Origin of the sequence: Psychroserpens sp. NJDZ02, from assembly GCF_004843725.1 — a bacterium.
GTDB lineage: Bacteria > Bacteroidota > Bacteroidia > Flavobacteriales > Flavobacteriaceae > Olleya.
The window spans coordinates 2,412,843-2,470,513 of the sequence record NZ_CP039451.1 but is presented as its reverse complement, the minus strand read 5'-3'; the positions used below and the strand labels follow the sequence as shown (position 1 = coordinate 2,470,513).

Below are 57,671 nucleotides of genomic sequence, written 5' to 3'. Positions count from 1 at the left end.
TTTTGAGTTATTTTTACAATTTAAATACAATTCCTTATTTTCATAAAGTCGTTTAATAGCATCTGCTAATTTTATTGGATTATGATTTTCTACCAGAATTCCATTGACATCATTCTTAATGATTTCATTGGGTCCAGATTTACAATCAACAGAAACTACTGGCACACCCAGAGATAAAGACTCTAAGATACTTCTTGGAAATCCTTCATACCTACTGGTAAGCACTGTAAACAAAGCATGAGTTATCACTTCCGTAGGGTTTACTAAATATGGCAGAAACTGAATATGTTTAGATAATCCATAGTCTTCTGCCTTAAGCTTTAATTTCTCTAAATCTGGCCCCTCACCCAAAACCTTGAGTTTAACTCCTTTTTCTGGTAGTGATGAACCAGCGTATCCTTCAATTAGAAGAGAAACATTTTTATGTTGATCGTCTAAACGTCCAAAAAACAAAATATATTCTTTTAAAAATTCGTCTTCTGTTTCCTTTATGATATTGCTTCTTTTATCTACCGGGTTATGAATCACTATTGTATTATTAAACCCATACTCTTTAATTAATCTTTCAGATATACCTCTAGAAACACCAACCATTTTATAAGCATTTCCATATAAAAACTTACTTAAAAATCGCTTTGGATTTATATACAAATCCACCTTAAAATTACGAACACAATAAATTGTTTGTCTTGGAGTATATAAAAACTTAGAAATTATTAATTCTTTTGCAAATCCAATACGTGTCCTATTATCAATAACATAATCAAATTTATTTTCTTTTAGATAAGTCTTAAAAACTCGTAATCTGTTCCATCTTCCAAAAGCAGAATTATCTTTATCTTTAAGTAATCCTAAATTTAATAATTCACCTTTGTATGGGAAATCAATATTATTTAAGACACTGACCACATGAACATCAAAACCTGCATCGTAAAGCATTATAGATAATAAACCTGAAGACCGTTCTGCTCCACCACCTGCCAAGGAAGACACAACGATGCAAACTTTATTATTATTATTATTACTTTTTATCATTTACGACTATCTTTGAGACAAATATAACTATATAAATGAAAATATTATTAATCGGAGAGTACAGCAGATTGCATAATTCGTTGAAGGAAGGTTTAATAAAATTCGGGCATGAGGTTACCATTGTAGGCACAGGAGATGGCTTTAAGGACTATCCTGTAGATATTAAAATTAATTCTAAAATATCAAAATATTCTTTCTTAAGATTTATTAGCAAAGCGCTTATTAGAACACTGAGAATAAACATCGTAAAACTTGAGAATTATTATAACTTTAATTCCATATTACCTGAATTAAAGAATTACGATGTTGTACAATTAATTAATGAAAGTGTCTTAAAAAGTTATCCTAGCTTAGAAATACGATTTTTAAAAAAATTGACAAAACAGAATCATAAACTATTTGTTTTATCATGCGGCACAGACTATTTAAGTGTAAAATATGCAAATGATAAAAAATTAAAATACTCCAACCTAACACCTTATCATGAAAAAAAATTAAAAAAAGAATATCAATTTGTTATGCAACGCCTAAGCCCTTCACATTATAAATTGCACGCTTTTATTTTTAATATAACAAATGGAGTTATTGCTTCAGATATAGATTATCACCTTCCTTTATTAAATCATCCTAAATATTTAAAAATTATTCCTAATGCTATCAATACAGATAAAATCAATTATTCTCCTTTAATAATAAAGGACAGGATACATATTTTTCATGGCATTAATAGTTCCAATACCATAAAAAAAGGAGGTGACATTTTTGAAGAAGCTTTAAAAATTATTGGTAATAAATATCAAGATAGAGTTTCAATAAAAACCACTTATGATATCCCCTATGATGACTACATTAAAATTTATAATGATACTCACATATTAATGGATCAAGTATACTCTTATGACCAAGGTTATAATGCATTAGAAGCTATGGCAAAAGGCAAAGTCGTGTTTACTGGAGCAGAACAAGAATGGTTAGATTATTACAGTTTAAAAGAGGATACTATTGCTATAAACGCACTCCCAAATGTAAACTATCTTGTAGAAAAATTAGAATGGCTTATTTTAAATCCTAAAAAAATATTTGAAATTTCAAAAAATGCTAGAGCATTTATAGAAAAAGAACATCACTATAAAATAATTGCTGAACAGTATTTAAAAACATGGAAAGACGCTTAATTTAGCGCTCTTCAATTTTATCTGGTAACACCCCAAATAAAGAGGAATAAAATATCAATAGTATTATAGCATAGTACATTATGTTGGTAATAAAATAGGCCATATTTGCGCCAACTACACCAAACTCATCTATTAATATTTTACTAGTAAAATATAATGTTATTACAGAAAAAGCCTCTGTAACAATATAGTGCCAGAACATACGTTTTGCAAGAAACTGATAAGCTATTACCACAGACAATACCTTTATAAAGTCTCCCATTAGTTGCCACAAAAACAATTCTTCCACAGGAGTAAACTCGTCAGTCAACACGATTCGAATAATAAAATGCCTCAAGAAATAAATAACAATTAATCCTACAGCAAAAATTGGAATAATAGACTTATAAAACCCAAAAACCTCTTTTCTAAAATCCTTTATATTATCAATTTCAGAAAATCTTGGTAAAATATACATAGTTAAAAGTGTGGTAACAAATAGCAAATAGTACTTTGAAATTCGATTCATCGCCTCCCAAAAACCAGCTTCTTTTAGTCCTACATTATCAATAATATAGCTTCTAATTAATATCGCGATTAAAGGTAAAATTATTGCTGAAAATAAAGCCATACCAGAATAAGAACTTAGTTTTTTGGCAAAACTTAAACTAAAGTTACTTGCTTTTATAAGAGGAATAAAATTTCGACGATTAATAATTCCCACTACAGTAATTAAAAATATCAGTGATTCTGCCACCACTACGGCTATTAAAGCACCATCAATCTGCTCTTGCCAAATTAATAAAATGGTAATAACCGACCCTAAAATTTGGCCAAAAATATTAAAGACAATTAAATATTTATATTTGGAAAATCCATTCAGAATGGAAAATGCAAACATATTTAAGGCATAAAAAGGAATTGCTATTGCGAAAATCTGAATGATATAAGCGTAATTATTATACTCTTTAAATATTAAGTCATTAATATAATCTGCTTTAAAATACACCAAAAAAGACATCAATATCGTTGATATAAAGCCTAAGTAAAATACTGTAGATAAAATTTTACTAAGCTGAACAGTATCTTTTTTGAATTGCGCGATATACTTAACCACTCCTTTATACAATCCAAGTATAGATATAGATTGTATTGAGCCCACAAAATTTCTTAGATTCCCAACTAAAGCCATTCCTTCCGAACCAATAAAAATCGCTATGAATTTGGACGTCAAAAAGCCTGCAATTATTTTTACAATAACAGAAACAGAGTTAAGTGACGCCACTTTAACTAAAACATTAGTATTTATATAATCTAGAACTTTTTTCAATTAGTAATCATTAAGGGTTTTAATTACTGTCGTTACCTCCAAATCAGTCATTACTGGACTAATAGGCAAACTCACACAAGTGTCGTGAATTTTATCTGTTATTGGAAATTTTAAGTCGTTAAATATTTGAAGTGCTTTTTGCTTATGAGGAGGTATTGGGTAATGAATAGCAGCTTCAATGTTATGTTCTTTCAAATACTGAATAAAATGATCACGATTATCTACCAAAACGACAAATAGATGAAACACATGATTACGTAAATCATTAAACCTAGGCATTTTAATCTTTGCGTTTGTAACATCTAACAAGTAGCGTTGAGCAATAACTAAACGCTGTGTATTATCAGCATCCAAAAATTTAAGCTTAACATTTAAAAACAGCGCCTGAATTTCGTCCAATCTATTATTGACTCCTAAAACATCATTTACATATTTAGATGATGTACCATAATTTCTTAATTTTAAAATAACATCAGCTAATGCTTTGTTATTAGTCGTAACTGCCCCAGCATCCCCTAAAGCTCCTAAATTTTTACTTGGATAAAAACTAAAAGCAGCCGCATCACATAAGTTCCCCGATCGTTTTGATGTTAAATTATCAATAGCACCGGTGGATTGTGCAGCATCTTCAACAACTAACAATTGATTATGGTTAGCTAACGTATTAATTTCGGATACATCACACAACTGACCGTATAAATGAACAATCAGTATTGCTTTTGTAGTTCCAGAAATATGCTTTTCAATTTCTGACGCTTCTATATTAAAGCTATCCAAATTAGGTTCTATTAAAATAGGTTTTAAGCCCACTTCCATAATAGACAATATAGAAGCAATAAATGTATTAGCAGGAACAATCACTTCATCTCCCTTTTGCAATAAACCCAATTCTAAATACCCTTTAAAGATTAAAGCTAAAGCATCAAAACCATTACTGACGCCAATACAATATTTGGTCCCACAATAATCAGCATAGTTAGATTCAAAAGTTTTTACACCTTGTCCTAAAACATAAACTCCAGAATTTAAAAATGTATTGAACTCCGCTTTAAACTCTGATTCAAAACGTGCATTAATTTTGGGTAGGTCTAAAAACTTTATCATATCAAAACCGTATCTAAAATTTTATAACTGTTAGTAGCCACTGTATAAAAATCTTGTATTACTGTTCTTGCTCCAAAACCTTCTTTCCAATATTGTAAACCTTGATTAACTTGTCGACCATTATTTACATTAGATATTCCAAAATCAAAAAAACGTTTATTATTAAATACAGACGTAATTAAATGATGATGCAAAAAATCCAAACTACCTAATTCGTTTTTTTTGTTATTACTAGATATATACTGTGCGTGTGCAACATATTTACTCTCAAAAATTGTAGTTCCCGCAATTATCTGATCATTTTGATAAACATTAAACTGACGTATTTGCTTACCAAAATTAGTTTTCAATACTTTTATTTCTGCCAAACTATGTACAGGTTTAGCATTATGCTTCACACTTAAATTAGGCTCTAGTACTGTTGACCAAAAAGATTCAAAACAATGCTCTTCTTCCACAACCAAACCATGCTTCTCACCCTTTTTAACGCCTTCTAATCTATTTTTAGAAAATTTTAAAGGATGTCTATAGTCAACTACAGATAATGCATCACGCCTATTTAGTTTAGCCTCAAGTAAAAACATGATGTAAGTCTGTTCATCATTTGGTAACGTATTATAAATAGAGGGTAACATCTTTAATTGCAACTCCTTAACATCAGATTTACTTAAAAACTTTAAAAGTGCTCTAAAAATTAATAAAACGGTATTAAACTTTACATTTTCTTTAAACACTAAGCCGCCATATGTTAATCCTTGATGAGAATAAACATTATCACCAACCTTATTTGCAGGGAGTATTGCAACTAATTTTTCACCCTTAAACACAAGCAAAGAGAAATCATTAAATCTGTCTTTATGGTATTCCATAAAATTGCGATTAAATAAAAACGTTGCATTTTTGGAAGCGACAACAAAATCGTTCCAAACGTTAAAGTATTCGGGGTTATATGTTTGTATTGAAAAAATAATAGTACAATTTTAGGCCAGCCTAAATTACTAATTAAAAAAGAAATTGCAGTACATTTATTTAGATAATGGTTCAAAAACAATCTCACCTTGGCAGTCCATACATTTATAGACTCCAAACGGTATGTCTTGATTGATTATAATACGATTACTATCGTCTTCAAGATTACAAAAACACCTTCCTATTTTTATGTAATAAGAAAAAAAAGGATTATCCAAAAAATCACCTAGTGTTTTAAATGTAACATCAAAGTCTGGAGGCCTTGAATTGCCAAAATAGCAATATCTAAAGAATAGAATGTAATTATTAAACGAGAAAAACTATAGCCTTACGCCACTTCTGTCTTTTTTATATCCCCATTTATACGCCAATCAAAAAAAGTAAGTATTGAATTTATAATATAAAACACATATTTAACAATATTAGCGACATTACCTTGTATTACATTTTTAATAATTTGAGCTAAGTTATAAAAAGACCACGTTAAAAACGTTTGTTCATACTTAAAGGCAGTGCTTACATTACCAACTAACGATATTCCAAATATAATCGCTACGGTATGTTTAAAAAATTGATTATTAATAGTTGTTCCAAACCAATAAAACCCTAAAAAAACTAAAGTATAAGATACTATAAAAGCTAAAAGTATAAGTAACCAATATTTTGCATCCGCTTTTTTAACTTGCTCGCCGTCACTCCATTTTTTAGTGGCGATAATGGCAATAATAAACGTTAAAGGATACGTTATAATGGCAGAATGATTACCAAATAGATAATCAATCACACCTGAATTAACAGTCGTAAACACACCAATCCAATTTCCTAAATTTTGTTGTTTAACAATCATCCTAGCAGCCAGTAAAGACACTACTGCTCCGATGGTAGATAACAACCCTATAGGAAAAGCGCCTTTAGAGATATAATCACTAAAACCAGAAAGAGGTACCCCAAATTGGATACCTCCCTGATAATATATAGTTTCATGAAATCCTCTGTAAAAACAGATAACGGTTACCAAAATTACACCAACTATATCAATATATTTAGAGTGTACTACACGTCTAAGTGTTGGATTTGATAACTGTAATGGTTTCAATTATTAAGCAATCTTATTTCTCTTACGATCGTTTTCTGTTAAATAGATCTTACGTAAACGAATATGGTTTGGTGTTACCTCTACATACTCATCTTTTTGGATATATTCTAATGCTTCTTCTAAACTAAACTTAATTGCTGGTACAATCTTAGCTTTATCATCTGCTCCAGAACTACGTACGTTACTTTGCTTTTTAGCTTTAGTAATGTTTACAGCCATATCATCTTGACGAGAGTTCTCACCAATTACTTGACCTTCGTAAATATCTTCACCTGGTTCAACGAAAAACTTACCTCTATCTTGTAATTTATCAATAGAGTAAGGTATAGCTTTACCATTTTCCATAGAAATTAAAGATCCAGAAATACGTCCAGCAATAGCACCTTTTAGTGGTTGGTACTCTTTAAAACGGTGTGCCATAATTGCTTCACCAGCAGTAGCTGTTAATAACAAGTTACGTAAACCAATAATACCACGAGAAGGAATTAAAAATTCGCATATCATACGATCTCCTTTTGCTTCCATACTTAATAATTCACCTTTACGTAAAGTTACAAACTCTACAGCTCTACCAGAAACAGTCTCCGGAAGGTCAATTGTTAATTCTTCAACTGGCTCACATTTAACACCATCAATTTCTTTGATAATTACCTGTGGTTGTCCAATTTGTAACTCATAACCTTCACGACGCATAGTTTCAATTAAAACTGATAAGTGTAATACACCACGTCCAAAGACCATAAATTTATCTGCACTACCAGTTTCACCTAGTTTAAGTGCTAAATTCTTTTCTAATTCTTTTTCTAAACGATCTTTAATATGACGAGACGTCACATATTTACCATCTTTACCAAAGAAAGGTGAATCGTTAATTGTAAATAACATACTCATTGTAGGCTCATCAATAGCAATTGATTTTAAACCTTCAGGGTTTTCGATATCTGCAATTGTATCACCAATTTCAAATCCTTCAATCCCTACAACAGCACAAATATCTCCAGTTTGAACGCTTTCGACTCTCTTACGTCCTAAACCTTCAAATATAAATAATTCTTTAACTCTACTTTTAGTTGTAGACCCATCTCTTTTAACTAAAGATATTTGTTGTCCTTCTACTAAACTTCCTCTTTGTAATCTACCAATCGCAATACGACCTGTAAAAGAAGAGAAATCTAAAGAAGTAATAAGCATTTGAGTTGTTCCTTCAGGAAAAACAGGCGTAGGCACATGCTCTATAACCATATCTAATAATGGTTCAACGTTTGTTGTTTCGTTTCTCCAATCATCACTCATCCAGTTATTTTTAGCCGAACCATAAACGGTTGGAAAATCTAACTGCCACTCTTCTGCTCCTAATTCGAACATTAGATCAAAAACTTTTTCATGTACTTCATCAGGAGTACAGTTTTCTTTATCTACTTTGTTTACAACTACACAAGGTTTTAAACCTAAGTCAATCGCTTTTTGTAATACAAAACGCGTTTGAGGCATTGGTCCTTCAAAAGCATCCACTAATAATACAACACCATCAGCCATGTTTAATACACGCTCTACTTCACCCCCAAAATCGGCGTGACCTGGTGTATCAATGATATTAATTTTTGTGTCTTTGTAAATTACAGAAACGTTTTTAGAAGTAATTGTAATTCCTCTTTCACGTTCTAAATCATTGTTATCCAAAATTAAGTCTCCTGTGTTCTCGTTTTCACGAAACAATTGACAGTGGTACATGATTTTATCAACCAACGTAGTTTTTCCGTGATCGACGTGTGCAATAATTGCAATATTTTTAATATTAGCCATAATGGTGCCTTATTTTAAGCGTGCAAATGTACTCAATTTTTATCTAAAAATACGTTTTAATTAAAATTTGACAAATTCATCACTAAAATTTGTAACATTTTTAATCAAACAGACACAGATAGTTATGTCTAATTAGAGGAATAGCTTATTAATTGTTTTAATAATATTTAATAAAAAATATTATATGATTAGATTTGTCAACTTATTAATCAACGACTTAAAAAAATTACACTAGAACCATGAAAAAATTTATTTGTCTACTTGTTATTGCATTTCTATTTGCCAGTTGTGGCACCAAAAACGAAGAATCCTACTTTATCCCTAAAGATGCTGTAGCTGTCATGTACGTCAATCTTAAAACGCTTTCTGAAAAAAGCAAAGACTTAGATTCAAAAAACCTAAGCATTAATACTTTAATAGAAGACAAAGCTCCTGAAGAAGTAAAAGCGTTTGTATCCGAATTTATGACCTCAGAGAATCTAAACAAAACGTTTAGAAAAGAATTTATTCTTGGATTTGGTTCTTTTAAAAGACTCTCTGGATTTGGTGGTCTAGCATTACCAATTAAAGACGCTGCTACTTTTGAAGCCTTTATACAACCACTATTAGAAAAATTACACGATTTAGAAAAGGAGGAGAATGTTGGTAAAGACAAAGACTTTACTGTTTATTCTACTGGAGAATTAGCTATTGGTTGGAATAATAAAACAGCATTAATAATTGGTGCAAATAATTATGCTGCTGCAGAATTAAAAGACTTAACTAATTTAAATAGAGCTGAAACCATCTTAGCAACAAATTATTTTGACGATTTCTTTGATGTCAAACAAGATATGGGATTACATATAACATCGACACCTTTAGGCGATGCTTTTGATGGATTACTTAATGCTTTTGCAGGTGTAAAAGTTAATTTAGAAGACAACAACCTATCGTATCACGGAAGCTTTGAAGATGACCATATCCATACTAATACAAATCTTAAATTAAATAAAGACTTCACCTCTTTATTAGGTTATAAAAAATGGATGACCACGTCTTACAGTAAATCTATGCTTAATGCGTTACCAAATAGCCCATTACTTTTAGCAAAACTATCAATAGACCCAGAAGCATACTTTGATCATATTACAAGTTTAACAGATAATAAAGTACTACCTGTTCAGGCTAGGGAAGAATTGAAAAAAAACCTTGAAAGAGCTAACACTGAATCTGAAAGAGAAATCGGTATGAGCACTAAAGATATCGCAAAAATATTTGATGGTTCTGTAATGTTTGCTATAACAGAAGGTAAAACAGTTAAAGACTCTGTATACGATTATAATTACTACACTGGAGAAGAAACATATACAATAGTAGACAAGAAGGTACCTAATATGTATGGTGTTATTGCTATTAAAAACAAATCTAAATTTGACAATTTATTAGCTAAGATCCAAGAAAAAGGAGCACCTATTACAATGTTAAGTCCTAATTATTATGAAATTGAAAAAAATTCGTACATGGTAATTACCGACGATTTAATCTTTTTCACAAATGATGTTGAAAAAGCAAAAGAAATTAACACCAACGGAAAACTAGCTAATAATTTATCTGATTTTGAACATAAAGACAAATTATCGCATTCAATTTATCTTTACACCAAAGGAAACATTGCAGAAATAAGTAATGATTTTGCGCAATCTTTAAGTAACATGTACAATCCTTATGGCAGATACAATACTTACGGAAGTGATAATACAATGGATCAATTTAAAGATAAAAGCATTGCAATATATGATAAGTATTTTGGCGAAAACCATTATTTTATTGATACTGACGGCGGAGAGTCTTTTACTTATACTAAAGGTGACAAAAACTCATTAATTCAAACTGTTTTATATGGTGACGAACTTGCTAAAACAATGAATACTTTAATGGATGAGATTAAAAATAAAGAGCAAGAAGTAATCGAAAATGATGACATTACTGAAACAGATGTAGATGCTGTTACGGAAGACGATGAAGACCCAGAAGATATCGGAATACTAGTTATTGACGAAGACGACGAATCTGTTTACGATATAGAAGAAACAGTTATTGAGGAAACTGAATCAAACTAGTTAACGTGCAAATTACTATCCAAAACATAATACCAAACTTTTTTACTCCAGCTTCATCCGAAGTCTGGAGTAAAAATTTTGAGTTACTACCAAATTCAAAATATTTAATAAAAGCAGTTTCGGGAAGTGGGAAAAGTTCATTTTTTAATTTTTTATATGGTCTAAACAACCGGTATTCTGGATCTATACTATTTGACAAAACGACTATCGCTTCATTTACTGAAGATGATTGGACGTCTATTAGACGAGATGAAATTTCGATTGTATTTCAAGGTCTTCGACTCTTTCCAGAATTGACGGCTTTAGAAAATATTCAACTAAAAAATAGTCTAACCAATCATAAATCTGAATCTGAGATTTTAGAAATGTTAGCACAATTAGACGTGGATCAATTAGCTCATAAAAAAGCTGAGACCTTATCTTACGGTCAGCAACAGCGTATTGCTATTGTTAGAGCCTTATGCCAACCGTTTGAGATTTTATTATTAGATGAACCCTTTAGCCATATAGACCAAGCCCAGATTACAAATGCGGTTACTCTAGTGACACAGGAAGCAGAAAAAAACAATGCAACTTTAATAATTGCCAGTTTAGGTGATACTTACAATATCGATTATACAAAAACATTATTGTTATGATTGACAAACTTCTAAAAAAACAAGTTGATAAATCTCAGCTACTCTTTTTTGCACTAAGCTCTAGTTTAGGTTTAGCCATATTGCTAATTGTGATCCAATTATTTATTGATACACGATCCATATTTAGTTCTGAAAACGACTTATTAGGTAATCAAAACTTAATTATTTATAAAGATTTAGGAAGAGACAACGCCTTTACACCAAAAGAAATAGCAGAACTTGAACAACAACCCTTTATTAATAAAACGGGAGGCTTTACACATGGGACTTACCGTGTGCTTGCCAGTGTTACACTACCAAACTACACCGGAATTTCTACGGAGATGTTTTTAGAAGCTGTAGGTGACGAGTTTTTAGATATTAAAAGTGCCGATTGGAAATGGCAACCAGGAGATCGAGAAGTTCCTATAATTATTCCTAAGAATTATATAAACCTGTATAATTTTGGATACGCAGCAAGTACAGGAATGCCGCAAATTAATGAGAAAATTATTAGACAAATTCCCATCGACTTAAAACTTACTGGGTCTAGTAAAACAGAACTATACCCTGCTTATATATTGGATGCTTCCGAAAAAATAAATTCTATTTTAGTTCCGGAATCCTTTTTAAAGTATACCAACAAAACATTAAGTCCTTTAAAAGAATCTAAAATATCTAGAATAATTCTAGATGTTATCAACCCATCAGACCCTAAATTACTAGAGTTTTTAGCCTCCAAAAAATACAACTATCTATCTAATGACGTGCAAAACTCCAAACTGAGTTATGTCCTTAAATTAATCTTGAGTATTGTTTTAGGTATTGGATTACTCATTACTATATTATCAATATACCTGGTTATTACCAATATTAATTTATTGATTTTAAAAAATAAGCAAACGATCACACAGCTTCATTTTTTAGGGTACTCTAAGACGCAAATAGCTAAAGTATATCACACTATCGCTTATAAAATCTTAGCCATTTCAATTATTGTCGCTTTACTATTAAGTACTATTAGTGAATTTTTGATTTCGCCGTATTTAGAACTGTTACAAGTTGAAAAAACCATGACTTCCATTATTTATTTGGTTGCGATAAGTATTGTTCTTTTTATCCTTTTGGCTTTGTACTATCGTCAACACACCAATAGTAAAATTCAGCAAATGTTAAGACCAAACACAAGCCTACTAACTACTGAAAATTAACTTATCTTTGCAGCCTAAATTATCCTAAATTATGATACTTCAAGACATCCCTAAAATAAAACATACAGATAGTAATAATTTCTTTTTGCTTTGCGGTCCTTGCGCAATTGAAGGCGAAGACATGGCGTTTAGAATTGCCGAAAAAGTACTAACTATTAGTAACAAACTTGAAATACCTTATATTTTTAAAGGAAGTTTTAAAAAAGCCAACCGTAGTAGAATTGATAGTTTTACAGGTATTGGTGACGAAAAAGCTTTAGAAATTTTAGCTAAAGTTTCTGAAAAATTTGATGTCCCAACCGTTACAGATATTCATGAAGTTAGTGATGCTGCAAAAGCAGCGCAATATGTTGATGTCTTACAAATCCCTGCTTTTTTAGTACGCCAAACAGACCTTGTTGTTGCTGCTGCAAAAACAGGAAAAGTTGTCAACCTTAAAAAAGGTCAATTTATGAGTCCTGAAGCCATGAAACATGCAGTACAAAAAGTAAAAGACGCAGGAAGTGACAAGGCTTGGATTACAGATCGCGGAACGATGTTTGGTTACCAAGATATGATTGTAGACTTTAGAGGTATCCCAACGATGCGTCAATATGCTCCAACGGTCTTAGATGTAACACACTCTTTACAACAACCTAATCAAAGTGCTGGTGTAACAGGTGGTCGCCCTGATATGATAGAAACGATTGCACGTGCTGGAATTGTCAATAATGTGGACGGTTTATTTATAGAAACGCATTTTGATCCTGCTAATGCTAAAAGTGATGGTGCTAACATGTTACATTTGGATAACTTAGAAGCATTATTAACTAATTTAACGGCTATTAGAAAACTAGTGACTAGCTTTTAATTAGTCTATGTTATATCATCTAGTAGGATACATAATTTTAAAACTTCGTTACCCAAATACAGAAGAACACAAAAAAATACTTGAAGAGAAATATGAGGGTTTATATAGAGATGTAGCCTTACAACCTATCTTAAAAATAATCGGAGTTATTTTTATTATTGCATTAACAGCGCTATTGATTGCTGTCATTTATGGTGCGTTTACACATGACGCATCTATATTATAACTATCTTTTATAAAAACTAAGATCCTTACTAGCATAGACCTCTTTAAGTATATCGACCAGGACAACATCATCTATCGCTTTTAAAGATTTATAGCGCAGTGATTTTACAACCTTACGGTTTTCACTTACCAAATGCTCTAAATGCTTAGTAATGTATGCCGAGTGCCAAAACCCAATATCAACATAATCTTTAGATTTATTCATATAACAAATAGGGCGTTTACGTATGTAATAACAAGGTAAACGCCATTTGTATTTTAATTCTACTTCTGGTAATGTTTGCTCAATAACCAGCTGTAAATGCAACAATATAGAACGGTAAGGTTCTGGTTGCTTTAATATATAATCCTCTGCAGGTTTCAATCGTTATTACAATATATGTAATAAGCTTAACACACCTATAGCTAACAAAGCGATACCAATAATAGCTTTAAAAGGAAATAACTTGTCCGATATTTTTCTTAACGTTTCTTCTAAAGCGGGTACTTTCCCAAATACGTGTGTTAATAATAATAAACCTCCAATAATACTTACAATACCCCAGATACTAAATCCTCCGCGTAGTATACCCAATAATGGTAAAACAATTAGTGCTCCACCAATTACGGTTTGAAAAGGCGCTAAAACACCTGCTATTTTATTAAAAAAGTTTGCTTCTCCGTCCCATTTATCTAAAGTTGCTAGTCCTAATAATAACCCTCCTGAGATGTTTGCTATGTCTAAAAGTAATCCTGTCAATGCCATAATGTTTTTTTTTAAAATAGTTAGTTTATAAATCTATGAAAAATATTTAGTACTTAACCCAAATGTTAAAATGAATATTAAGAAACTTTTAACTTGCATATTTAAACGATTTACGGTTACTTTGTATTTCAAAGTACTTTTATTATGAGCAACCAAGATTATTTAAAAGACATAAGCACTATTAAAAACTTAATGAATAAATCCTCAAGATTTATTTCGTTGAGTGGTTTGTCAGGTATACTAGCAGGTGTTTATGCACTAATTGGCGCTGCTCTGACCTACTACTTAGTTACAACTTATAGCTACGGAAGGTTAACTTTAGATGGTTGGGTTTTTAGATATGTATTTTTTATCTTATTTATGGTTGCTTTTTTAAGTGTTGTGACTGGTGTTTTTTTAACCACAAAAAAAGCGAAACAAAACGGAGAAAGCATATGGGATAGCTCTTCCCAAAGGTTAATTTTCAATTTTTTAATCCCATTAGTTGCTGGTGGTTTATATATCTTAATAGTCCTTAGTCAAGGACGCTATGGTCAAACCGGAGGTTTAATGCTTATTTTTTATGGTTTAGCATTAGTTAACGCTTCAAAGTATAGTATCGGTAATATTAAGTATTTAGGTTTTACAGAAATTATCTTAGGTCTAATCGCAACCTTATATCCTGGTTACGGTTTCTGGCTATGGGTTATAGGATTTGGAGTGATGCATATTATTTATGGGACTTATATGCATTTTAAATATGATGTTAAAAAATAAATAACACATTCGCTAAAGCGGAAACAAAGCATGAACATAATAACTAACATCAATAAAGTATTTGACCACAGGATAAGACTTGGTATCATGTCCGTTTTGATGGTTAATGAATATGCCGATTTTAAAACACTAAAAGAATTGCTTGGTGCCACAGATGGGAATCTAGCAAGTCATACTAAAGCACTTGAAAAAGCGGAATACATTATAGTAGAAAAACAATTTATAGATCGTAAGCCAAATACACGTTACAGTGTTACCAAGTTAGGTCAAGCCGAATTTAAAAAGCATATCAACGCACTAGAAAAATTAATCAAAAAACAATAACACTATTTTTTTATCAATCTACTTTGAAAAACAAAGTACTTTTAATAGACAATTATGAAACACCTCATCCTTATTATTGCCTCTCTATGTTTTAGCGCCCTATTTTACCAACAAACCATTGGTTTAAACCTGAGCCTGTTTTCGATAATTACTATAGCAATATTATGGTGGCACAACAAACCGCAGTTTCAAAATCAAACCACTATAATCTATGCGTCTATATATTTAGTAACCGCAATTCTGGTATTTATACAAGGGACTGCTTTAGCTATATTTACTAATATCTTTTCATTTTTTACTTTGATAGGATCTGTATCCTCTAACAAAAATTCGATTTACGTACAATGGATTAATGGCTTTTATACTGTAATTGCAGGATATTTTCATCGCAAATTTGACAGTGATGTCACTCCTGTACAAACCGCTTTAAAAAAAGATATTGATATTTTACATTGGGTAAAACTGATTGGTATCCCGCTAGTATTCATTATCGTTTTTATTCTACTTTACAAAAATGGGAATCCAATATTTGAAGATGTAATTGCACAAATTAATTTCGACTTTATCAATCTGCAATGGATCCTTATGACTGTATTGGGTTATTTTCTATTCAATAACATTAGTCAACCTGTGACAATAGAACCTGCAACCACTTTAGATTTAAATACCGTTAATATATTAATTGAAAGAAAAAATACGTCCGAAGAAAAAAACAAAAAAGACAATCAATTAGGGACTACTCTACTTGCGTTTCTTAATCTTCTGATCGTCTTTTATAGTATTACAGATGTCATGTCTTTGTTGACCAATACAGTGGATAGTGCCAACCATTTATCAATCCAAGTACACAATGGAATTAATGCTTTAATAGCGTCCATTATAATAGCAATACTAACTATTTTATTCTTTTTTAGAAGCGATTTAAATTTCTACAAAAAAAATAAAACTATTAAAAATTTAACCTATTTATGGATTGGGTTAAATAGTATACTCATTGTTTTAATTTCTATTAAAAACTATCAATACGTTTCAGCTTTTGGTTTTACTTATAAACGTCTTGGAGTATTCGCTTACCTACTAATGACATTTTTCGGCTTGATTACCACATTTATAAAAGTCTATAAAATTAAAAACATTTGGTATTTAGTCAGGGTAAATTCTCAAATTGCTTTTGTTATTTGCATGTTATCTGCTACTATAAATTGGGACTATTCGATTACAAAATTCAATATTAACAACGCTAAGGTTTTAGACATAACCTATCTGATACATCTCAAAGGAAACAACTCTCAATTATTAAAGACTTATGCGCAACAATACACATTATCAGAACCAATCAATAGTCAAATTAATCAAAAATGGACATCACACAACCAAAGTCTATCTCTTATGAATTGGCAAGAATATAGCCTAGAAAACTTTACTAACACCTCTAAAACTAATCAGTAATGCGTTTATTACAAAACACCTTAAAAAGCACATTATTAGCTACAGGTATATTTTGGTTATTATATATAAAACACGTAAATATAAGCGACGTCTTGTTTTTTGTTTTTATTTCATTTTTACCTATATTTTTAACTTGCTTACTAACTATTGCTATCACGATTTATCCTTTTTATGTTTATGGAGACATTAACAAAATAAGTCGTAAGTCTATATTCAAATTATACTTTCCGTATTACGCCATGCTCTTTTTTTGCTTTGCTGTATTCATTCTAATGTCAACACATATTGACTCCTTAAGACTAATCTTTTTCACCTCAGCCTTTATAACAACCTGTCAATCTTGGGTATGGTTTGCAAAACAATAAATCTATGAAAAAACAACGTAAACAATTAATCGCTTGGCTTTTTAAAGTCACACAACATATTTACACAACCTATTTTAAAACTAACCAACCTTGGGGTATTAAAAAAGAGCAATTGCTAGAATACAGTCCTAAAACTTTTGGTCATCATTTAGGACTGTTTTTAGACAGCAATGGATTCGAATTAATTCCTAAAGTAGAACGTCACGACGCCTATCATGTGATGACTGGTTATAATAGTAATGAAGAAGACGAAATTGCTTTACAATACCTCTGTTTTGGAAATGGAAAACGCAGTATTTACCTTTTTGGTGTCATTGCCATTGGGTCTATAATATTGCCAGAATACTGGAAATACTATCTAAAATCCTATCGTATTGGAAAAAGTGCTAATACTTTTTACAACTTAGATTACAAAGGATTACTTAATACCTCAATTAGTAATTTACGAGGGTCCATTTTTATTAATTTAAACTATTAAACATGAAAAAATATATCATACGTGGTTTCAAATTAGCCATCCTTTTAGTGCTTGCTATTTTACTAGCTAATTTTCATATTAACTATAATGCCGAAGGAAAACTGTATAGTACTATTGATACTATTCCAAAAAACAGAGTTGGATTAGTATTAGGTGCAGGTAAATATGTTGGTCATAGTAACCGTGTCAATTTGTATTACAAATACCGTTTGGAGGCAGCTTTCCTACTCTATCAAAATAAAAAAATCGAATACCTTTTAATTAGTGGCGATAACAGCACCGCAGATTATGACGAGCCTTCTACATTTAAGCAAGATCTGATGCTGTTGGGTGTTCCTGAGGATAAAATCATATTGGACTATGCAGGCTTCAGAACATTAGATTCGGTAGTCAGAGCCAAAAAGATATTTGGACTAAACAGTTTTACAATTATATCACAACAATTCCATAACGAACGCGCTATTTACCTTGCAGAAAACAATGACTTAAACGTTATAGCCTTTAATGCTAAAGCTATCAAAGGGCGTTACGGATTTCGTACAAAAGTTAGAGAATATTTAGCTCGAACTAAAGCTATAATAGACATCGTAATTAACAAACAACCTAAATTTTTAGGTCCTAAAATTGAAATATAAATGACACTAAAATTTAATCCTTTATTTACACTCCTAACGTTTGCCTTACTACTAATAGAAATTGCTATTGCCTACTTTTTAAAAGATGGCTTTATCCGTTTTACTGTAGGCGATTTTCTAGCTTCTATTTTGGTGTATTGCGCAATAAAAAGTGTTATTAAAATGAAAGCCATACAGATTGCGTTAACCGCTCTAATTATATCCTTTACTATCGAATTTGCTCAATTAATTAACCTACTTGATCTTTTAAACTTAAGAACAAATAAATTAGCCTCTATAATCCTTGGTAGTCATTTTAGTATTGAAGATTTAATCGCTTACGCTTTAGGCATCATAACCATCTATTTTATAGATATAACCTATCTTTCAAATGAAAACCATTAAACAGTTCATCGCCACTGAAACAAAAACCCTTTCAGTACTAACACTATTATCTGCCTTTAGTGTACTATTGCTCCTATTCAGAATAAAACTAACACAATCCCACTACTTTTTATTTTTAGTATGGAATCTTTTTCTGGCAGGAGTACCTTATTTAATCAGCAGTTATTTAGCGACTTTAAAGCAAATCAATACCATATCACTTATAATCCTTAGCGGAATATGGTTACTCTTTTTACCAAACGCCCCGTACATAATTACGGATTTATTTCATCTACGTTATAGTAGTACTGATCTTATTTGGTTAGATACGTTAATCATTGTTGTTTTTGCTATCACAGGATTATTTCTGTTTTTCAAATCCGTATTAACTATGGAGTCTATTTTTAAGACTTACGTCGAAAAGCGTATGGTCTCATTAAGTTTACCACTACTATTTATATTAGTCGGTTTTGGAGTATACTTAGGTCGGTTTTTAAGATTCAATTCTTGGGAAATCATCAATAAACCCTATTCTATAATTGAAACTATTTTCAACATAGTAATGCAACCCAAATCACATACTTCTGCTTGGTTGTTTACACTATGCTTTGGCTTATTTTTAGGTGTATTTTATTATGTATTTAAACTACTTCATGAAACAAAAAAAGCGTCCTAAATTAGGACGCTTATTATTATTATTATTATTATCTAAATATTTAAAAATCTAAAGGATCATTTGGATCAGTACCTGAATTTGATTCGGCACAATCATCAACCCCATCACCATCACTATCCGCATTATTAGGATCTGTAATATTGCCATTAGGACTACACGTTCCAAAACCATTATCTAAACCAGAAATCTCATCGCAATCTGCAATACCATCTTGATCACTATCAATAAACTCTAATCCCAATAAATCCAACTGCCCTATTGCCGATTGATTAGTAATAGTATTTGTTGTTACCACAAACAGCACTTCTAATAGGCTAGAATTAGTATAAATACTAGTGTTGATTATTGCATTAATAGACGCTTCTGCATCAGCTTGTGTTTCAAAATAGCTAAAATCTGTATTTGGATATATCACACCATATGTTTCTGTCAAATCATATTGTGCATTACTAGCATCGCAATTAGTCGCATAAATTTCCGAATTAAAAACAATAACATCCTGAGCATCTAAATAATCTGGTATCTGATCGCCATCACTATCCTCATTCATTGGGTTTCCATCATTATCATAATCTTCATCTATGGTCTCTATACCATCTCCATCATCATCAGTATCTAAATAATCAGGTATTCCATCTTGATCTGTATCATCATCTTCAAGGTCGTTATTTCCGTTAAGATCTTCATTTAAATCTAAAACCCCATCAGCATCACTATCTGATAAATCTGTACAAGACAACTGTGTTCCTAAATCTGTTGTTACAGTAGTAAAATTACCCGTTACTGCATCCGTACTTTGACCATTTGTTACATCAAAAAACTGAGCAGAAAAACTAGTATCCGTAGTGCAGTAATCGATTATCAAATCCAACTGTCCGTCTGTTATTGGAATTATAGAGGACACATTGTTATAAAACAATTGTACATATCCATTTGTTGCTGCATCACCATTACAATCGTTAAATACACCAAGTAAATTAGTTGTCAATGCAGTGGTCTCTGGTATTATAATAGTCATATTTGTATCTTCAGAATATGATCCAATAGTTTCGATATAGTCATTTGTAACGCAACCATAATCTTGAACTGTTAGCGTTAAAGCTTCGTCCGCAGGAATTAAACCACAAACTAAACCATTTTGATCTGTATACCCTCCAGAATACGAATTCCAACTAGTCACTGTTCTTTGTAATTGCACATAATTATTAGACAAAGGATTACCATTCTCATCTTGTAAAGTCACACAAAACTCTAATGAAGCAAAAGGCGCATCACAATTCCAAAAACTAAAATGAGAAACCTCGCCAACATATTTATTTCCTTCTAAATTTGCAAAACCTTCTTCTTTCCAATACCCATAAACCTCATCAAAGTACCATAAGGGTATTGTTGCTGGTAAGCTAGTCGCATTTGTCGGTACTGGAATACTAATGGTAGCAAAGGTCTCATCTGCCATAGTTAAATCTTCGCCATTTTCGCCAACCAACTCTACCGCAATCATACCATAAGTTTCCAAAACACGTAAATCGCCACTTGCATTTTCTGCAATCAATGCGCCAGGCATTTGTAAACTCATGCTTTCGTTATCCGGGTTTAAATGTTTTATAACTACGGACACATCACCTTGATAGGCATAACCATATTCAGTTTCAAAATCTGCTGGCAAATCAACCGATACCCCTCCAGGCAAATCAAAAGTCAATGCTTGTCCTGAAGCAACCGTTGCAATAGGGTCTATATCTAATAGCATAATAGCCACTTGATTTACACCATCTGTTGGCACCAACGTTCTAGACCCTTCTATAAAACCATTTTTAGTTGCTTTTACATAAGCGAATTTTTCATAAACAATGGCTTCTTCTACAGAAAACACACCATTAGCATCTGTAATCGCCATAGAGGATCCAATAGTTATAGTTACTCCAGAAATTGGAGTATGGTCTTCGTTAACTACCGTACCAATAAAACGGGCTGTTATGCTGCTTCCAAAATTATCTAGAAACGGATTGCTTGTTAAACCATCCACTTGTTGTTGATTTAATGGGATATTATTGTCTTTCTCACAAGAAAAAGAAAATAACATCGCTAATAATGGGAGTATAAACTTTAGTTTTTTCATTTTTTTAATAGTGTAATAGTTACATAAATAAAACCAGTAGAACCGTATAAATCCTAACTAGGATATTATTCTTTTCCGTCTACATAGTCCTGTAAATAGCTAAAGCGTTTAGTCAACTTACCGTTTTCGGTAATCTTAGCGCGTTTTAAAACACCATCCGCATCACCATTAAAAAACGCAGGAATGACATGTTTTAAAAACATATCTCCAAAACCTTCACTAGCATCCTTTGGCAACTCGCATGGTAAATTATCAACAGCCATAACAGTAATAGCCTCTTTATCATCAAATGCCACCTCTTGTTCTGTTTTAGGATTATATCCATAAAAAGGATCTGCAATAGTTGATGGTCTAATAGTTGTAGCCACTGGTCCATCAATATCACACGATATATCCGCTACCATGGTTATTCTAAATTCAGGATCTTTAGCATCTTCCCTTGTAAATAGGTAAGGTGCTCCATCTCCAAAAAAGTGACCAGCTATAAAAAAATCTGTTTGTTTAGCATACGGCATGAAGTTACTTTCGTAATCTGTTGCATCTTTATAAAAGGCCCATTTATCGCCGACTTTACCATCTTTACGTTTAGAATACTCCATAACGTCAACCATACAGTACACAGGCTCCGTAAACTCTGACGTTAAATATAACGCATCACTGACTTCTTTTATTTTCAAGTGGTCCAAAATTTCTTTAGCCCCTTTTGCGACTTTTCCTGTTCCTGATAATAAGATCTTAATATTAGGCACCGTGATTTTATCCAACTCACTTTTTACAGCCTCTAAATCTTTTAAATGTTCTACTTTAGGCAACGCAAATAAATTGTCACGCAAACCTAAAGCCCTGAAACCATTGTAAGCACCAACTAATCCAGCATAACGCCCAAAACCAATTAACCTTGCTCCACTTTGTTTTACAATAGTTTCATGGTCATACATTTCTATATTTTTATCCAAAATAGCCTTTAAAAGGGTTCTATTATAAGGTTGTTTTTTTATAGTATGACTAAAGAAAAAGTATTTTTTATTAGGTATCAGAGCATCAATAGGCACTTCTTTAACACCAAACATAACATCCGCATCAGAAACATTGTCAGACACTTGAACCCCTAACCCTTGGTAATTGGCATCATTAAATACTCGGATATCTGAAGACTCAACAACCAACTCCGCTTCCGGGAAATTAGTTTTTAATTGCTTCAAGTCTTTTGGAGAAAAAACCACACGTCTATCTGGTGGATTTTTACGTTCTTTTATAATTGCGAATTTCATATTATGCGTTTGGAATAATTTTTGCACTAATTTAGTGGTTATTGCAAGGTTTAGCAAACTTTTTAGTAATTTTGCATCCTTGCTATTTTAAACTGCTTATGCTTTGCTTTGTAGTTTGAGTGAGTTGCGTTAGGGATTGCAACGACATCCTTTTGCTTTTTTTGCAAAAGATAAAGTGGAAAGCCCGACCATTTTTGCCATTAAAAGCAAAAATTGGTAACGCCAAAATAGTATAATTTATTATATCTGGGGTCGACTGGTTTTGACAGCAAGATTAATTAGATTGTAAGCACGTCGTGTAATGGTATTGAAACACGTTAAAGACTAGACCAACTTTTTAATCGGCGAGAATAACTACGCTTTAGCTGCCTAATCCGAATTATAGTAGGATTAAGCCTCGGTACACTAGGTGTACGAGCTTTATGTCTCCGGAAAGCCTTGATTGACGGCGTTCCATTTGAGGCATCGAAAATGTCAATATAGACTTAGTAGCGCTTTGATGCTTTGTTGAAACTAAAAAAGATAAGTTGTAAGTGGGTTGTCTTTAACCAGCTTATAATCGAAAACCCAAGAAAAGAATAAACGTGTAGAAAGCCTTTTGGTTACTTGTTTGGACGAGAGTTCGATTCTCTCCGACTCCACTAAAACCCTTTTAACTATCTAGTTTTAAGGGTTTTATTTTTTATGAGTGCTATATAGGTGTCCATTTTGTTTAAAAACGTCATTATTACTTTTACTTTTTTTACAACCTTAACTTTCTACATTTGCTAATAGCAATATGTCCCTTTAAAATATAGTTAGTGATTTAACTTTCAGTTAAACGCTAACGTCAATATTCAAGGACTACCAAAACAATTATTGTCAATATGGGGTTATCACGATATAAACGTCGAAAATCTGATTAAAACTATATTACGTTTTAAAATACCTTTCTATCACAAATTAAGTGACTAGGCACATAACCATAAATTTTCTTAAACGCCACTGTAAAATGTTGAGGGTGCTTATATCCTACATGATAGGCTGCTTCAGCTATAGTAAATTTCTCTTCTAAAATAAGCTGTTTAGCTTCTTCCATTCTTAAACAGGATATATATTTAAAAATGGTAGTAGAAAATATGAGCTTAAAACTTTGCTTCAATTTAGTCGTATTCATACCAGCAATAACAGCTAATTCAGCAATGGTTAAGGACGCTTTTAAATGAGTTTTAATATAATGTTCTACTTTCAATATGGCATTATAATCGGTTTCTGATATATTATATGGTGCCTTATTATTACTATCTTCATTGGTTTGTGCTAATAATAAAATCAGCAACTCTTTTATTTTAGCTTCTAAATAGGGCTTTTTTAAATCTTTAGGATACTTACAAAATCTAATTTCATCAATATGATTTTGTAAATCAGTGGTTATAGGTTGACTTTTCTGCCACATAAAAAAGGCGGTTTCACTTAAAATAGCAGCACCAAACCGATGCAATATTTGTTTAAAGTTTTTGCCAATAATAGCTTTCAAATAATTTTCGGTAAATAAGATTTCTAAAGTTTTTCTATGTCCTTTCTTATAACTTAAAGTACCATGTACTTTTGGCAAGTAGAATAAATTGTAATGATTATTAGGTATATAAACCTCTGGACAATCCTGATCTAAGGGGTTATAATGACTAAAACCTTCAATCTCAAATTGTAATTTAAAAAACGGAAAATTATGATGTACCTCCACATTATAATCTTCAGTTTCAACATCTCTTATTAATACTCGTAGACCACTAACGGATATTTCCGTTAGTGTCCCTTTTACCGAAGTGTAATCAATAGCCACTGTTTTCTCACTAAAATTGGAAGTCTTAAAATCTTTTTCAAAAGTCTTAATCAACACGTTATTTTCGAATATAGAACTTTTTAAAATAGTTTTCATGGCTTCCTTTTGCGTTGGTTAAAAATCCTTTTACGTTATATCATGAGACGTTTAATAATCTACATTTGCACAAAAATATGAATATTATTTATAATTAGTCTAAATTAAAACAGTCTAAATTAAAACGGCTATCATATTAACTAATAAACCATTAAAAATGCAGAAATGCACAATATCATAAATTAATATTCTTAGTAAGATAAACTAACTATTTACATTTCAAAGCAAAAAACAAATTAACATTATGGAAGTATCAAAACTCCTCAAAACAATCATAGCGTTGGTTTTTATAACCACAACATACGCCCAACAAACCACAAGTACTATTAGCGGAAAAGTCGTGACATCAGATGATAATCCCGCAGCTTTTATAAACGTAATCGTTCACGCTATAAATAAAGGGGCCATTACAGATATTGATGGACATTACACTATTAAAAATATTCCTCACGGAAATTACACTTTAGACTTCTCGTTAATAGGAATGCAAAAACAATCCATCGAAATAGAAGTAAATGCTTCCGAAATCACAATAGAAGATATTCAATTAGATGAAAACCAAGAACAACTGGATGAGGTTATTATAGTTGCCGAGCGTCTAAATCAATTTGCACATAAAGCATCTGAATATGTATCCAGAGTCCCACTAAAAAACATCAATAATCCACAATCCTACTCAGTAGTAACCAATGCTTTATTAAAAGAACAAATTACAACTGACTTACCATCCGCTTTTAAAAGTATCACAGGAGGTGGATATGTACAAACTAACGATGGTAATGTAAGTGTTTATTTAAGAGGGTTTAGGTCAGATGTACATATTAGAAATGGAGGAATCGCTTGGGTTAAAGCACCTATTGACCCACAAAACATAGAACGTATAGAGCTTATCAAAGGACCAGCAGCCTTATTTTATGGATCTAATGTTAACAACATTGCAAACTTTGGAGGTATTGTAAACAAAGTCACTAAACAAGCGTATAATGGCAAAAAATTAGACCTAGGGTATATCACAGGAAGATGGGATCAAAACAGAGCGACTGTTGACTATAACACGGTTTTAAATAAAGACAAAACTGCTTTTTTTAGATTAAACGGGGCTTACAATAGCGAGGGTAGTTTTCAAGATCAAGGTATTATCAAAGAATTTATGTTGGCGCCTTCTTTAACCTTTGAACTATCTAATAAGGTCACAGTAATGGCAAACTTGGAATATAACCAAGGGAAACGAAATTTAAGTTTTGCAAGAGGTGTTGCAGGAACTCTTATTTCTGACAACGTAAACTCATGGAATGATTTGAGTTGGGATTATGATACTAATTATGGGACTAACGAAATGGCTGGGTATTTCTCTTCCCTAGTCAGTCAAATAAAAATAGATTATGACTTAACTGATACTTGGACTTCAAAAACAACATTTACAAAAGCGAGTACTTTTACTGATGCTAATTACCTTAGAGCCGTTATGCTAGATGAAACAACCGTTGGTAGATATTACCTGCAGTTAGATCCTAGAGAAACACAAAGTACACATATCCAACAAGATTTTTTAAATGTTATTGAAGGAGATAACATAGACAATAAATTTGTATCTGGAATTAGTTATTTTAATAATTTAGATGACACGCAACGTACTGGTGTTTGGAATGCTATAGACCCAGTTGACACAACAAACCCAGTAATCACTGGACTTACAAACGATCAATTTGAAGCCAATTTAGCAGATCAAACAAAAAACAAAACCATTACTAAGTTTCAAACTTTAGGTTTTTATGCTTTTGATGCGATAACTATAAATAAACAATTAACCTTTACTGGAGGTTTACGTTTTGATCGTTTTATGGCTCATAACACCATCGCAAATGGTACAGAGGGTTCTAATGGTTACAACCAAAATGGAATAAGTACAAAGCTTGGCTTAGCCTATAACCCGTTTGATGATAAAGCCTCAGTATTTGCTAATTACATGGATGGATTAAGCAATAATGCACCATCTGATAATGGTAATGGAGATATTGTAACTTGGGACCCTGAACGTGCTAAACAATTTGAAATCGGTACAAAATTAAACTTTTTTGATGGTAAATTATTAAGTACCATAAGTTACTACAACATTAACATTGACAATGATATAATTATTGATGAAAATGGTATTAGTTCTCAAACAGGCGAAACCCTTAGTAAAGGTTTTGAAATTGACCTTATTGCTAATCCTTTACCAGGATTAAATATTGTAGCTGGATACACTAAAAATAATGCCACTCTAGAAAAAGTAAACTTTGGAAATGAATCGGTTATAGGTCATAGTTTAAGTTATACCCCCGAAACCGTATGGAACTTCTGGTTGAGCTATCAAGCTTTAAAAGGAAAAACCAAAGGTTTAGGTTTCGGTTTAGGAGCTAACCACATGAGCGAAATCTATAATAGCACAGCCAATAATTTTGGATCCGATGCTTATACAACTGTAGATGCTACTGTATTTTACAAAAAAGACAAATATAAAGTAAGCTTAAAAGTAGACAATCTTTTTGATCAAGAATACTACAATGGTTACGGAATCCCTCAAAAACCCTTTAACTTTAAAGTCGGTTTATTTTATAGTGTCTTTTAGTCAAAACAAACAATAATATAAAGAGAACGTTTTCTAGCGTTCTCTTTTCTAGTTTAATACAACATACTTATGAGAAATTTAATTCTTTATACCTTTTGCCTATTTTCGATGTTATCTCTCGCTCAAAACATTGAGATTGGACAAGTCAAAACACTACAATCGACCATATTAAATGAAGCAAGAGACTACTGGGTTTACCTCCCTGAAAACTATAACAATACTAACTTTAAAAATCAAGAATATCCTGTAATTTATTTATTAGATGGCGAAAAATACTTCCATGTAACCTCTGGTATGGTAAAAAACCTATCTAATGGGTATTACCCTCTAATTCCAGAATGTATTGTTGTTGCCATAAAAAACACGAACAGATCTAGGGATTTAACACCAACAACTGTTGATAGTCTATCCTATCAAAATGGTGGTGCCGATATATTTGAAACGTTTATAACTGACGAATTGATTCCTGAAATCAATAAAAACTACAACACTTTAGATTACAAAATACTTATTGGCCATTCTTTTGGAGGTCTGTTTGCTATAAATTCCTTTTTAAAAGAAACACCACAATTTAATGCTTACATCGCTATAGATCCTAGTTTATGGTGGGATAATGAAGTCCTTGTCAAAAAATTAAAGAACAGTATTCCAACAACAGATTTTAAAAGACGAACTTTATTTTTTGCTAATGCTAACTCCATAGGAAACCAAAAAACACCCAGTAAGCAACACGAAGCTCATTTTACAGCTAAAAAAAATATGATCGAAATTTTAGAAGCTTCCATAGCAAAAAATTTAAATCTGAATACTAAGTACTATAAAGATGAAGACCATGGAAGCGTAGTATTACCATCACTTATTGATGGTCTACGATCCGTTTTTAAAGGGTATAGAATTAATGTAAAAGAGCTTATTAAAAACCCTTCATTATTGGAGCAGCACTATCAAGACATATCAAAAAAACTTGGGTTTACAATTAAGCCACAAGGTCCTTATTTAGATAGAGTAGTCGAATTAGCTTTAAAACGCGGTGAAAACGAGAATGCTATTATTTTAAATAATATCAATAAAAAAACAAACCCTGATAATGTGCATTTAAAAAATAAGTTCAAATAAATATCATTTCTAAATATGAGAAAATACACCTTTAGAAAACTTATTAATGATATCCATCTTTGGCTAGGTATAATTAGTGGTATGGTCTTGTTTGTTGTTTGTTTAACTGGAACCATTCTAGCTTTTGATACAGAATTAGTATTATTGATTGATAAGCAAGACCATTTTTCAGAAAAAACAAACAAAAAATTACCGTATCAAGAAATCATTACCTCTCTAGAAGCTAATAATCATGTTATAAAAGACTTTATTTTCTTTAAAGAAGACACTCAAAATTTACAATTTACCCTGCTGACTAAAAAAGAATCCAATTCAGGAAAACCTGCTAGAGGTAAATCTGTTCAAATAAATCCATTTACAGGCCAAGAAATAAAAGCAACAGGTAAAACAAAAGCTTTTCTTCACAAAGTAGAAGAGGTACATCGTTTTTTACTACTTGACACAACAATAGGACGACCTATTGTTGGTGTATGCACTATCATTTTTATAATATTATGTCTTTCAGGGCTAATACTTTGGATGCCTAGAAAAATAAAGCAATTTAAAAAATGGAAATCATGGAAACAGGGATTCAATTTAAAAACAAAGGCTAATTGGAAAAGAATAAACTACGACATCCATAACACCTTTGGTTTTTACGCCCTTTTCCCAATGCTACTTATGGGATTAACAGGACTACTCTGGTCTTTCCAATGGTATTATGATGGTTTAGAAACTGTTTTAGGCGATAAAATCGGAAAATCAAGATTTGATACGACTATACCTGTTGACACGGTGCATAACGACAAACCAGCCATTAATTACATGGCCTTACTAAAAAACACAGATAGCATATTACCTTATCAAAATGCCGTGACTAGAGTTACGCTACCACTAAAAAACAACCAAAGTATTATGATAAGAAAAAAAAGCAATTTATTTTTAGCTTATGATGCTGCAGATAAATTGCAATTTAACCCTTACACAAATGAGTTGGTTTCAAAATCACTCTTTAAAGATGAAAGTTTTGGATCCAAAATTGCTAGCATAATAAGAGGTATTCATGTCGGATCATTTTTGGGCTTTACAAGTAAACTTATCTATTTTATATGTTGCCTAATAGCAACATCACTGCCCATTACCGGAACTATAATCTGGATTAATAAACTAAAAAAACAAGCTAAACTAAATTAACATACTAGATCAGGCCTCATAGACGATAGACCTATCTATACTAAAACGGCTTTATTACATATTAATTCCAAAAAAAAATCCCAACCTTTTCAGATTGGGATTTTTTATAATATTTATTTTTTTCTATAGGGTAATCCATCATGTTCCCATTTGGAGAAACCGCCTTGAAGGTCGTATATTTTTTTAAAACCTAAATCAATCATTTTCTCTGCACATTTTGCACTTCTTCCGCCTTTTTGACAATACAACATTACAGGCTTTTCTTTATCCAAAGTTTGAATATCTTTATCAAATGTTGGAGACATAAAATCTATATTTTGTGCCAATGCAATGTAACCAGACTTAAGCTCTTCAGCCGTCCTAACATCTACCAATTGTACATTATCTAACTGTAATAATGTCTGCATTTCTTCAGGAGATACTTTCTTTATCTCGCCTTCCATCTGCTCGCTACAACTAAACACCAACAAAAGCATAAGATTTAAAACTATTGCTATTTTTTTCATAATTATATATTATTCAACGTCCCCTGACCACTCATTAAAACCTCCTACAAGGTTGTATGTGTTTTCAAAGCCTAATTGGTTCATTATAGCACAAGCTTGTGCACTTCTTCCTCCTGATCTACAGTATACATAAAAGTTTTTAGTTTTATCTAATTCTTCCACAGCATATATAAAACCTTGTCCTTTATATATATCAATATGTATTGTATTTGGTATTTTTCCTTCTGCTACCTCTCCGTCTGTTCTAACATCAAGTATAACTGCGTTATCATCTTTCTCCAATTGAGATACCCAATCTGATTGTAATAAATCTGCCATTTTCTTGTACTATTAATTTAAAGTTCAAAATTAACGTTTCTTTAGTATATAGACGTAAAAAAATCCGAAATGTTACATCTAATCTCTCAAATCAAACATTATTTATGCTACATTTAAACTTGTATAGCCCCCAATTACCTTAAGCACCTCTGTATTAATCTCTTTTTATTTTAACAAAGCATATATTATTCCATGCAGTATTAACAGTTATTCCATCTCAACAATTGCTCAAATAGCATTTAACTGTTCACGGTAAGGAGAAAAACAAAAATCAAAAACCTTTTAAAACGTTCTTATTATACTAAATAAAATTAAAACATGTCAAATTTTAGAACATTAAAAGTCTTTAATATTTTCATGGCAACATTGCTTATTTACACGATACTAGTAGAGTATATAAGTTAATTTAGATATAAAACTGCCTCTCATTTCACTTTTAACAAATAATTAAAAGCTAAAAATTTGAAAAACTAAAAATTGATTTATATATTTGAACTTTACAATAAACATGAACACAAAATTAAATCATACTTGGTGGTGGAACTCTCGAAACGCAAACTTCGTGAACTAATCCTATACGTATTATTTAAATAACTATACAAAAAGGCTTGTCATTCACGACAAGCCTTTTTTTTATTTCGAAATTTTTCGGAATTGCAAACAAATTAATGATCTCTATTAAACAAGAGGTCTTGAAATAGAATCAATCAAAATGAAAACATTCAGTTTATACACACATTACAAAAAGATCCTAGCTGATACCATTACGCCCGTAAGTATCTACTTAAAAATTAGAGATAAGTATCCTAATAGTATTTTATTAGAAAGTAGCGATTACCATGCTAATGATAATAGTTTTTCTTACATCTGTTTTAATCCTATTGCGTCCATTAAAGTTGATGACACTTCAATTACACAGACATTTCCTGATGGTAGTGAGATGAAAAATAAGGTGCGTAATAATGTAACCGAAATGATTCATAAGTTTACCAAACGTTTTAAGGTTAAATCTGAAGAAGAATTCAAATTTATAAACAACGGAATCTTTGGATACACGGCTTATGATGCGGTTAAACATTTTGAAGATGTTAAAATTTCTAAAAAACCAAATTCGTTAGACATTCCTGATGTCTATTATGCAGTATATCAAAACATCATCGCTATAAATCACTTTAAAAACGAAGCTTATATTTTTGCCCATTGTTTTGAAACCGAAAATAACATCGATGAAGTTCTACAATTAATAAGCTCCAAAAATTTTGCGTCTTATACATTTAAAACGGACTCTGAAATCGAGTCAAATTTAACGGACGACGAATATAAAGCGCAAGTAGAACTAGCTAAAAAACATTGTGCTCGAGGCGACGTGTTTCAATTAGTATTATCCAAAAAATTCTCGCAAGCCTTTAAAGGTGACGAGTTTAATGTGTATCGTGCTTTAAGAAGCATCAATCCATCCCCTTACCTTTTCTATTTTGATTATGGAGATTTCAAAATTTTCGGAAGTTCTCCAGAAGCGCAATTAGTCGTTAATAACGGTCAAGCCGAAATCCACCCCATAGCAGGAACCTTTAAAAGAACAGGAAACGACGAAGAAGATCAAATATTAGCTAAAAAGTTAGCACAAGATGCTAAAGAAAACGCAGAGCATGTCATGTTAGTCGATTTGGCAAGAAACGATTTAAGCAGACATGGTAGCGATGTAAAAGTAGTTACTTACAGAGAGGCTCAATTTTTCTCTCACGTGATACATTTAGTTAGTAAAGTTACCGGAAAGGTACATGACAATACACCGACTATGCAAGTGGTCGCAGACACCTTCCCTGCTGGAACATTAAGCGGAGCACCAAAACATAAAGCCATGCAACTAATAGAAAAATACGAAAAAACAAGTCGTGGATTTTATGGTGGCGCTATTGGTTTTATGGACTTTGACGGCAATTATAATCACGCCATAATGATTAGAACATTTATGAGTAAAAATCATCAACTACATTGGCAAGCAGGTGCTGGGTTAGTGTCAAAATCAAATCCTGAAAGCGAGCTACAAGAAGTATATAATAAACTTGGAGCATTAACAACTGCAATACAGTTAGCTGAAGACATTTAATCCGACAGCTCGTATTTAGTAAAAAATGGAATTGCAAATAAAAAGTTTTCGCTTAAGCGGAAATCAAAAAATATATAAATGAAAGTATTAGTAATAGATAACTACGATAGTTTCACTTACAACTTAGTTCACTATTTAGAAGATTTAAATTGTGAAGTTATTGTAAAACGAAACGACAAATTAACACTTGAAGAAGTGGATGCTTTTGATAAAATAGTATTGTCTCCAGGACCAGGAATCCCAGAAGAAGCAGGTTTATTAAAAGCTATTATAAAAATGTACGCCCCAACAAAAAGTATTTTAGGGGTCTGTTTAGGCCAACAAGCTATTGGAGAAGTTTTTGGTGGTTCTTTAATTAATTTAGAAGACGTGTATCACGGTGTTGCTACCAACGTAAATATTGTTGTGGATGACGAAGTGCTATTTAAAAACATGGATAAAACGATAGAAGTAGGACGTTACCACTCTTGGGTGGTTAATCCTAATTTACCAGATGCTCTAGAGGCCACATCCTTTGACGAAAATGGACAAATCATGTCCTTAAGACATCGCATTTATGATGTTAGAGGTGTGCAATACCACCCAGAAAGTGTCTTAACACCTAACGGAAAACAAATATTAAAAAACTGGGTAAATAGTTAATGTATTCCGTTTTTGTAAGTAAAATTTACGTCAATAAAAATTTTTAATATCACAAGTTCCCTTTTGTAAAAAAGGCGTTAAATATAAAAAATGAAACAAATACTAAACAGATTAATAAACCAAGAAAGCATCTCTAGCGAGGAGGCAAAACGGGTATTAGTTAATATTTCTAAAGGCATATATAATCAAAGTCAAATCGCTTCTTTCCTAACCGTTTATATGATGAGAAGCATAACATTAGAAGAGCTTCAAGGATTTCGTGATGCGTTATTAGAATTATGTATTCCTGTAAATCTATCCGATTTTGATCCTATCGATTTATGCGGTACTGGAGGTGATGGTAAAGACACGTTTAACATCTCCACTCTGGCCTCTTTTGTAACTGCTGGTGCTGGTGTAAATGTTGCAAAACATGGGAATTACGGCGTCTCCTCTGCTTCAGGATCGTCTAATGTCATGGAAGCTTTAGGGATTCACTTTTCTAATAAACCTGATTTTTTAAAATACTCCATAGAAAAAGCAGGGATCTGTGTGTTACATGCACCATTGTTTCACCCTGCCATGAAAAACGTGGCCCCAATACGTAAAGAACTAGGTGTTAAAACCTTTTTTAATATGCTTGGACCAATGGTAAATCCAGCTTTTCCGAGAAATCAAATGGTAGGTGTTTTTAATTTAGAATTACAACGTATTTACGGATACCTTTATCAAAACACGGATAAAAACTATAGTATCGTACATGCTTTAGATGGTTACGACGAAATCTCTTTAACAGGAAACACAAAAATCATTTCTAACCGTTCAGAAACGATGTTAAGCCCTTCTGATTTGGGTGTAGTACAAATAGAACAATCGGATATCTTTGGAGGAGATACGGTAAAGGATGCTGCTCAAATTTTCAAAAACATCATTAAAGGCAAAGGGACAGAAGCACAAAATAATGTGGTTTGCGCAAATGCTGGTTTAGCAATCGCAACCGCTAAGCAGATTCCACATTTAGAAGGCTTTGAATTAGCTAAAGAAAGTCTAGAAAGTGGACGTGCTAAAGCTAGTCTAGAAAAACTGATAGCCTTAAGTAAATAAAAGTAAACAATAGCAGTATCCTGTAGACACTTGGATTGCTAACTATAGAAACAGAAATGAATATTTTAGATAAAATCACAGCAGATAAACGTGTCGAAGTTAACCTTCGCAAACAACTAATTCCTGTCAAGCAACTGGAACGCTCTATTTTGTTTGAACGCCAAACCGTATCTCTGGCAAAAAAAATAAGAGAAAGTAACACAGGTATTATTGCAGAACACAAGCGTCGTTCTCCATCAAAACAAGTCATAAATCACGACTTAAATGTCTTTGATGTTGCTAAGGGATACGAAGACGCTGGCGTTTGCGGTATGTCTGTCTTAACGGATGGAAAATATTTTGGTGGAAGTTTAGACGATTTATTAACGGCTAGAGCAAGTTGTAATCTACCGTTATTAAGAAAAGAGTTTATCATAGACCCTTATCAAATTATCGAGGCTAAAGCGTATGGAGCTGATGTTGTTTTACTAATTGCAGCTATTTTAACGACAGCAGAAATTAAACAATTTTCAGAACTGGCTAAAAGTCTAAATCTTGATGTACTTTTAGAAGTACATAATGAAGCCGAACTGCATAAATCATTAATGCCAACATTGGATATGTTAGGTGTTAATAATAGAAATTTAAAAACATTTGAAGTTAGTCTAGACACAAGCAAACAACTAAGCAGTCTAATTCCTGATGATTTTGTAAAAGTATCAGAAAGCGGCATCAGTACTATCGACGCTATTAAAACACTACAACCATTTGGCTACAAAGGGTTTTTAATAGGTGAAAATTTTATGAAAACCGACAATGCAGGAGCGCATGCAAAACTATTTATAGAGAATTTAAAAAAATAAAAGTTATGAAATTAAAAGTATGTGGAATGAAAAATGAGAACAACATCTTAGATGTTGCCGCTCTTGATCCAAATTATATGGGTTTTATTTTTTATGAAAAATCATCTCGTTATTTTGATGGTGTGATTCCAGAATTACCAGAACACATTAAAAAAATAGGAGTATTTGTTAATTCTACTTTCGATTATATAAAAGGAAAAGTTGACAAACACGACTTACAAGGTGTACAATTACATGGAGACGAATCTCCAGAGTTGTGTCAACGTTTAAAAGAACTTGATTTGTATGTCATTAAAGTATTTTCTATAAAAAACCAATTCGATTTTAAAGTTTTAGAACCTTATGAAACGGTCTGCGATAATTACCTATTTGATACCAAAGGTAAAGAACCAGGCGGTAATGGGTACACTTTTAATTGGAACGTTTTAAAAAGCTACCCTTCTGCAAAACCTTATTTTTTAAGTGGCGGTATTGGATTAGACCAAATGGACGCTATACTTTTATTTTTAAAAAGACCAGAATCTTACTTGTGTCTTGGATTTGATTTAAACAGCAAATTTGAAACTGCTGCCGGATTAAAAGACACCACCAAATTAAACGATTTCAAACAAAAACTGATAGCTAACAATTATGAGCTTTAATATTAATGACAAAGGTTATTATGGCGAATTTGGCGGTGCATACATCCCAGAAATGCTATATCCAAACGTAGAAGAATTACGTCAAAACTATCTTAAAATAATGGCAGAACCTTCTTTTAAAGAAGAGTTTGACGACTTATTAAAGGATTACGTTGGCCGCCCTTCCCCACTCTATTTTGCAAAACGACTGAGTGAAAAATATAATACTAAAATCTATCTTAAACGTGAAGATTTAAATCACACGGGAGCACATAAAATCAACAATACCATAGGTCAGATTTTAATGGCGCAACGTTTAGGCAAAACACGTATTATTGCTGAAACTGGTGCAGGTCAACACGGTGTTGCAACTGCAACCGTTTGTGCATTAATGGGCATGGAATGTATCGTCTATATGGGCGAAATTGATATTGCACGTCAAGCACCAAACGTGGCTCGAATGAAAATGTTAGGCGCAGAAGTCCGTCCCGCATTATCTGGAAGTCGTACGTTAAAAGATGCTACAAATGAAGCTATTAGAGACTGGATTAATAATCCTGTAAACACGCATTATATAATAGGAAGTGTTGTTGGACCACACCCTTATCCGGATATGGTTGCCCGTTTCCAAGCGGTAGTTTCAGAAGAAATTAAATGGCAATTAAAAGAAAAGGAAGGTCGAGATAAACCTGATTACGTTATTGCATGTGTTGGAGGAGGTAGCAACGCAGCAGGTGCTTTTTATCATTATTTAGATGATACTGACGTTAAACTTATAGCGGTAGAAGCCGCAGGAAAAGGGATTCACTCTGGCGAAAGTGCTGCAACATCAGTATTAGGTAAAGAAGGGATTATTCACGGAAGTAAGACCTTACTTATGCAAACACCAGATGGACAAATAACAGAACCGTATTCGATTTCTGCAGGATTAGATTATCCTGGCGTTGGTCCAATGCATGCGCATTTATACAAAACAGGTCGCGCGGAATTCATCTCAATCACAGACGACCAAGCCATGACATCAGGTTTGCAATTAAGCCAATTAGAAGGTATTATTCCAGCAATAGAAAGCTCGCATGCTTTTGCTGTATTTGAGGATAAAACGTTTAATCCAGAAGACGTCGTTGTAATTAATTTATCAGGACGTGGTGATAAGGATTTACAAAACTATATAGATTATTTTAAACTGTAATATTTGGGCGTTACCACAAGGGTCAGGCTTTCAAGGCTCGCAGTCTGCGAGGCGCTCAAACAGACCTATCAATCCTTAGCGCGGAACAGTTTTATGAATAACAAAATAATATGAAATTGAAACACTAAAATAATGTGAATCTGAAACAAGTTCAGATTGACGTAACGCAATAACGACTTAAATCGCAACCACCACGTCATGCTGAACTTGTTTCAGTATAACACTAAAAAAGAAAACAACAATCGCAACGTCATACTGAACTCGCTTCAGTATCACACTAAAAAAGAATCCGATTCTTGCGACATTACAAATAATGTGAATCTGAAACAAGTTCAGATTGACGTAACGGCATACCGGCTTAAACAACAACCACAACGTCATGCTGAACTTGTTTCAGCATCACACAAGAAAAGAAAACAACAAACACAACGTCATGCTAAACTAGTTTTAGTAGCACTGAAAAGAGTAAATAACAATCGCAACGTCATGCTGAACTAGTTTCAGTATCACACAAGAAAAGAAAACAACAATCGCAACATCATGCTAAACTAGTTTTAGTAGTACTAAAAAGAATAAAACACCATCGCAACGTCATGCTGAACGAGTTTCAGTATCACATAATATGAAAACAAGCTATACCTACATAATATCAAATAAATATAGAACAACATTCTATACTGGTGTAACTTCGAACTTAAATAAAAGAATCTCTGAACATCAAAACGGAATTGGTTCTGAGTTCACTAAAAAATATAATTTGAAAGATTTAGTTTACTATGAGGAGTTTACTGATATTAATCAAGCGATAGCAAGAGAAAAGCAAATTAAAAACTGGAAAAAGGAATGGAAACTAAATTTAATTAAAGAAAAGAATCCGATTCTTAAGACATTGCAAATAATGTGAATCTGAAAACAAGTTCAGATTGACGTAACGCCATAACGGCTTAAACAACAACCACAACGTCATATCAAACTAGAATTAGTATCGTATATAAACAATAAATCACAATCACCACGTCATACTGAATTCGTTTCAGTATCACACATAAAGAATAACATACAATCGCAACGTCATGCTGAACTCGTTTCAGCATCACACTAGAAAAGAATCCGATTCTTGCGACATTACAAATAATGTGAATCTGAAACAAGTTCAGATTGACGTAACGGCACAACAACAACAACAACAACAACAACAACAACAACAACAACAACAACAACAACAACAACAACAACAACAACAACAACAACAACAACAACAACAACAACAACAACAACAACAACAACAACAACAACAACAACAACAACAACAACAACAACAACAACAACAACAACAACAACAACAACAACAACAACAACAACAACAACGTCATACTGAACTCGTTTCAGTATCACACAGGAAAAGAAAACAACAAACACAACGTCATACTGACCCGTTTCAGTTAATAACACTAAAATAAATTCATTTAAAAATGAACAGAATAAATCAAAAACTAAAAGAAGACAAAAAGCTATTAAGCATATACTTCTCTGCAGGTTACCCAAGTTTAAACGACACCGTTTCCATCATTCAAAACCTTGAAAAAAATGGCGTAGATATGATTGAAATTGGATTACCATTTAGTGACCCCTTAGCAGATGGACCAACTATACAAGCTAGTTCTACACAAGCATTAAAAAACGGAATGACAACAGATACGTTATTCAATCAATTAAAAGACATCCGACAAACAGTATCTATTCCATTAATAATCATGGGGTATTTTAACCCGATGTTACAATATGGTGTGGAAGCATTTTGCAAAAAATGTCAAGAGACAGGTATTGACGGATTAATAATTCCGGATTTACCGGTAGATGTTTATAATGACCAATACAAAGCAACATTTGAGAAGTACGGTTTAATAAATGTCTTTTTAATTACCCCACAGACTAGTGTGGAGCGCATCAATTTTATAGACTCGATATCTAACGGATTTATTTACATGGTAAGTAGCGCTAGTGTGACAGGAGGTAATTCTGGTTTTGGAACAGCACAAACAGATTACTTTAAACGTATTGCAGACATGAAGCTAAATAACCCACAAATTATAGGTTTTGGTATTTCTGATAATGAAACATTTACACAAGCAACGCAATATGCAAAAGGAGCTATTATTGGAAGTGCTTTTATAAAACACTTAACCAACAACGGTAACGCCAATATAAAAGCCTTTACAGACACTATATTACATTAAAAAGCAACAGCTATGGCAACGATCACGTTTAGAGAAGCAACATTAGAGGACAAACCTGTGCTATTACAATTCGAACAACAACTTATTGCCTACGAGCGTCCTTTTGACAGCATTTTAAAAGACGACTGTACATATTACGATCTTGACTTTTTAATACAATCAAAAGACGCTAAATTTATCGTTGCTACAATTGACAATACACTTATCGCTTCAGGCTATGCAAAAATTGTAAAAGCAAAGCCTTATCATAAAATTACAGAGTACACGTATATGGGCTTTATGTATGTCGACACAAAATTTAGAGGTCAAGGTATAATTCAAAATATAATTGAGCAATTAAAACAATGGTCCATTAGTCTAAATATTTCTGAAACTAGATTAGAAGTATATAGCGATAATACCTCAGCGATCAAAGCCTATGAAAAAAAAGGATTTAAAAATAGGATGATCGAAATGAAAATGAATCTTAAATAATCCTTTAAGAGAGTTTAACAACTAGTGACATTAGTTTAACTACCTCTTATGACATAAACAGACACCTAATTATTATCTTTATTACGAACTAAAAAAATATAAATTATGGGAATGATAAAAGATAGAAAGAAATTTAAAACAACAGTTAGACAAACTAATCCAACTAACCCTACAGCAAACACTAAAATGGAAACTAACGATTTTGACATCGATAGTGAAACCATCAAAAAACAACAAAATAAAACAAATAGCTAAACCGATTTAGCTTAGTTATTACATGCCTATTCATTATATTTGAATAGGCATTTTTTTTATGAAACTACTTAACGACTTCCGACTAATTCTATTACTATGTTTAACCTTAGGCTTAGCTCCTTTTTTTCCAGAACCTCATCTATGGGGTAAGTTAAAATGGATCGCTGGAGGAGCAACAGGCATGCAACCTAAAGATTGGTTTGATGTGTTACTGCATGGTTTACCTTGGGTGCTTTTAATTAGAGTGATAATTGTAAAATTGACTTCTAAAAAAGCACTATAATTTGAACAAAGATTGGGCTATAGTCCTATTTACGATTATATATATTAATATATTCACCTTTATTTATGCTTATATTTTTAATTATTTAAAAGGCTATTTATTAATAATGCTCCTATTTATGATTATAAATATCCCTAGTCTACTTTTACTTATATTTTTACGATCTATCGAGCGTTATAACAAGAAAATAAGATCCATTTATGTGTATTTACTTGTAACTTTGGGATTAACATCAACACTCCTATTAAACTGGAAAAAACTAAAAGGTGATCCAAAAAACATATTTCCTCTTTTTCAAGAAAATGAAATTATGCTATTTACGATATGTGCTAGTTCATATCTAATCGCTTTTACAATCATTAAATTAACTATAAAATTAAAAACCAGACATGCTTAATATTGTATTAATAGAACCAGAGATCCCTAATAACACAGGTAATATTGGACGTTTAGCTTTAGCTTCTGGATCCAGATTACACTTAGTAAAACCTTTTGGCTTCGAACTTAGCGATAAGCGTTTAAAACGTGCTGGATTAGATTATTGGCAACATTTAGATGTGATTATATACGAATCGAAAGAAGATTTTTTTAACATCAATAAAAATGAGAATTTTGCTTTCTTTTCTAGTCATGGGACACAATCACATTGGGACATTCCTTTTAAAGACAATCAATTTTTAGTCTTTGGAAAAGAGTCTGTTGGTTTAGACAAAACATTACTCACAACACATTCAAATTCACTTTACAAAATACCGTTATATAGCGAACATATTAGAAGTTTAAACCTTGCCAACTCTGTCGGTATTGTTGTTTTTGAAGGTTTAAGACAATTATCAAACTAAAGCATGGATTCAAAAAGAAGTAAAGTCATAAAATCCCTATCAGAATACGCACAAATTGCAATTGGAATTGTCTTAGCAAGTATTGGTTTAAAAGCCTTTTTACTTCCAAATGGATTCTTAGACGGCGGTGTTACTGGTATTGCCTTATTAATAAACAGATTAGTACATATAAATATTTCGTTACTCCTAGTCCTAATAAGTATTCCTTTTTTAATCATTGGCTATTTTACAGTATCAAAACGGATTATCCTAAAATCTGTTATCAGTATTTTGGGTCTAGCATTATTTATTCACTTTGAAAACTTTGGAGTTATAACAGAAGACAAGTTTCTTATCTCCATATTTGGTGGATTATTCTTAGGCTCTGGTATTGGAATCGCTATCAGAAATGGATGCGTTTTAGATGGATCAGAAATATTAGGCGTCTTTATAAATGACCGTTTTGGGATAAGTATTGGTAAAGTGATCCTACTATTTAATATTATTCTATTTACTATCACCGCTTTTGTGATTTCTAAAGAAATAGCCATGTATTCTATCCTTACTTATATTGTAACTGCTAAAGTCACAGATATGGTTATTGAAGGATTTGAAGATTTTATAGGCGTATCTATTGTGTCTAAAGATTTTGACAAAATAAAAGTCGAAATCATTAAAGAGCTTGGTGCAGGCATGACTATTTACAAAGGAAAAAGAGGTTTTATAAACCAAGGAGAAACTGAGGATATAGATATTATACACACCATTATAAATCGTATCGACATAAAAAAAATGTATCGTATTATATCCAATATAGACGAAGATGCTTTTATTGTCGAGTTTGACGTAAACAACGTTAAGGGAGGTGTATTAAGACGGTACTTAGATAGAAAAAAAGGCGTGAATTCTGCTAAATTCTTATCAGAAACACCTATGCAATAAGCTTACTTATTTTTCTTCAAATACTGTAAATACATATGCTCTACCTTCGTTCTAGCCCAAGGTGTACGGCGTAAGAATTTTAAACTAGATTTAATTGAAGGGGTATCGGTAAAACATTTAATTTTTATAACATGCCCCATGTATTCCCAACCATAATGCGATTCTAAATCCGTTATGATTTGTTCTAGTTTTATACCGTGTAAAGGATTATTTTTTTGTGTTTCCACTAGATATTTTCTATTAAACTTTTAATTTTTAACGCTTTCTCAAAATGATCCAATTTATGAGTTTGTATCCACCAAGTAGCAGCTTCCATTAGCAATTCTGGATCATCATTTTTATTTTTAAAAAAAGCATAAAAAGAGACTCCAACGGAGTCTCCTTTTTGAGCAATTTTTTTATTGCAAATATCTATGATTTTATCTTTTAAAGTAAGTGTCATAAAACAATTAGCGTCTACTATCGTTATTTCTACTTTTAGACTTAGTTCTATTACGACCACCAGAATTTGATGACGAATTCCCCTTAGATTTGGTCTTTTCGCCTTTAGGCTTATCATTTCTAGGTTGTTGTCTTCTATTCTGTCCTGGTTTAATTGGCGCTGTAGAAGCGTTTGGATCTGGTTCAAAACCTTCCATTATTTCTACAGGCAATTTCATACCAATTAATTTTTGAATGTCACGTAAAAAAGTAGTCTCGTCTGCACTTACTAAACTTATCGCTTCACCATTAGCTCCTGCACGACCGGTACGACCAATACGGTGTACATAATCTTCAGAAATATTTGGAATTTCAAAATTAATAACGTGAGGTAATAAAGGGATGTCCAAACCACGTGCAGCAATATCTGTTGCGACTAACACACTAATACTTCCACTTTTAAAACCTGCTAAAGCTTTTGTACGTGCCCCTTGACTTTTATTTCCATGGATTGCAGCAGCTTTAATGCCTGCTTTAATCATTTTTTCCACTAATTTATTCGCACCATGCTTAGTACGGTTAAAAACCAATACTTGCTTCCAATTACCATCCGTAATTAACTTGATAATTAAATCTGTTTTTTTAGCTTTGGCTACTCTAAATACTTTTTGGGTAATAGCTTCAACTGTGGTGTTTTCTGGTGTTGCTTCAACTTGCACCGGATGATTTAAAATCCCGTTTGCTAATTTTCTAATCTCTTTAGAAAAAGTTGCAGAGAACATTAAATTTTGACGCTTGTCTGGCATTAGTTTCATTACACGTTCTATATCACGTAAAAACCCCATATCTAACATACGGTCTGCTTCATCTAAAACAAAAATCTCGACACGTTTTAAAGACAATAAACCTTGACTTTCTAAATCTATCAAACGTCCTGGCGTAGCCACTAATACATCAATACCCTGACGGATAGTAGCTGCTTGTGGTTTTTGATTAACACCTCCAAAAATTACAGCACTACGCAAGTTTAAAAACTCGCTATACTCTTTTACGTTAGCATACACTTGTGCAGCCAACTCTCGTGTTGGTGTTAAAATTAACGCACGTATAGGTCTGTACTTTTCCTTCGGGTTTTCCGATAAGATATGTAACAGCGGTAATGTAAAACCTGCTGTTTTACCTGTTCCTGTTTGTGCCGAAGCCAATACGTCATGCCCTTCCAATACTGGAGGGATGGCTTTTTGTTGAATTGGACTTGGTGTAGTGTATCCTTTTTTACTAATTGCTTTTAGTAAGGCTTCAGATAGGCCTAAAGATTGAAATGACATAAATACCGTTTATCGAGATAAACACTATTTAGTTAGGTTACCTCTTTTAATATGATGCAAAGGTACTGTTAAATAATGGTTTTAGTATTTTTATTGACTTTTGTTTATGTTTTCTTCCATTGAACTTGTAGGTAAAACCTCTTTTATTGTACATTTATTCAAAAATGTAATTTATGAGCTTTTTGGCTAAGTTATTTATTGAAGATGAAGTTAGGAATATCCTAAATGTCAACCAAGTATATTCGAGGATCGCAGATGTTAACGGACGACCTATAACTAAGGCTATTGGCCATAAATTAGAGTTTGCAATAGAGTCTACAATAGATGATAGTTTTTTTTACGAAAGTATGTTTTCGCAAACCAGTCAATGTGAAGGAGAAATTGTGTTTTATAAACGTGATGGTATAAGCACCTTGTTTAAAATGGAATTTGCTAATGCTCAAATATTAAATTTAACTGAATCTTTTAATGCCATAGATAGTCTACCATTACATATAAATATCTCTATTGGTTGGGGAATCATGAAAATGAAAGGTGTAATCCACCAAGAACCTTGGAATCCAAACAATCCATTTATAGAGATTGAAGAGACGACTCGAGAAGAGGAGGAAAAAGAAGTCACTCGTTATTATATATCTGACACCAACGGTGAAGAACTTGAAACATATAATTTGGGAGACACTATAATACTTAACATAGAAACTTTAAATAGAATTGGCGATACTATAACAATTTCTCTAGAAGACAAGTCTCACGATTTTAAATACAATGGTCAAATATTACCTAACGACACTATAACCGATTATACTATTACTAACGATCTTGAACAAATTGAATTAGAGGTAATAGCTCAACAAAACTAAAAATAGATGGGAATAAACACTTTTAAAATAGCGTTTGAAGATGGTACTACAAAATCGATAAGTATTGAAATTGTGGACGACCATGTATGTAAATATTGTGCTGATGAAATAACATTAGACCAAATTAAAAAGACTATCGAAGAAACAGTAGGCTCAAACCAAATTACTAATATTAATAAAGTTTTACCTTTTATTAATAAATATAGAAAAGATTTTGGCTTAGACACATGCCTTAAAAAAGCCCATTTTCTAGCACAAGTTACGCATGAAAGTGATAAATTTAATTCTCTTCAAGAATACGAAAGATGGAATTACAGGAGAAAAAATAAAGCTACTGGAAAACTCGTTAGTTTACCAGGAGTTTTTAACAACACTGCTATTGAATTTGATGAAACTATGGGTAAATCTCTTAAAGAGCATTTAACCAAAATATTTGCTATTAAAGACGATAAAGACAAGGTGCTAACAAAGACTAATGATGAAATAAAAAAATTACTTTTAGATAATAAAGTTAAAGTAGTTGATAAAAAACTTTACACTAATTATCAGCAAGGGGAAGAACTTTTAAAAGAAGTTAAAGAGAAAAAGAAAAAAGAGGATGGCACTGAAACAGAAGTAATTAAATTTAAAATATACCTTAAAAACCACTCTCATTTTCCTATTCCGCTTTTATCGAGAATGTATGCACCCTATACTGGAGATATAAGACGTTTAGGTAATGGAGATGAACTATCAAGAGATGGTTGGAAATATAAAGGAAGAGGTTTAAAACAATTAACAGGAGTTGCTAATTATGAAGACTTTACTAAATATAGAAATAGTGTAACATTTCCGGATGATACATCTGGAAAAATTGATTTTGCAAAAAATGAGGACACAGGAAATCCTCAAGATGTAAAAAAAGGGAACTATGTTAAAGTGGCTGAACCAATTTATGCTGTACAATCCGCTTTGTGGTTTTGGAATGGAGGCACACAATACAGTAGTAAATACGCTGTAGAACATGCAGAAAATGACGATATAAATTCTGTTTCAAAAGCTGTAAATTCAAGAGACACTGATAATTTAACAACACGAGAAGGCTATTACAATAATGCAAGAAAAAAAGATGCTATTGATATTGTAAGGCATCATACCGATATTTATGATAATGGAACTGACAAGCAAAAGAAGACATCAAAAGCTTATTTTGAGAAATGGAAAGACAAAGATGATGAGGCTAAAAATAAACTAGAAGAAATTAATGAAGCTGACAAAGCAGAAACAGACAAAAAAGATGATACAAAAACAAACTAAAATTAGCAAGTTTATATTTTTCTTGTTTTTAGCTTCAGTTCTAATAAGCTTAACTTCTTGTTCTACTCAAAAAAAACATGAAACAAATAAAATAGATATCAAATTTATTAAAGACACTGTTCTTGATAAAAAAGGCTTTAATAGAGGTTATGCTGTATTAGAAGAAATAAAAGTGATTTCTTCCAATAAAAAAGTAGCAGAAAAACTAACTAATGAATTACATAGAATTTCTATGAATGATTCTTTAACTTCATATTTACCAGAAGACCGTTTATCTCAAAAAAAAATATTTTATAGAGAATGCCTAGATGTTAACGATTCTTATTATTGTAAATACATTCCTGAATCATATAAAATTCTTTTAAAGACTACCTCTTTTTTATCAATAGAATATAAATACAATAGTTTTTATAACCCTGACGAATACTTTAAATACGCCGTTTTTAATTTAGTAAACGGAGAACGTTTAACATATCAAAAGATGTTCAATAATGCAGAAACTATTTTAGGATTCTACAATGATAACTATGTTTCGGAAATAGAAGGGTATCTAACTGAATTGAATAAAGATGATCAGGAAGAACTTGATGAGTATAATAGATACAAGTCACATATAGAAACTAGAACACCTTTTAAATTACAGGATTTAAACAATTTTGAAATAGTTTATGATTCTACCATTACAAAAGCAAAGCAATTAAAGTTTCATTACAATGGACAAGGTGGTGTTTATAGACGTTTTTTTCAACCAGGCTTTGTAGAATTTAATATTGAAGCATTAAAACCTTATCTAACAAAAGAATTTAAAGACCAATTAGGAATGTAATAACGAGGCTATTTACTACTTTACAGTTACAAAAGGATTTCACACACTTTTATTAGTTATAGACAACTACTCAAAACAAGCTAAATATACAGCTTATGATCAGCACGGACCTACCACTTCCAAAGGACTGTTAAGTGACCTAAATCAAGATATAAAAAATAAAAAAAAACTAGCTAGACTTTTGGTAATACCTGTTTAATATAGATATGCAAGTCATTTTGCAAACAATAAGCATAAATCATGGGATTCAACAAAAACAATTTTATGGAAAATACAACGAAAATAATTTTCATCATTAGCATTCTATTTTGTAGTTTTTTAGGTTATAAAAAGCAACAAACTTAAAAAAAAACAACAGACTTTAAACCCTCTATTTTAATAGGAATAGACACAAATCAGAAAGCCTTTATTAGACTACCTAGTTACTCTCCAAATTATAAAGATTCTATAAGATTTTTTTAATATAATTGATATCAACGGAAAAAAGAATAATGTAGCAAATATTATTGATTTCCCTTCATTTGAATCTCTCAACAAAACAGAAGAATATAAAAAAGAAGTACTAAATCAGCACTACTTAGAAAACCCAGTTGAAAACTATTATCTGGATAAAAATTACATTTACATTTATTCCGATGAATTTTCAATGTCTCCAAAATTATTTATTGCTGGTGACAAAAATGACCACAAGCTTTTAGGTGGACCTTATTTAAGAATTGGAAAGGAAATATTTTGGCATGGACAAAAACTAGAAAACGTGGATTATAAAAGTTTTAAAACTATTTTAGTAGGAAAGAACAAGTCTGAATGGGATGTAACTATGGGAAAAGACAATGAGATTTTTTTTAAGGGAAATAGAATCATAAAGAACAATTAAAAAAGTCATATTTTATTAACGATTCCCTTTTAAATTAAAGACCCAAACCGAATTTAGTAATAAACTAAAACTTACTCTTGATACTAAAATAGATTTAGAAATAGAAATTACTAAAAAAAAAGCACTGCTTTTTATTCGAGGTTTTTAGCAAATGATGACGAAGATGACACTTTCAATAGTGGTGATTATGAGAATGTGTTTTGCGGGTATTTTAAGGTGGAGCATGAAGTAACCAACGAGTGGGAACTTAGTAAAGAAAATATTGATAAAATTAAGGTGTATGCTAAAAAAATCACCAAGATGTATTAGCCCATTTTAATAAAAGGCGTGAAAACAGAAAATATTCAGTTTACTTTGAGCGTTGTAATATCGGAGGCCAATTAAGCCCTAAAGGAGTTCACATAGCTCAGAATGAAAGCCAAGTTCATAGAATTCCACCTATGAAAGATCCAAAAAAATCTTTTGCTCAAAAATTTTAAGAAAAGATTGGAAAGGGGAATGTTTATGCACTAGTAGGAAAAGGAGTAAGCGCAGGTTCCGTCTTTAAAACAGACGTAAATGGGAATGTTGTATTTTCTGATGGAGAAATGTTACCAGCCAATATTGCGGCTAATAATAAAAATACTGTAAAATTAAAAGCAATGGATTACATGAAAAAATTTCCATTATAACGTTTAAAACAATGAGCAAAATTAAAATATTAATTTATTTCTTTTTTTTAGCTACATTTTCTTGCAATACAAGTAAGAACATAAAACATGTAGATTGTCAAAAAAAATTTAAAATACTTGATAGTATATCTTATATATCTTTTCCTGATGATAATTGGGGAACAACTGGAAATTCGGTATTCAAAAAAATATTAGAAAAAGGAGAATCAATAAAACCTTGTTTAATTGAAAAAATTTTAGATACCACTAAATCTAACTTAAGAATTGCAGATTCTTATAATTATAAGAATGGAGATATAGCAGTGCTAATGTTGCCCTATGTATCTAAAACCAAAATTCCTTTGAGAAATCTATTATTTGAAGAATTTGAAAATGAATTAAAAGGAAAAAATAGAGATAATGATTTTTTCTCATCAATCTATTATTTTCTTTTATTTTCAAATAATGAACAAACTAATTACAACAATAGATTAAGACTTTATAAGAAACTAAACAGTTCTAATTTGAGGAAGCCGACACTGTTTACTTTCTCACCTTGAATAATTTAATATAAAGATTAAATTATAAACACTCTTTTTTTGTACATTTATTCAAAAGTATAATTTATGAGTTTTTTGGCTAAGTTATTTATTGAAGATGAAGTTAGGAATATCCTAAATGTCAACCAAGTATATTCTAGGATCGCAGATGTTAACGGACGACCTATAACTAAGGCTGTTGGCCATAAATTAGAGTTTGCAATAGAGTCTACAATAGATGATAGTTTTTTTTACGAAAGTATGTTTTCGCAAACCAGTCAATGTGAAGGAGAAATTGTATTTTATAAACGTGATGGTATAAGCACCTTGTTTAAAATGGAATTTGCTAATGCTCAAATATTAAATTTAACTGAATCTTTTAATGCCATAGATAGTCTACCATTACATATAAATATCTCTATTGGTTGGGGAATCATGAAAATGAAAGGTGTAATCCACCAAGAACCTTGGAATCCAAACAATCCATTTATAGAGATTGAAGAAACCACAAGACAAGAAGAAGAAAAAGAAGTCACGCGTTACTTTGTAACAGACACTGAAGGTAATGAGCTTGACGAATATAAAACAGGTGAAAAAATCATCTTAAATATAGAAACCAAAAATCGTATTGGAGATCGTATTACGATTCATTTAAATGATAAAACTCACGATTTTAAATACGGTGGTCAAATTCTTGAAAATGACAAATTAAGTAATTACACTATCAATAGTGATTTAGAACAAATAGAATTAGACGTAATTAATCAACAATAAAATGGCTGTAAATACTTTTAAATTAGAATTTGAAGACGGGGTTACTAAAACCTTAGAAGTTGTCGTTGTTAGTCCTACAGATATCATCATGTTTGTCGCTGGAACGCAAGACCCTGTAAATATAGCCGCATTAAAACATCAAGCAAATCATAACTATTGGAAAGATAGCAAGGATAATCTTTGGGGTAATGTTAAAAAACTAAAACCTCAATTTCACGACTTAAATATTGAAGCCGATTTTTTTAGTTGGAGTGGAGATAATAGCGAAGATGAAAGAAATAAAGCAGCCGATAGATTATTAGATTTATTTACTAGAGAGTATCCTAAATTTAAAAATAAAGAAACGCATTTGCATTTAATAGGCCATTCTCATGGCGGTAACGTTATCAATCAATTTACAGAGTTAATTACTACAGATAGTCGCTTTCCTAAATTATGGGAAATAAAAAGTATTACTTATCTATCGACACCTTTTTTTAGAGAAAAACATCAATTAAATCACTCTAAATTACATAAAGACTGTCAAATCATAAATGTCCATAATGACTATGACATTACACAACGATTTGTTGCCGATTTTTCTTTAGATAATTTAGAAAATCTAATCGCAGGTTTTAATAGTTTTGAATTTGATAAGGCAAAACAAAGAATTGGACTAATATTATCTTCTGGTGTATTTGCACCAATAACCTCAGCAACTTCAATTATTAGCGATTCTACTCAAGGTGTTTTAATTTGGGAAAGAGTATCGTTACTATTAGATAATGTTAATCAGATTTTAGATTTGATTATTAATATGGTTAATAACCCTAAGCTAAAAAAACTAAGCTCCGAGAAAGCAGAAATAAACCAACTTTTAACTGAATTAAAAGCCTGGATACCAATTGCGCAAACTAATTTAAACACTAGAGTTACTGAATACCAGCAAACAATAGAGAATATTAATAGTAGTAGCGAAGAAGAGGGGCTTTGGGGAAAATTTAAGGATAATTTAGGCAAAGCAGCAGACAGCATTTCTAATAGTTTTAGTGACACATTCGAAACTGTAGATTTAATGTCTGATTTACATATGGAAGCACCTTTGAGAGTCATTAATAAAATTCTATTTATTGACAAAGGGCTTGAAGACGCTTATCTTTTAGGGCTATTAGAACGAATATTTTCTGAGCAATCAGGTGTTACAGATACTATTGATAACACAACATGGGATCCAACTGAGCAAGTGCAAGGTAAATTTAAAGTCACCGATGTCCCTATTACTAATGAAGACGCTTATCACTCTAGAGGATTAAAATCAAAGTTTGAACAATTTGTATCTGGTGCCGAAAAAAGTATAGCAGATGGAAATTTAAAAGAATTCCTGATTAGATTAGTTAGCCAACTTATATCTAGTGCATCTATAAATGATATGAGTACCATTTTGTGGTGGGCAGACCTTATATTTAAAGATGACGCCGATGACGAATTTAAGAAATTCAGAAAGGATTACCTTCCAAAATATAGTCAACTAATAGAAAAATATGAAGCACATTTAATAGCGCCTCAAGATAAGCCTATAGAGGAAAAAACCAAGACAGACACAGAAACACCTGACGCATTTACTGAAGCTGCAAAGCTTGAATTTACTACAGAATTAAATGCAATCAATAGCATAACTAAACAAAACTGGGAAGCAACAATTTTGGAAGCAAAAGAAAAAAAGAGAGAGGATGAAGAAAAGAATCCTCCTGCACCACCAGTAATTGGAAGTTTGGCACACTTTGCTACAGTATCTCACGGTTTAAGTCACACGAAGTTATGGGATGAAGTGGAACAAGAGCTAAAAAACAGTTTTAGTTCAGGAAAAAACCCTGGCTATAAAGAATAGATTATGAAAAAAGCACTGCAGTACTTACTATTCATACTTTTATCAACAATCCTATCTGTCTTTTTGTTCTATTTATATGTTGAAGACAATACCTTTGAGGTTTTTGGATTGTTTTACATTGCTCCTCCTGCAGGGATTTTAACAGGAATTATATTTTTATTGGTTAACCATTTTCTACTAAAAAACCATCAAAGCAAAAAGACCTTTTATCTAATTAGAATATTGCTATTCATTTTAATTTATACAATCGTTTGTTCTGTAATGTTATTTGGAGGAGATATCATCTATAGCCTTACTAGTTAAAAATAAGTATTTATAAATATTGCTAACAATAATGGTGTTCATTTCTTTTCTTCCACCTATTTAAATCACGAAAAAGAAACTATATTTAAAACAGGTGGATCACATGCAACAGCAATCCTTTTCAAATTTAATGCTAAATAAATAGTGTTTATATACGATCATGGACTTTAGTTAATATTTTATTTTCTATTGTAAATCAATACATTTTAACCTCTCCTAATAATACGACAAATAGTTATGGGCCAATTTGGGGATATGGCTCGAGTATACATATTTTTGTTGGTGGTTCTATTTTAGATATACAAGATGCATTGCTTTTTTTAATAAAATATTCTTTTCTTCTCTAGAATAATACTTATTATTTGCATCGTGTTACTAATTTCATTTATTCAAAAACAGTATTTTTAGGTAACAGAAATAATTTTCTATCACCACCAATAATTTTAAGTTTGGCTCATTGGACTACAAAACCTAACAACTTAACTATTAAGCAATTATAGTGAGAAGTAGAAAAAGTTTTGTAACGCACAAAAACCCTGGTTATAAAGGTTAATTATGAAGAAAAATAGTATTTGGATAATATCTTGGACTTTAGTTAATATTCTGTTCTCTATGTTTAATCAGTATCTTTTAACTCTACCAAAAAAACCAATTATAGGTTTACCTAAAGTTTTTTATCCTATACTTGGATGGGACACTTCAATAATCCTCATTTTATATGCTGGACCAATTTTAGGTCTCTTTGGTGCTATTCTTTTTTTATTAATAGATTCTTTTACATTTAGAAAAAAAATAAAAGATAAATATTTTCTTTTCTTCTCCAGAATAACACTTGTTATTTGCATCGTATTACTAATTTCATTTATTCAAAAACAGTATTTTTAGAATATTAATAGGTGTAAAAAACTACTTTTATACACGACATTGACTATTAACAATCAAATATCATTAAATTCAGTGATAATAAAACGGGTAATCTAATATACATTTGTAATTACGACCAAACAGACATTTAGTTCAACTTATAGCAATGCGCCATACACAAATTATTAGATAAATAATAGAAAGTAATAATTACATCGTATGACCTACCGCAAAGGACAAGTAAAATCTCTATTTTTGTATTGAATATGAATAAAATCAAATACTTATTATGTATTGTTCTTTGCTTACACTTAACCCAAATAAGTAACGCGCAAGAACTAAACACGACTTCTATTGATGCCTATATCTCTGTATATCAAACAGAGATAAACACAAACCCAAAAAAAGCTCAAAAAGCAGTGCAAAAATGGTTGGAGTTAAGCATAAAACAAAATGATGTCATTAAAGAAGCGCAGGCACATTATGCTTTAGCTAATATTGGTAACACTACCGGAAATTACAAGCAGACGGTAAAAGAAGCTCCAAAAGCAATCACCATATTAAAAGCGCAGCATATAGAATTGGGACTACCTGCGTGTTACAATGTTTTAGCTTTGGGTTATAAAAATTTAGGACAATATCCAGAAGCTATGGATGCCTTTTTATTATGCCTTAATTATGCCGAAAAAACGGATGACAAACAACAACAGGCAAATGCGTATCAGAACATATCAACTTTATATATTCTGCAAAAAAACTATGAAAAGGCAGCAAATAATTTAGATAGAGCTGCACAAATATATAGAGCATTAGGTGACGATAACGGTGTCCTCGTTACGCTTTTCAATTTTGCTAACATTTTAAAAGAACAAGGACGCTACCAAGAGGCTTATAAACATTATAAAACCGTCTTAGACTACCGTATAAAAGAAGGCAACAAAGCCTCCATAGCCTATGTAAAAATTAACCTTTCACAATTACTAGTCGAAGAAGGTAATTATGAAGAAGCTATTCCGCAACTTAATGAAACCTTAGGTTTATTAGAAGAACTAAAATTTACATCAGACATGGCTATTGTCCTAAACGACTTAGGAATTTGCCATTCTAAATTGGGGCACACTGCACAAGCAATTGATTACTTTGAAAGATCCTTGAAAATAGGAAAATCAAAGTCTTTAGCAAAATATAACTCTAAATTTTACAAGAACCTTTCCAACCTGTATAAAGACATTAAAAATTACAAACAGGCTTTATATTATTACGAAAAAACAGTTTCGGTTACAGAAGATATAAACTCGGTTGATAAAGAAAATTATGTTGCCAATCTACAAGAGCAATATGAAACAGAACTAAAGGAAACCAGAATTAAACTATTAGAAAAAGAACAAAAACTTAGTGAAGCCGAATTAGAAAAAACAGCTTTAAATTTAGAGAAGACCGCTCTAGATTTGGATAGACAACGCTTGGTACGTAATATTTTTATTGCTGCCTTTATAATTTTATTAGGCGTATTGATATTGTTGCGCTACTTATATCTGCAACGTATAAAAATACAACATCAACTAACGCTTCAAAAAGAAGAGAATGCAAAACAACAAATCAACCAATTAGTTAAAGACCATAAACTATCAGTCATAGAAAAATATCAAGACGGACAAGATGAAGAACGCTCCCGTTTGTCAAGAGAAATCCATGATGGCATTGGTAGTGATTTGGCGAGTATTAAAATTGGTTTCGAACATTACTTAGAAGCACAAAAACCAGACCCACAAGCAAAACGGTTACTACAAGCCATTGAACAATCGTGTAAAGACGTCCGATTGCTATCGCATCAATTACACCCTCTACCCTTTTCTAAAATAGGATTTAGCAGTTTTTTAAAAGAAGCTTTAGAACAAATAAAGAATACCAACGCCCTTTCCATAACTACTTTTTTATACCCTGAAGAATCTATAGACGAACTTCCAGAGGTACTCTTAGCAGACACGTATCGTATAATACAAGAGCTACTAAATAATACTATTAAGCATGCCAATGCTACAGAAGTAGAAGTACAACTAAACAAACATACGGCGTATTTAAACCTAGTAGTAAGTGATAATGGCTCTGGCTTTAAAACAAACAATAAACCAGGAATAGGAATACGAAACATTAAAGAACGCGTACAAAAAAGACATGGAGATGTTACTATAGACAGTTCTCCTCAACATGGGACATCAACAACAATTAATTTCCCGTTATAACAACATTAAAAATGAAGCAAATAAATCTTATCATAGCAGACGACCATTTAATGTTTCTAGAAGGTCTAAATACCATTTTAGCAGAGATGGAAGAAATTAACACCATACATATCGCCACCGAAGGAAAGCAAGTCCTGCGCCTCCTAGATCAGTTTCCTATAGATCTTGTCATTAGCGATATTAACATGCCAAAAATGGATGGTTTAGAGCTGTTAACCGAACTTAAAAAGAAGAGCAATCCTCCAAAAGTGATTATTCTAAGTATGCTAGATAATCATCGTACCATTTATAAGGTTATTCAAAAAAAAGCAGATGGATTTGTTCCTAAATTTACAAGTAAAGCCGAATTACAAAAAGCAGTAAAAACCGTAATTGACGGCGAACAATATTTTTCTGAAACCATAAAACACAAATATATGGAGAGTGTTTTTGAAAGAAAGAAATATAAAGACATTGAGCTTTCTAAAAGAGAGAAAGAAGTTTTAGTACTACTCTCCCAAGAGCTTACATCTAAAGAGATCTCTGCAAAACTTTTCATATCCGTTAATACTGTAGAAACCCATCGTAAAAACATCCTACTTAAAACAGGATCTAAAACTACAACTGGAGCAGTAAAATACGGTATAGAAAGTGGTTTGTTTGACAACTAAAATCAGCAATAAAAAAGTTTCTTTTTTACAGTTAGACTATTATTCTCCCATTATACCTTTAAGAACTATTCTTTATGGTCTAAGTTTACAAAAAAGACTGAGTAATAACGTTTCTGTTGTCTAAAATTTTAGGAATACTATAGTTAGATAGAAATTAAGAACCAAAAGAACTTGCCTACATTTCTAATACATGCTATGGTGTATAACATTACACATCTTTAAAAAAAAAGGTTTTATAATTTGAAACCTATAAGCTGTTTATTATATACAAATAACACTATAATATTTACAGTGAACACTACCAATGTTGCAATTACCTAATTGAAACACCTTGTTTTGAAGTTATTTCACAATAGCTTAAAAAAAATATCAAAATTATCCGAAGCGTCTTTTTTTGAAAGCATATATTCAAATTTAACGATGCTTCCCAAGATATGCCCTATTACAACACACATTGGAATTGCTACGCCTATTTGTTTAAATCCCGTTTCTATAGGACTGAGATCTTAGAGTCATTCAAATTTATCATCACTGAATTCAGTGAGTCTTTTATATCCCAAAATCAGGTCTTAAATAAACAAGTCTTATACTCTAATTTTGTCATAAGATTTTAAACAAATAATAAATACAACATAATTATGGGACTACAAGAAAAGAAAGCAATACGCATGGTTGAAGAGCAATACTTAGCGGATTATCAAAAAGAAATTAATGAAGCTGCAGGAAAAGAACTTCCAATAACTATTAACTGGGATACATTTGAATTAGACTATATCAAATTTGTACCAAGTGTTTGTTTACATCGTTTAACAGATGGACTTACAAGTATTTGTGCAGATGACTTAGGAAAAGAAGCCGTTCAAGAAGGTATAAACACAATAGTAGTTAACTGTATTCCAAATGAAGGAGCTGAAGAAAAAAAATCTTTAAAAATCGAAGATGGTGTATTTACACTAACAGCATGTTGGGGAGGTCATCACTCTGGTTGTTTCCCTGATATTGCATTAAAAACATTTATCGAAAACAACTTATAGAACTTAAAAGGCCTGAAATTAATTTCAGGCCTTTTTTTTATTTAATTAAGATATTTCATTTATTAAAAAGTTCATATTCAATAGTTACAGAATCTAATTCATTACACTCTTCTACATTATTTAAACTAATAAGAAATCTATTGAAGTTATCATCTTTAAAACTTTTTATAATAATTGAATATTGATAACCTGTCTCTTTTTACTTTTTTCTCTACATCCTAAAAGGTACTTCGCTATCTATATCATCAAAATCTCTTTGAGACACTAATTTATTTTCTAATGGCTCATAGATTTCAGACTTCATATTGCTACCATTAAATTTAGACGTCCAATACACCAATTTTTGTAGGTTAAGGTTTCTAAAGTCTTCGGATACTTTTTCTAAAAAATCACAACCACTAATACTTAATACTTCAAGTTGTGTTAATGAAGCTAATTCTACAGGTAAAACAACTTGTTTAAAATTGTTTATTCCTAATACGCGTAGGTTTTTAAGATTGGCAATCCAAATAGGAATTTTTTCTTCTTTATGATGTGCACTGATAAAAAGTGTTTCTAAATCCAACTCAGAAATCGTTTCAGGATATGCGCTTCCGTTTTCATCTAAACCTTCTAACCAAAGGTGTTTTAAAGAGTTCCAACGCGATATCACTTCTATACTTTCATCTGTAATATGATCACAATGTATCAGTTTTACCGCTTCAATAGTTTCAACTTTAAGGTTGTCTATGGTTTTAACAGCTACACTCTGCATTATTAATTTTTTAAGTTGAGGCAATGTTACCGCAGGAAAAACATCAAAACCTCTGGCTTCAAATACATCTAAAAATTCAAGGTTTGGTGTATGAATTAATAAACGTTCTAAAGCTTCGGTAGTTCCGATATAACTATCAATTTTTAATACTTTTAAATTGGGATGATTAAAGGCTGTTAATGCATTATTATGTTCTGGGTTATTTTTTTTAAACGTAATGGTAAGCTCTTTTAAATTCACAAAGTTTTTAAACAAACTCTCTAACTGACTCACATCACTCGTAAAATCAAACGATTCAATTTTTTCTGGATGTCTAAAAGTTTCAAAATCTAATACATTATTTACATCATTATTTCTATGTCCAAGATTAAATTTAGCAGCGCTAATTATTGCATAAAATTGCTGTAAATTAAGAATGGGTGTGGCTTTAATTTCCAGATTATACAAATCAAACTCTGCTGTTCCTGCATTTATGCCTTTAATTTCAGAAATAGTCAAATTGGTAATATGCTTAGGTAAATGGTCGGTGTCTACAACTAAAGCACTCGCATTTTTAATCGTCA

General features: G+C 31.7%; 59 protein-coding genes and 1 other RNA gene (2 of these 60 cut by a window edge). 42 read left to right on the top strand and 18 right to left on the bottom strand.

The window, feature by feature from the left end; all coding sequences use genetic code 11:
• On the bottom strand, positions 1–1,035 hold the 5' portion of the coding sequence (locus E9099_RS10735) for a glycosyltransferase (protein WP_136583622.1). 63 nt of this gene lie to the left of the window's left edge; the window shows 1,035 of its 1,098 coding nt (coding positions 1–1,035); the start codon lies at positions 1,033–1,035; its stop codon lies beyond the left edge, outside the window.
• Positions 1,036–1,070: 35 nt separating this feature from the next.
• Here E9099_RS10735 and E9099_RS10730 point away from each other — a divergent pair, with 35 nt between their 5' ends.
• Positions 1,071–2,210, top strand: a complete 1,140-nt coding sequence (locus E9099_RS10730) for a glycosyltransferase (RefSeq protein WP_136583621.1) — start codon at positions 1,071–1,073, stop codon at positions 2,208–2,210.
• A 1-nt stretch (position 2,211) separates the two neighbouring features.
• On the opposite strand, the gene E9099_RS10725 is transcribed toward E9099_RS10730, so the two are convergent.
• The 5 genes from E9099_RS10725 to typA all read right to left on the bottom strand — a co-directional run bounded on the left by E9099_RS10725 (position 2,212) and on the right by typA (position 8,491).
• On the bottom strand, positions 2,212–3,519 hold the full coding sequence (locus E9099_RS10725; protein WP_136583620.1) for an O-antigen translocase: 1,308 nt from the start codon (positions 3,517–3,519) through the stop codon (positions 2,212–2,214).
• A complete protein-coding gene (locus tag E9099_RS10720) occupies positions 3,520–4,623 on the bottom strand; it encodes a DegT/DnrJ/EryC1/StrS family aminotransferase (RefSeq protein ID WP_136583619.1) in 1,104 nt (367 codons plus the stop codon).
• Positions 4,620–5,492 carry a GNAT family N-acetyltransferase gene (locus E9099_RS10715; RefSeq protein WP_240788884.1) on the bottom strand — a complete coding sequence of 291 codons (873 nt, stop codon included), beginning with the start codon at positions 5,490–5,492 and terminating at the stop codon, positions 4,620–4,622. Before E9099_RS10715 ends, E9099_RS10720 begins: the two co-directional genes overlap by 4 nt.
• Positions 5,493–5,920: 428 nt before the next feature.
• Entirely contained in the window at positions 5,921–6,688 is a 768-nt protein-coding gene (locus E9099_RS10710) for a nicotinamide mononucleotide transporter family protein (RefSeq protein WP_136583617.1), read from the bottom strand.
• A 3-nt stretch (positions 6,689–6,691) separates the two neighbouring features.
• On the bottom strand, positions 6,692–8,491 hold the full coding sequence (gene typA / locus E9099_RS10705) for a translational GTPase TypA (protein WP_136583616.1): 1,800 nt from the start codon (positions 8,489–8,491) through the stop codon (positions 6,692–6,694).
• 239 nt (positions 8,492–8,730) lie between these two features.
• On the opposite strand from typA, the gene E9099_RS10700 reads away from it, so the two are divergent.
• From E9099_RS10700 to E9099_RS10680, 5 genes are read left to right on the top strand one after another with little or no spacing between them, the layout of a single operon-like run.
• On the top strand, positions 8,731–10,593 hold the full coding sequence (locus tag E9099_RS10700; protein ID WP_136583615.1) for a DUF4836 family protein: 1,863 nt from the start codon (positions 8,731–8,733) through the stop codon (positions 10,591–10,593).
• 5 nt (positions 10,594–10,598) lie between these two features.
• On the top strand, positions 10,599–11,231 hold the full coding sequence (locus E9099_RS10695; protein ID WP_168800741.1) for an ATP-binding cassette domain-containing protein: 633 nt from the start codon (positions 10,599–10,601) through the stop codon (positions 11,229–11,231).
• Positions 11,228–12,421 carry an FtsX-like permease family protein gene (locus E9099_RS10690; RefSeq protein WP_136583613.1) on the top strand — a complete coding sequence of 398 codons (1,194 nt, stop codon included), beginning with the start codon at positions 11,228–11,230 and terminating at the stop codon, positions 12,419–12,421. Before E9099_RS10695 ends, E9099_RS10690 begins: the two co-directional genes overlap by 4 nt.
• Positions 12,422–12,452: 31 nt before the next feature.
• The gene (gene kdsA / locus E9099_RS10685; RefSeq protein WP_136583612.1) at positions 12,453–13,271 is read left to right on the top strand and encodes a 3-deoxy-8-phosphooctulonate synthase; all 819 of its coding nucleotides are present in this window, start codon (positions 12,453–12,455) and stop codon (positions 13,269–13,271) included.
• Between the two features lie 7 nt (positions 13,272–13,278).
• Positions 13,279–13,497 carry a hypothetical protein gene (locus E9099_RS10680; RefSeq protein ID WP_136583611.1) on the top strand — a complete coding sequence of 73 codons (219 nt, stop codon included), beginning with the start codon at positions 13,279–13,281 and terminating at the stop codon, positions 13,495–13,497.
• Here E9099_RS10680 and E9099_RS10675 read toward each other — a convergent pair whose 3' ends face one another.
• A complete protein-coding gene (locus E9099_RS10675; RefSeq protein ID WP_136583610.1) occupies positions 13,498–13,860 on the bottom strand; it encodes a DUF1801 domain-containing protein in 363 nt (120 codons plus the stop codon).
• A 6-nt stretch (positions 13,861–13,866) separates the two neighbouring features.
• Positions 13,867–14,241 carry a hypothetical protein gene (locus tag E9099_RS10670; RefSeq protein WP_136583609.1) on the bottom strand — a complete coding sequence of 125 codons (375 nt, stop codon included), beginning with the start codon at positions 14,239–14,241 and terminating at the stop codon, positions 13,867–13,869.
• Between the two features lie 144 nt (positions 14,242–14,385).
• On the opposite strand from E9099_RS10670, the gene E9099_RS10665 reads away from it, so the two are divergent.
• The 7 genes from E9099_RS10665 (at position 14,386) to E9099_RS10635 (ending at position 19,287) form a co-directional block, all read left to right on the top strand.
• A complete protein-coding gene (locus tag E9099_RS10665) occupies positions 14,386–14,997 on the top strand; it encodes a hypothetical protein (RefSeq protein WP_136583608.1) in 612 nt (203 codons plus the stop codon).
• Positions 14,998–15,027: 30 nt separating this feature from the next.
• Positions 15,028–15,321, top strand: coding sequence for a winged helix-turn-helix domain-containing protein (locus E9099_RS10660; RefSeq protein WP_136583607.1), 294 nt, complete (start codon positions 15,028–15,030; stop codon positions 15,319–15,321).
• 54 nt (positions 15,322–15,375) lie between these two features.
• A complete protein-coding gene (locus E9099_RS10655; RefSeq protein ID WP_136583606.1) occupies positions 15,376–16,770 on the top strand; it encodes a DUF4153 domain-containing protein in 1,395 nt (464 codons plus the stop codon).
• Between the two features lie 369 nt (positions 16,771–17,139).
• On the top strand, positions 17,140–17,613 hold the full coding sequence (locus E9099_RS10650; protein WP_136583605.1) for a Coq4 family protein: 474 nt from the start codon (positions 17,140–17,142) through the stop codon (positions 17,611–17,613).
• Positions 17,614–17,615: 2 nt separating this feature from the next.
• A complete protein-coding gene (locus E9099_RS10645) occupies positions 17,616–18,248 on the top strand; it encodes a vancomycin high temperature exclusion protein (RefSeq protein ID WP_136583604.1) in 633 nt (210 codons plus the stop codon).
• Positions 18,249–18,632: a DUF2809 domain-containing protein gene (locus E9099_RS10640; protein WP_136583603.1), complete on the top strand. Its 384-nt coding sequence runs from the start codon at positions 18,249–18,251 to the stop codon at positions 18,630–18,632.
• Complete coding sequence (locus tag E9099_RS10635) at positions 18,619–19,287, top strand: DUF1361 domain-containing protein (protein ID WP_136583602.1); 669 nt, start codon at positions 18,619–18,621, stop codon at positions 19,285–19,287. The genes E9099_RS10640 and E9099_RS10635 overlap by 14 nt, the downstream gene beginning before the upstream one ends.
• 40 nt (positions 19,288–19,327) lie before the next feature.
• Here the strand turns inward: E9099_RS10635 and E9099_RS10630 are convergent, their stop codons facing one another.
• Positions 19,328–21,406, bottom strand: coding sequence for a carboxypeptidase-like regulatory domain-containing protein (locus E9099_RS10630; protein ID WP_136583601.1), 2,079 nt, complete (start codon positions 21,404–21,406; stop codon positions 19,328–19,330).
• Positions 21,407–21,471: 65 nt separating this feature from the next.
• Complete coding sequence (locus tag E9099_RS10625; protein ID WP_136583600.1) at positions 21,472–22,677, bottom strand: NAD(P)-dependent oxidoreductase; 1,206 nt, start codon at positions 22,675–22,677, stop codon at positions 21,472–21,474.
• A gap of 248 nt (positions 22,678–22,925) precedes the next feature.
• On the opposite strand from E9099_RS10625, the gene ssrA reads away from it, so the two are divergent.
• Positions 22,926–23,321: a transfer-messenger RNA gene (gene ssrA, locus E9099_RS10620) on the top strand.
• 275 nt (positions 23,322–23,596) lie between these two features.
• Here ssrA and E9099_RS10615 read toward each other — a convergent pair.
• On the bottom strand, positions 23,597–24,595 hold the full coding sequence (locus tag E9099_RS10615) for a helix-turn-helix domain-containing protein (RefSeq protein ID WP_136583599.1): 999 nt from the start codon (positions 24,593–24,595) through the stop codon (positions 23,597–23,599).
• A gap of 244 nt (positions 24,596–24,839) precedes the next feature.
• Between E9099_RS10615 and E9099_RS10610 the strand changes: the two genes are divergently transcribed.
• From E9099_RS10610 to E9099_RS10600, 3 genes are all read left to right on the top strand, one after another.
• Positions 24,840–27,206, top strand: coding sequence for a TonB-dependent receptor (locus tag E9099_RS10610; RefSeq protein WP_136583598.1), 2,367 nt, complete (start codon positions 24,840–24,842; stop codon positions 27,204–27,206).
• 69 nt (positions 27,207–27,275) lie between these two features.
• Positions 27,276–28,322: an alpha/beta hydrolase gene (locus E9099_RS10605; RefSeq protein ID WP_136583597.1), complete on the top strand. Its 1,047-nt coding sequence runs from the start codon at positions 27,276–27,278 to the stop codon at positions 28,320–28,322.
• Positions 28,323–28,337: 15 nt separating this feature from the next.
• The gene (locus E9099_RS10600; RefSeq protein ID WP_136583596.1) at positions 28,338–29,495 is read left to right on the top strand and encodes a PepSY-associated TM helix domain-containing protein; all 1,158 of its coding nucleotides are present in this window, start codon (positions 28,338–28,340) and stop codon (positions 29,493–29,495) included.
• Positions 29,496–29,608: 113 nt separating this feature from the next.
• Here E9099_RS10600 and E9099_RS10595 read toward each other — a convergent pair whose 3' ends face one another.
• Both E9099_RS10595 and E9099_RS10590 read right to left on the bottom strand, forming a co-directional pair.
• Positions 29,609–30,001: a rhodanese-like domain-containing protein gene (locus E9099_RS10595; RefSeq protein WP_136583595.1), complete on the bottom strand. Its 393-nt coding sequence runs from the start codon at positions 29,999–30,001 to the stop codon at positions 29,609–29,611.
• Between the two features lie 9 nt (positions 30,002–30,010).
• Complete coding sequence (locus E9099_RS10590) at positions 30,011–30,319, bottom strand: rhodanese-like domain-containing protein (RefSeq protein WP_136583594.1); 309 nt, start codon at positions 30,317–30,319, stop codon at positions 30,011–30,013.
• A gap of 712 nt (positions 30,320–31,031) precedes the next feature.
• Here E9099_RS10590 and E9099_RS10585 point away from each other — a divergent pair.
• The 7 genes from E9099_RS10585 (at position 31,032) to E9099_RS10555 (ending at position 37,712) form a co-directional block, all read left to right on the top strand.
• Positions 31,032–32,429, top strand: a complete 1,398-nt coding sequence (locus E9099_RS10585) for an anthranilate synthase component I family protein (protein WP_136583593.1) — start codon at positions 31,032–31,034, stop codon at positions 32,427–32,429.
• 78 nt (positions 32,430–32,507) lie between these two features.
• Positions 32,508–33,071: an anthranilate synthase component II gene (locus E9099_RS10580; protein ID WP_136583592.1), complete on the top strand. Its 564-nt coding sequence runs from the start codon at positions 32,508–32,510 to the stop codon at positions 33,069–33,071.
• 90 nt (positions 33,072–33,161) lie between these two features.
• Entirely contained in the window at positions 33,162–34,154 is a 993-nt protein-coding gene (gene trpD, locus E9099_RS10575) for an anthranilate phosphoribosyltransferase (RefSeq protein ID WP_136583591.1), read from the top strand.
• 56 nt (positions 34,155–34,210) lie between these two features.
• Positions 34,211–34,996: an indole-3-glycerol phosphate synthase TrpC gene (gene trpC, locus E9099_RS10570; protein WP_136583590.1), complete on the top strand. Its 786-nt coding sequence runs from the start codon at positions 34,211–34,213 to the stop codon at positions 34,994–34,996.
• A 5-nt stretch (positions 34,997–35,001) separates the two neighbouring features.
• Entirely contained in the window at positions 35,002–35,637 is a 636-nt protein-coding gene (locus E9099_RS10565; protein WP_136583589.1) for a phosphoribosylanthranilate isomerase, read from the top strand.
• Positions 35,627–36,808, top strand: a complete 1,182-nt coding sequence (trpB, locus tag E9099_RS10560; RefSeq protein WP_136583588.1) for a tryptophan synthase subunit beta — start codon at positions 35,627–35,629, stop codon at positions 36,806–36,808. Before E9099_RS10565 ends, trpB begins: the two co-directional genes overlap by 11 nt.
• 622 nt (positions 36,809–37,430) lie before the next feature.
• Positions 37,431–37,712 carry a GIY-YIG nuclease family protein gene (locus E9099_RS10555; protein ID WP_136583587.1) on the top strand — a complete coding sequence of 94 codons (282 nt, stop codon included), beginning with the start codon at positions 37,431–37,433 and terminating at the stop codon, positions 37,710–37,712.
• Between the two features lie 221 nt (positions 37,713–37,933).
• On the opposite strand, the gene E9099_RS19215 is transcribed toward E9099_RS10555, so the two are convergent.
• Positions 37,934–38,203 (bottom strand): hypothetical protein, encoded by a 270-nt coding sequence (locus tag E9099_RS19215; RefSeq protein WP_205960997.1) that lies wholly within the window; start codon positions 38,201–38,203, stop codon positions 37,934–37,936.
• A 77-nt stretch (positions 38,204–38,280) separates the two neighbouring features.
• On the opposite strand from E9099_RS19215, the gene trpA reads away from it, so the two are divergent.
• The 7 genes from trpA (at position 38,281) to E9099_RS10520 (ending at position 41,820) form a co-directional block, all read left to right on the top strand.
• Positions 38,281–39,045: a tryptophan synthase subunit alpha gene (gene trpA / locus E9099_RS10545; protein WP_136583586.1), complete on the top strand. Its 765-nt coding sequence runs from the start codon at positions 38,281–38,283 to the stop codon at positions 39,043–39,045.
• A 12-nt stretch (positions 39,046–39,057) separates the two neighbouring features.
• A complete protein-coding gene (locus E9099_RS10540; RefSeq protein ID WP_136583585.1) occupies positions 39,058–39,519 on the top strand; it encodes a GNAT family N-acetyltransferase in 462 nt (153 codons plus the stop codon).
• Between the two features lie 105 nt (positions 39,520–39,624).
• Positions 39,625–39,774, top strand: a complete 150-nt coding sequence (locus tag E9099_RS19210; protein ID WP_168800740.1) for a hypothetical protein — start codon at positions 39,625–39,627, stop codon at positions 39,772–39,774.
• Positions 39,775–39,832: 58 nt separating this feature from the next.
• Positions 39,833–40,057 carry a hypothetical protein gene (locus tag E9099_RS10535; RefSeq protein ID WP_136583584.1) on the top strand — a complete coding sequence of 75 codons (225 nt, stop codon included), beginning with the start codon at positions 39,833–39,835 and terminating at the stop codon, positions 40,055–40,057.
• A 118-nt stretch (positions 40,058–40,175) separates the two neighbouring features.
• Entirely contained in the window at positions 40,176–40,454 is a 279-nt protein-coding gene (locus E9099_RS10530) for a hypothetical protein (RefSeq protein ID WP_136583583.1), read from the top strand.
• Positions 40,447–40,899, top strand: coding sequence for a tRNA (cytidine(34)-2'-O)-methyltransferase (locus E9099_RS10525; RefSeq protein ID WP_136583582.1), 453 nt, complete (start codon positions 40,447–40,449; stop codon positions 40,897–40,899). The genes E9099_RS10530 and E9099_RS10525 overlap by 8 nt, the downstream gene beginning before the upstream one ends.
• Before the next feature lie 3 nt (positions 40,900–40,902).
• Positions 40,903–41,820 carry a YitT family protein gene (locus E9099_RS10520; RefSeq protein WP_136583581.1) on the top strand — a complete coding sequence of 306 codons (918 nt, stop codon included), beginning with the start codon at positions 40,903–40,905 and terminating at the stop codon, positions 41,818–41,820.
• A gap of 2 nt (positions 41,821–41,822) precedes the next feature.
• Here E9099_RS10520 and E9099_RS10515 read toward each other — a convergent pair whose 3' ends face one another.
• The 3 genes from E9099_RS10515 to E9099_RS10505 are packed head-to-tail and all read right to left on the bottom strand — an operon-like array spanning position 41,823 to position 43,568.
• Positions 41,823–42,047: a VF530 family DNA-binding protein gene (locus tag E9099_RS10515; protein ID WP_136583580.1), complete on the bottom strand. Its 225-nt coding sequence runs from the start codon at positions 42,045–42,047 to the stop codon at positions 41,823–41,825.
• On the bottom strand, positions 42,047–42,262 hold the full coding sequence (locus E9099_RS10510; protein ID WP_136583579.1) for a DUF6500 family protein: 216 nt from the start codon (positions 42,260–42,262) through the stop codon (positions 42,047–42,049). Before E9099_RS10510 ends, E9099_RS10515 begins: the two co-directional genes overlap by 1 nt.
• Positions 42,263–42,269: 7 nt before the next feature.
• Positions 42,270–43,568 carry a DEAD/DEAH box helicase gene (locus E9099_RS10505; protein ID WP_136583578.1) on the bottom strand — a complete coding sequence of 433 codons (1,299 nt, stop codon included), beginning with the start codon at positions 43,566–43,568 and terminating at the stop codon, positions 42,270–42,272.
• Positions 43,569–43,741: 173 nt separating this feature from the next.
• Between E9099_RS10505 and tssD (E9099_RS10500) the strand changes: the two genes are divergently transcribed.
• The 11 genes from tssD (E9099_RS10500) to E9099_RS10450 all read left to right on the top strand — a co-directional run bounded on the left by tssD (E9099_RS10500) (position 43,742) and on the right by E9099_RS10450 (position 56,354).
• Complete coding sequence (gene tssD / locus E9099_RS10500; protein WP_136583577.1) at positions 43,742–44,431, top strand: type VI secretion system tube protein TssD; 690 nt, start codon at positions 43,742–43,744, stop codon at positions 44,429–44,431.
• 6 nt (positions 44,432–44,437) lie between these two features.
• Positions 44,438–45,727 (top strand): hypothetical protein, encoded by a 1,290-nt coding sequence (locus E9099_RS10495; protein ID WP_136583576.1) that lies wholly within the window; start codon positions 44,438–44,440, stop codon positions 45,725–45,727.
• Complete coding sequence (locus tag E9099_RS10490) at positions 45,708–46,553, top strand: hypothetical protein (RefSeq protein WP_136583575.1); 846 nt, start codon at positions 45,708–45,710, stop codon at positions 46,551–46,553. Before E9099_RS10495 ends, E9099_RS10490 begins: the two co-directional genes overlap by 20 nt.
• A gap of 646 nt (positions 46,554–47,199) precedes the next feature.
• On the top strand, positions 47,200–47,430 hold the full coding sequence (locus tag E9099_RS19755) for a hypothetical protein (protein ID WP_410523968.1): 231 nt from the start codon (positions 47,200–47,202) through the stop codon (positions 47,428–47,430).
• A 682-nt stretch (positions 47,431–48,112) separates the two neighbouring features.
• A complete protein-coding gene (locus E9099_RS10480; RefSeq protein WP_136583573.1) occupies positions 48,113–48,640 on the top strand; it encodes a hypothetical protein in 528 nt (175 codons plus the stop codon).
• 66 nt (positions 48,641–48,706) lie between these two features.
• Positions 48,707–49,393: a type VI secretion system tube protein TssD gene (gene tssD / locus E9099_RS10475; protein ID WP_136583572.1), complete on the top strand. Its 687-nt coding sequence runs from the start codon at positions 48,707–48,709 to the stop codon at positions 49,391–49,393.
• Between the two features lies 1 nt (position 49,394).
• Entirely contained in the window at positions 49,395–51,260 is a 1,866-nt protein-coding gene (locus tag E9099_RS10470) for a hypothetical protein (protein WP_136583571.1), read from the top strand.
• 3 nt (positions 51,261–51,263) lie between these two features.
• Entirely contained in the window at positions 51,264–51,563 is a 300-nt protein-coding gene (locus E9099_RS10465) for a hypothetical protein (protein WP_136583570.1), read from the top strand.
• 1,130 nt (positions 51,564–52,693) lie between these two features.
• On the top strand, positions 52,694–54,670 hold the full coding sequence (locus tag E9099_RS10460; protein WP_240788883.1) for a tetratricopeptide repeat protein: 1,977 nt from the start codon (positions 52,694–52,696) through the stop codon (positions 54,668–54,670).
• Positions 54,671–54,681: 11 nt separating this feature from the next.
• A complete protein-coding gene (locus tag E9099_RS10455; protein WP_136583569.1) occupies positions 54,682–55,320 on the top strand; it encodes a response regulator in 639 nt (212 codons plus the stop codon).
• A 638-nt stretch (positions 55,321–55,958) separates the two neighbouring features.
• Positions 55,959–56,354 (top strand): hypothetical protein, encoded by a 396-nt coding sequence (locus E9099_RS10450; RefSeq protein ID WP_136583568.1) that lies wholly within the window; start codon positions 55,959–55,961, stop codon positions 56,352–56,354.
• A 211-nt stretch (positions 56,355–56,565) separates the two neighbouring features.
• Here the strand turns inward: E9099_RS10450 and E9099_RS10445 are convergent, their stop codons facing one another.
• Positions 56,566–57,671: the final stretch of a hypothetical protein gene (locus E9099_RS10445; RefSeq protein ID WP_205960996.1), read on the bottom strand. It continues 1,249 nt past the right edge of the window; 1,106 of the gene's 2,355 nt are visible here — the last part of the coding sequence; its start codon lies off the right edge, out of view; it ends in the stop codon at positions 56,566–56,568.

Coding starts and splice junctions, on each gene's coding strand:
- E9099_RS10730 (WP_136583621.1), top strand. CDS start 1,071: ATGAAAATATTATTAATCGGAGAGTACAGCAGATTGCATAATTCGTTG.
- E9099_RS10720 (WP_136583619.1), bottom strand. CDS start 4,623: ATGATAAAGTTTTTAGACCTACCCAAAATTAATGCACGTTTTGAATCA.
- E9099_RS10715 (WP_240788884.1), bottom strand. CDS start 5,492: ATGGAATACCATAAAGACAGATTTAATGATTTCTCTTTGCTTGTGTTT.
- typA (WP_136583616.1), bottom strand. CDS start 8,491: ATGGCTAATATTAAAAATATTGCAATTATTGCACACGTCGATCACGGA.
- E9099_RS10700 (WP_136583615.1), top strand. CDS start 8,731: ATGAAAAAATTTATTTGTCTACTTGTTATTGCATTTCTATTTGCCAGT.
- E9099_RS10690 (WP_136583613.1), top strand. CDS start 11,228: ATGATTGACAAACTTCTAAAAAAACAAGTTGATAAATCTCAGCTACTC.
- kdsA (WP_136583612.1), top strand. CDS start 12,453: ATGATACTTCAAGACATCCCTAAAATAAAACATACAGATAGTAATAAT.
- E9099_RS10680 (WP_136583611.1), top strand. CDS start 13,279: ATGTTATATCATCTAGTAGGATACATAATTTTAAAACTTCGTTACCCA.
- E9099_RS10670 (WP_136583609.1), bottom strand. CDS start 14,241: ATGGCATTGACAGGATTACTTTTAGACATAGCAAACATCTCAGGAGGG.
- E9099_RS10665 (WP_136583608.1), top strand. CDS start 14,386: ATGAGCAACCAAGATTATTTAAAAGACATAAGCACTATTAAAAACTTA.
- E9099_RS10660 (WP_136583607.1), top strand. CDS start 15,028: ATGAACATAATAACTAACATCAATAAAGTATTTGACCACAGGATAAGA.
- E9099_RS10655 (WP_136583606.1), top strand. CDS start 15,376: ATGAAACACCTCATCCTTATTATTGCCTCTCTATGTTTTAGCGCCCTA.
- E9099_RS10650 (WP_136583605.1), top strand. CDS start 17,140: ATGAAAAAACAACGTAAACAATTAATCGCTTGGCTTTTTAAAGTCACA.
- E9099_RS10645 (WP_136583604.1), top strand. CDS start 17,616: ATGAAAAAATATATCATACGTGGTTTCAAATTAGCCATCCTTTTAGTG.
- E9099_RS10640 (WP_136583603.1), top strand. CDS start 18,249: ATGACACTAAAATTTAATCCTTTATTTACACTCCTAACGTTTGCCTTA.
- E9099_RS10635 (WP_136583602.1), top strand. CDS start 18,619: ATGAAAACCATTAAACAGTTCATCGCCACTGAAACAAAAACCCTTTCA.
- E9099_RS10630 (WP_136583601.1), bottom strand. CDS start 21,406: ATGAAAAAACTAAAGTTTATACTCCCATTATTAGCGATGTTATTTTCT.
- E9099_RS10625 (WP_136583600.1), bottom strand. CDS start 22,677: ATGAAATTCGCAATTATAAAAGAACGTAAAAATCCACCAGATAGACGT.
- E9099_RS10615 (WP_136583599.1), bottom strand. CDS start 24,595: ATGAAAACTATTTTAAAAAGTTCTATATTCGAAAATAACGTGTTGATT.
- E9099_RS10610 (WP_136583598.1), top strand. CDS start 24,840: ATGGAAGTATCAAAACTCCTCAAAACAATCATAGCGTTGGTTTTTATA.
- E9099_RS10605 (WP_136583597.1), top strand. CDS start 27,276: ATGAGAAATTTAATTCTTTATACCTTTTGCCTATTTTCGATGTTATCT.
- E9099_RS10600 (WP_136583596.1), top strand. CDS start 28,338: ATGAGAAAATACACCTTTAGAAAACTTATTAATGATATCCATCTTTGG.
- E9099_RS10595 (WP_136583595.1), bottom strand. CDS start 30,001: ATGAAAAAAATAGCAATAGTTTTAAATCTTATGCTTTTGTTGGTGTTT.
- E9099_RS10590 (WP_136583594.1), bottom strand. CDS start 30,319: ATGGCAGATTTATTACAATCAGATTGGGTATCTCAATTGGAGAAAGAT.
- E9099_RS10585 (WP_136583593.1), top strand. CDS start 31,032: ATGAAAACATTCAGTTTATACACACATTACAAAAAGATCCTAGCTGAT.
- E9099_RS10580 (WP_136583592.1), top strand. CDS start 32,508: ATGAAAGTATTAGTAATAGATAACTACGATAGTTTCACTTACAACTTA.
- trpD (WP_136583591.1), top strand. CDS start 33,162: ATGAAACAAATACTAAACAGATTAATAAACCAAGAAAGCATCTCTAGC.
- trpC (WP_136583590.1), top strand. CDS start 34,211: ATGAATATTTTAGATAAAATCACAGCAGATAAACGTGTCGAAGTTAAC.
- E9099_RS10565 (WP_136583589.1), top strand. CDS start 35,002: ATGAAATTAAAAGTATGTGGAATGAAAAATGAGAACAACATCTTAGAT.
- trpB (WP_136583588.1), top strand. CDS start 35,627: ATGAGCTTTAATATTAATGACAAAGGTTATTATGGCGAATTTGGCGGT.
- E9099_RS10555 (WP_136583587.1), top strand. CDS start 37,431: ATGAAAACAAGCTATACCTACATAATATCAAATAAATATAGAACAACA.
- trpA (WP_136583586.1), top strand. CDS start 38,281: ATGAACAGAATAAATCAAAAACTAAAAGAAGACAAAAAGCTATTAAGC.
- E9099_RS10540 (WP_136583585.1), top strand. CDS start 39,058: ATGGCAACGATCACGTTTAGAGAAGCAACATTAGAGGACAAACCTGTG.
- E9099_RS19210 (WP_168800740.1), top strand. CDS start 39,625: ATGGGAATGATAAAAGATAGAAAGAAATTTAAAACAACAGTTAGACAA.
- E9099_RS10535 (WP_136583584.1), top strand. CDS start 39,833: ATGAAACTACTTAACGACTTCCGACTAATTCTATTACTATGTTTAACC.
- E9099_RS10530 (WP_136583583.1), top strand. CDS start 40,176: ATGATTATAAATATCCCTAGTCTACTTTTACTTATATTTTTACGATCT.
- E9099_RS10525 (WP_136583582.1), top strand. CDS start 40,447: ATGCTTAATATTGTATTAATAGAACCAGAGATCCCTAATAACACAGGT.
- E9099_RS10520 (WP_136583581.1), top strand. CDS start 40,903: ATGGATTCAAAAAGAAGTAAAGTCATAAAATCCCTATCAGAATACGCA.
- E9099_RS10510 (WP_136583579.1), bottom strand. CDS start 42,262: ATGACACTTACTTTAAAAGATAAAATCATAGATATTTGCAATAAAAAA.
- E9099_RS10505 (WP_136583578.1), bottom strand. CDS start 43,568: ATGTCATTTCAATCTTTAGGCCTATCTGAAGCCTTACTAAAAGCAATT.
- tssD (WP_136583577.1), top strand. CDS start 43,742: ATGAGCTTTTTGGCTAAGTTATTTATTGAAGATGAAGTTAGGAATATC.
- E9099_RS10495 (WP_136583576.1), top strand. CDS start 44,438: ATGGGAATAAACACTTTTAAAATAGCGTTTGAAGATGGTACTACAAAA.
- E9099_RS10490 (WP_136583575.1), top strand. CDS start 45,708: ATGATACAAAAACAAACTAAAATTAGCAAGTTTATATTTTTCTTGTTT.
- E9099_RS19755 (WP_410523968.1), top strand. CDS start 47,200: ATGTCTCCAAAATTATTTATTGCTGGTGACAAAAATGACCACAAGCTT.
- E9099_RS10480 (WP_136583573.1), top strand. CDS start 48,113: ATGAGCAAAATTAAAATATTAATTTATTTCTTTTTTTTAGCTACATTT.
- tssD (WP_136583572.1), top strand. CDS start 48,707: ATGAGTTTTTTGGCTAAGTTATTTATTGAAGATGAAGTTAGGAATATC.
- E9099_RS10470 (WP_136583571.1), top strand. CDS start 49,395: ATGGCTGTAAATACTTTTAAATTAGAATTTGAAGACGGGGTTACTAAA.
- E9099_RS10465 (WP_136583570.1), top strand. CDS start 51,264: ATGAAAAAAGCACTGCAGTACTTACTATTCATACTTTTATCAACAATC.
- E9099_RS10460 (WP_240788883.1), top strand. CDS start 52,694: ATGAATAAAATCAAATACTTATTATGTATTGTTCTTTGCTTACACTTA.
- E9099_RS10455 (WP_136583569.1), top strand. CDS start 54,682: ATGAAGCAAATAAATCTTATCATAGCAGACGACCATTTAATGTTTCTA.
- E9099_RS10450 (WP_136583568.1), top strand. CDS start 55,959: ATGGGACTACAAGAAAAGAAAGCAATACGCATGGTTGAAGAGCAATAC.